70 protein-coding genes (2 of these 70 only partly in view) are annotated in these 57,002 nt (G+C 38.2%); 12 read left to right on the forward strand and 58 right to left on the reverse strand.

The features are described from left to right. The 4 genes from ACFYKX_RS09305 to ACFYKX_RS09320 all read right to left on the reverse strand — a co-directional run. On the reverse strand, positions 1–112 hold the beginning of the coding sequence (locus tag ACFYKX_RS09305; protein ID WP_389360350.1) for an NUDIX hydrolase. The gene continues 347 nt to the left of window position 1, outside the view; the window shows 112 of its 459 coding nt (coding positions 1–112); it begins with the start codon at positions 110–112; the stop codon falls past the left edge of the window. A gap of 91 nt (positions 113–203) precedes the next feature. After that, positions 204–542: an ASCH domain-containing protein gene (locus ACFYKX_RS09310; RefSeq protein ID WP_389360352.1), complete on the reverse strand. Its 339-nt coding sequence runs from the start codon at positions 540–542 to the stop codon at positions 204–206. A 114-nt stretch (positions 543–656) separates the two neighbouring features. Continuing rightward, on the reverse strand, positions 657–800 hold the full coding sequence (locus ACFYKX_RS09315; RefSeq protein WP_389360354.1) for a hypothetical protein: 144 nt from the start codon (positions 798–800) through the stop codon (positions 657–659). Positions 801–1,976: 1,176 nt separating this feature from the next. Beyond that, a complete protein-coding gene (locus tag ACFYKX_RS09320) occupies positions 1,977–2,678 on the reverse strand; it encodes a YczE/YyaS/YitT family protein (protein ID WP_389360356.1) in 702 nt (233 codons plus the stop codon). Positions 2,679–2,952: 274 nt separating this feature from the next. Between ACFYKX_RS09320 and ACFYKX_RS09325 the strand changes: the two genes are divergently transcribed. Next, positions 2,953–3,849, forward strand: a complete 897-nt coding sequence (locus ACFYKX_RS09325; RefSeq protein ID WP_389360358.1) for a LysR family transcriptional regulator — start codon at positions 2,953–2,955, stop codon at positions 3,847–3,849. 191 nt (positions 3,850–4,040) lie between these two features. Here ACFYKX_RS09325 and ACFYKX_RS09330 read toward each other — a convergent pair whose 3' ends face one another. The 3 genes from ACFYKX_RS09330 to ACFYKX_RS09340 all read right to left on the reverse strand — a co-directional run bounded on the left by ACFYKX_RS09330 (position 4,041) and on the right by ACFYKX_RS09340 (position 6,077). Then, positions 4,041–4,505 carry a spore coat protein gene (locus ACFYKX_RS09330; protein ID WP_389360360.1) on the reverse strand — a complete coding sequence of 155 codons (465 nt, stop codon included), beginning with the start codon at positions 4,503–4,505 and terminating at the stop codon, positions 4,041–4,043. A gap of 36 nt (positions 4,506–4,541) precedes the next feature. Then, positions 4,542–4,745: a hypothetical protein gene (locus tag ACFYKX_RS09335; protein WP_389360362.1), complete on the reverse strand. Its 204-nt coding sequence runs from the start codon at positions 4,743–4,745 to the stop codon at positions 4,542–4,544. Positions 4,746–5,285: 540 nt separating this feature from the next. Then, positions 5,286–6,077, reverse strand: a complete 792-nt coding sequence (locus ACFYKX_RS09340) for a CPBP family intramembrane glutamic endopeptidase (protein ID WP_389360364.1) — start codon at positions 6,075–6,077, stop codon at positions 5,286–5,288. 227 nt (positions 6,078–6,304) lie between these two features. On the opposite strand from ACFYKX_RS09340, the gene ACFYKX_RS09345 reads away from it, so the two are divergent. Beyond that, positions 6,305–7,486 carry a sensor histidine kinase gene (locus tag ACFYKX_RS09345; protein WP_389360366.1) on the forward strand — a complete coding sequence of 394 codons (1,182 nt, stop codon included), beginning with the start codon at positions 6,305–6,307 and terminating at the stop codon, positions 7,484–7,486. Between the two features lie 2 nt (positions 7,487–7,488). After that, a complete protein-coding gene (locus tag ACFYKX_RS09350; protein ID WP_389360368.1) occupies positions 7,489–8,142 on the forward strand; it encodes a response regulator in 654 nt (217 codons plus the stop codon). 102 nt (positions 8,143–8,244) lie between these two features. Here ACFYKX_RS09350 and ACFYKX_RS09355 read toward each other — a convergent pair whose 3' ends face one another. The 27 genes from ACFYKX_RS09355 to ACFYKX_RS09485 form a co-directional block, all read right to left on the reverse strand. After that, a complete protein-coding gene (locus tag ACFYKX_RS09355) occupies positions 8,245–8,649 on the reverse strand; it encodes a VOC family protein (RefSeq protein WP_389360370.1) in 405 nt (134 codons plus the stop codon). Between the two features lie 197 nt (positions 8,650–8,846). After that, a complete protein-coding gene (locus ACFYKX_RS09360; RefSeq protein ID WP_389360544.1) occupies positions 8,847–9,008 on the reverse strand; it encodes a DUF1328 domain-containing protein in 162 nt (53 codons plus the stop codon). Between the two features lie 99 nt (positions 9,009–9,107). Then, the gene (locus ACFYKX_RS09365) at positions 9,108–9,623 is read right to left on the reverse strand and encodes a GNAT family N-acetyltransferase (RefSeq protein ID WP_389360372.1); all 516 of its coding nucleotides are present in this window, start codon (positions 9,621–9,623) and stop codon (positions 9,108–9,110) included. 35 nt (positions 9,624–9,658) lie between these two features. Continuing rightward, entirely contained in the window at positions 9,659–10,231 is a 573-nt protein-coding gene (locus ACFYKX_RS09370; RefSeq protein WP_389360374.1) for a hypothetical protein, read from the reverse strand. Between the two features lie 20 nt (positions 10,232–10,251). After that, positions 10,252–10,698: a PH domain-containing protein gene (locus ACFYKX_RS09375; RefSeq protein WP_389360376.1), complete on the reverse strand. Its 447-nt coding sequence runs from the start codon at positions 10,696–10,698 to the stop codon at positions 10,252–10,254. Between the two features lie 112 nt (positions 10,699–10,810). Then, positions 10,811–11,398 carry a class I SAM-dependent methyltransferase gene (locus ACFYKX_RS09380; RefSeq protein ID WP_389360378.1) on the reverse strand — a complete coding sequence of 196 codons (588 nt, stop codon included), beginning with the start codon at positions 11,396–11,398 and terminating at the stop codon, positions 10,811–10,813. A gap of 337 nt (positions 11,399–11,735) precedes the next feature. Beyond that, the gene (locus ACFYKX_RS09385; protein WP_389360380.1) at positions 11,736–12,809 is read right to left on the reverse strand and encodes a LysM peptidoglycan-binding domain-containing protein; all 1,074 of its coding nucleotides are present in this window, start codon (positions 12,807–12,809) and stop codon (positions 11,736–11,738) included. 277 nt (positions 12,810–13,086) lie between these two features. Then, positions 13,087–13,731 (reverse strand): response regulator, encoded by a 645-nt coding sequence (locus ACFYKX_RS09390; protein ID WP_389360382.1) that lies wholly within the window; start codon positions 13,729–13,731, stop codon positions 13,087–13,089. Between the two features lie 4 nt (positions 13,732–13,735). Beyond that, complete coding sequence (locus ACFYKX_RS09395) at positions 13,736–15,805, reverse strand: GAF domain-containing sensor histidine kinase (protein ID WP_389360384.1); 2,070 nt, start codon at positions 15,803–15,805, stop codon at positions 13,736–13,738. Positions 15,806–15,826: 21 nt separating this feature from the next. Further along, positions 15,827–16,426: a hypothetical protein gene (locus ACFYKX_RS09400; RefSeq protein WP_389360386.1), complete on the reverse strand. Its 600-nt coding sequence runs from the start codon at positions 16,424–16,426 to the stop codon at positions 15,827–15,829. Positions 16,427–16,731: 305 nt separating this feature from the next. Beyond that, complete coding sequence (locus ACFYKX_RS09405; RefSeq protein WP_389360387.1) at positions 16,732–16,950, reverse strand: hypothetical protein; 219 nt, start codon at positions 16,948–16,950, stop codon at positions 16,732–16,734. Positions 16,951–17,108: 158 nt separating this feature from the next. Beyond that, positions 17,109–17,609 (reverse strand): small multi-drug export protein, encoded by a 501-nt coding sequence (locus ACFYKX_RS09410; protein ID WP_389360388.1) that lies wholly within the window; start codon positions 17,607–17,609, stop codon positions 17,109–17,111. 127 nt (positions 17,610–17,736) lie between these two features. After that, positions 17,737–17,892, reverse strand: a complete 156-nt coding sequence (locus tag ACFYKX_RS09415; protein ID WP_389360390.1) for a hypothetical protein — start codon at positions 17,890–17,892, stop codon at positions 17,737–17,739. Between the two features lie 282 nt (positions 17,893–18,174). Beyond that, positions 18,175–18,471, reverse strand: coding sequence for a hypothetical protein (locus tag ACFYKX_RS09420; RefSeq protein WP_389360392.1), 297 nt, complete (start codon positions 18,469–18,471; stop codon positions 18,175–18,177). A 129-nt stretch (positions 18,472–18,600) separates the two neighbouring features. Further along, on the reverse strand, positions 18,601–18,999 hold the full coding sequence (locus ACFYKX_RS09425; RefSeq protein WP_389360393.1) for a hypothetical protein: 399 nt from the start codon (positions 18,997–18,999) through the stop codon (positions 18,601–18,603). Between the two features lie 258 nt (positions 19,000–19,257). Beyond that, a complete protein-coding gene (locus ACFYKX_RS09430; protein WP_389360394.1) occupies positions 19,258–20,214 on the reverse strand; it encodes an ABC transporter permease in 957 nt (318 codons plus the stop codon). 4 nt (positions 20,215–20,218) lie between these two features. Continuing rightward, positions 20,219–21,124, reverse strand: a complete 906-nt coding sequence (locus tag ACFYKX_RS09435) for an ABC transporter ATP-binding protein (protein WP_389360396.1) — start codon at positions 21,122–21,124, stop codon at positions 20,219–20,221. Positions 21,125–21,438: 314 nt separating this feature from the next. Then, entirely contained in the window at positions 21,439–21,657 is a 219-nt protein-coding gene (locus tag ACFYKX_RS09440) for a hypothetical protein (RefSeq protein ID WP_389360398.1), read from the reverse strand. A 55-nt stretch (positions 21,658–21,712) separates the two neighbouring features. Then, a complete protein-coding gene (locus ACFYKX_RS09445) occupies positions 21,713–22,699 on the reverse strand; it encodes a zinc-dependent alcohol dehydrogenase family protein (protein WP_389360400.1) in 987 nt (328 codons plus the stop codon). A gap of 157 nt (positions 22,700–22,856) precedes the next feature. Next, the gene (locus ACFYKX_RS09450) at positions 22,857–23,597 is read right to left on the reverse strand and encodes a DeoR/GlpR family DNA-binding transcription regulator (protein WP_389360402.1); all 741 of its coding nucleotides are present in this window, start codon (positions 23,595–23,597) and stop codon (positions 22,857–22,859) included. Between the two features lie 30 nt (positions 23,598–23,627). Beyond that, positions 23,628–24,533, reverse strand: coding sequence for a ribokinase (locus tag ACFYKX_RS09455; RefSeq protein ID WP_389360404.1), 906 nt, complete (start codon positions 24,531–24,533; stop codon positions 23,628–23,630). 1 nt (position 24,534) lies between these two features. Then, a complete protein-coding gene (locus ACFYKX_RS09460) occupies positions 24,535–25,518 on the reverse strand; it encodes an ABC transporter permease (RefSeq protein WP_389360406.1) in 984 nt (327 codons plus the stop codon). After that, positions 25,496–27,022 (reverse strand): sugar ABC transporter ATP-binding protein, encoded by a 1,527-nt coding sequence (locus ACFYKX_RS09465; RefSeq protein ID WP_389360408.1) that lies wholly within the window; start codon positions 27,020–27,022, stop codon positions 25,496–25,498. Before ACFYKX_RS09465 ends, ACFYKX_RS09460 begins: the two co-directional genes overlap by 23 nt. A 74-nt stretch (positions 27,023–27,096) precedes the next feature. Further along, positions 27,097–28,182, reverse strand: a complete 1,086-nt coding sequence (locus ACFYKX_RS09470; protein ID WP_389360409.1) for a sugar ABC transporter substrate-binding protein — start codon at positions 28,180–28,182, stop codon at positions 27,097–27,099. Positions 28,183–28,270: 88 nt separating this feature from the next. Then, a complete protein-coding gene (locus ACFYKX_RS09475) occupies positions 28,271–29,200 on the reverse strand; it encodes a sugar phosphate isomerase/epimerase family protein (RefSeq protein WP_389360411.1) in 930 nt (309 codons plus the stop codon). 542 nt (positions 29,201–29,742) lie between these two features. After that, a complete protein-coding gene (locus ACFYKX_RS09480) occupies positions 29,743–30,771 on the reverse strand; it encodes a threonine aldolase family protein (RefSeq protein WP_389360413.1) in 1,029 nt (342 codons plus the stop codon). Between the two features lie 141 nt (positions 30,772–30,912). After that, positions 30,913–31,155 (reverse strand): hypothetical protein, encoded by a 243-nt coding sequence (locus ACFYKX_RS09485; protein WP_389360414.1) that lies wholly within the window; start codon positions 31,153–31,155, stop codon positions 30,913–30,915. 304 nt (positions 31,156–31,459) lie between these two features. Between ACFYKX_RS09485 and ACFYKX_RS09490 the strand changes: the two genes are divergently transcribed. Continuing rightward, on the forward strand, positions 31,460–31,990 hold the full coding sequence (locus tag ACFYKX_RS09490; RefSeq protein WP_389360416.1) for a methyltransferase: 531 nt from the start codon (positions 31,460–31,462) through the stop codon (positions 31,988–31,990). Between the two features lie 127 nt (positions 31,991–32,117). Here the strand turns inward: ACFYKX_RS09490 and ACFYKX_RS09495 are convergent, their stop codons facing one another. Next, positions 32,118–33,098 (reverse strand): tRNA dihydrouridine synthase, encoded by a 981-nt coding sequence (locus tag ACFYKX_RS09495; protein ID WP_389360546.1) that lies wholly within the window; start codon positions 33,096–33,098, stop codon positions 32,118–32,120. A 361-nt stretch (positions 33,099–33,459) separates the two neighbouring features. On the opposite strand from ACFYKX_RS09495, the gene ACFYKX_RS09500 reads away from it, so the two are divergent. From ACFYKX_RS09500 to ACFYKX_RS09535, 8 genes are read left to right on the forward strand one after another with little or no spacing between them, the layout of a single operon-like run. Then, positions 33,460–33,963, forward strand: a complete 504-nt coding sequence (locus ACFYKX_RS09500) for a Na+/H+ antiporter subunit E (RefSeq protein ID WP_389360418.1) — start codon at positions 33,460–33,462, stop codon at positions 33,961–33,963. Positions 33,964–33,975: 12 nt separating this feature from the next. Next, the gene (locus tag ACFYKX_RS09505; RefSeq protein WP_389360420.1) at positions 33,976–34,248 is read left to right on the forward strand and encodes a monovalent cation/H+ antiporter complex subunit F; all 273 of its coding nucleotides are present in this window, start codon (positions 33,976–33,978) and stop codon (positions 34,246–34,248) included. Continuing rightward, the gene (gene mnhG, locus ACFYKX_RS09510) at positions 34,241–34,549 is read left to right on the forward strand and encodes a monovalent cation/H(+) antiporter subunit G (protein WP_389360421.1); all 309 of its coding nucleotides are present in this window, start codon (positions 34,241–34,243) and stop codon (positions 34,547–34,549) included. Before ACFYKX_RS09505 ends, mnhG begins: the two co-directional genes overlap by 8 nt. A gap of 17 nt (positions 34,550–34,566) precedes the next feature. Then, positions 34,567–34,809, forward strand: a complete 243-nt coding sequence (locus ACFYKX_RS09515; protein WP_389360423.1) for a Na(+)/H(+) antiporter subunit B — start codon at positions 34,567–34,569, stop codon at positions 34,807–34,809. Next, the gene (mbhE, locus tag ACFYKX_RS09520; RefSeq protein WP_389360425.1) at positions 34,802–35,524 is read left to right on the forward strand and encodes a hydrogen gas-evolving membrane-bound hydrogenase subunit E; all 723 of its coding nucleotides are present in this window, start codon (positions 34,802–34,804) and stop codon (positions 35,522–35,524) included. The genes ACFYKX_RS09515 and mbhE overlap by 8 nt, the downstream gene beginning before the upstream one ends. Positions 35,525–35,526: 2 nt before the next feature. Then, on the forward strand, positions 35,527–35,862 hold the full coding sequence (locus ACFYKX_RS09525; protein WP_389360427.1) for a sodium:proton antiporter: 336 nt from the start codon (positions 35,527–35,529) through the stop codon (positions 35,860–35,862). A 24-nt stretch (positions 35,863–35,886) separates the two neighbouring features. Beyond that, positions 35,887–37,356, forward strand: a complete 1,470-nt coding sequence (locus ACFYKX_RS09530; protein ID WP_389360429.1) for a complex I subunit 5 family protein — start codon at positions 35,887–35,889, stop codon at positions 37,354–37,356. A 2-nt stretch (positions 37,357–37,358) separates the two neighbouring features. Beyond that, a complete protein-coding gene (locus tag ACFYKX_RS09535) occupies positions 37,359–38,918 on the forward strand; it encodes a proton-conducting transporter transmembrane domain-containing protein (RefSeq protein ID WP_389360431.1) in 1,560 nt (519 codons plus the stop codon). Positions 38,919–38,985: 67 nt separating this feature from the next. Here the strand turns inward: ACFYKX_RS09535 and ACFYKX_RS09540 are convergent, their stop codons facing one another. The 23 genes from ACFYKX_RS09540 to ACFYKX_RS09650 all read right to left on the reverse strand — a co-directional run. Beyond that, complete coding sequence (locus tag ACFYKX_RS09540) at positions 38,986–39,750, reverse strand: transposase (protein ID WP_389360433.1); 765 nt, start codon at positions 39,748–39,750, stop codon at positions 38,986–38,988. A 330-nt stretch (positions 39,751–40,080) separates the two neighbouring features. Beyond that, complete coding sequence (locus ACFYKX_RS09545) at positions 40,081–41,097, reverse strand: phosphotransferase enzyme family protein (RefSeq protein WP_389360435.1); 1,017 nt, start codon at positions 41,095–41,097, stop codon at positions 40,081–40,083. Between the two features lie 52 nt (positions 41,098–41,149). After that, complete coding sequence (locus tag ACFYKX_RS09550; protein ID WP_389360437.1) at positions 41,150–41,926, reverse strand: DeoR/GlpR family DNA-binding transcription regulator; 777 nt, start codon at positions 41,924–41,926, stop codon at positions 41,150–41,152. Between the two features lie 37 nt (positions 41,927–41,963). After that, positions 41,964–42,722 (reverse strand): 3-oxoacyl-ACP reductase FabG, encoded by a 759-nt coding sequence (fabG, locus tag ACFYKX_RS09555; protein WP_389360439.1) that lies wholly within the window; start codon positions 42,720–42,722, stop codon positions 41,964–41,966. A gap of 230 nt (positions 42,723–42,952) precedes the next feature. Beyond that, positions 42,953–43,894, reverse strand: coding sequence for a malate dehydrogenase (gene mdh, locus ACFYKX_RS09560; RefSeq protein WP_389360441.1), 942 nt, complete (start codon positions 43,892–43,894; stop codon positions 42,953–42,955). A 27-nt stretch (positions 43,895–43,921) separates the two neighbouring features. Next, complete coding sequence (locus tag ACFYKX_RS09565; protein ID WP_389360443.1) at positions 43,922–44,290, reverse strand: BMC domain-containing protein; 369 nt, start codon at positions 44,288–44,290, stop codon at positions 43,922–43,924. 33 nt (positions 44,291–44,323) lie between these two features. Continuing rightward, positions 44,324–44,605: a BMC domain-containing protein gene (locus ACFYKX_RS09570; RefSeq protein ID WP_389360445.1), complete on the reverse strand. Its 282-nt coding sequence runs from the start codon at positions 44,603–44,605 to the stop codon at positions 44,324–44,326. Between the two features lie 20 nt (positions 44,606–44,625). Further along, a complete protein-coding gene (locus tag ACFYKX_RS09575) occupies positions 44,626–46,149 on the reverse strand; it encodes an aldehyde dehydrogenase family protein (RefSeq protein ID WP_389360447.1) in 1,524 nt (507 codons plus the stop codon). A 14-nt stretch (positions 46,150–46,163) separates the two neighbouring features. Next, entirely contained in the window at positions 46,164–46,817 is a 654-nt protein-coding gene (gene eutL, locus ACFYKX_RS09580) for an ethanolamine utilization microcompartment protein EutL (protein ID WP_389360449.1), read from the reverse strand. 14 nt (positions 46,818–46,831) lie between these two features. After that, the gene (gene eutC, locus ACFYKX_RS09585; RefSeq protein ID WP_389360451.1) at positions 46,832–47,737 is read right to left on the reverse strand and encodes an ethanolamine ammonia-lyase subunit EutC; all 906 of its coding nucleotides are present in this window, start codon (positions 47,735–47,737) and stop codon (positions 46,832–46,834) included. A gap of 58 nt (positions 47,738–47,795) precedes the next feature. Next, a complete protein-coding gene (locus ACFYKX_RS09590; protein ID WP_389360453.1) occupies positions 47,796–49,163 on the reverse strand; it encodes an ethanolamine ammonia-lyase subunit EutB in 1,368 nt (455 codons plus the stop codon). 21 nt (positions 49,164–49,184) lie between these two features. Continuing rightward, positions 49,185–50,618, reverse strand: a complete 1,434-nt coding sequence (locus tag ACFYKX_RS09595; protein WP_389360455.1) for an ethanolamine ammonia-lyase reactivating factor EutA — start codon at positions 50,616–50,618, stop codon at positions 49,185–49,187. A gap of 80 nt (positions 50,619–50,698) precedes the next feature. Further along, positions 50,699–51,187, reverse strand: a complete 489-nt coding sequence (locus ACFYKX_RS09600) for a EutP/PduV family microcompartment system protein (protein WP_389360457.1) — start codon at positions 51,185–51,187, stop codon at positions 50,699–50,701. 19 nt (positions 51,188–51,206) lie between these two features. Continuing rightward, positions 51,207–51,548: an ethanolamine utilization microcompartment protein EutS gene (eutS, locus tag ACFYKX_RS09605; protein WP_389360458.1), complete on the reverse strand. Its 342-nt coding sequence runs from the start codon at positions 51,546–51,548 to the stop codon at positions 51,207–51,209. Between the two features lie 27 nt (positions 51,549–51,575). Continuing rightward, positions 51,576–51,845: a BMC domain-containing protein gene (locus tag ACFYKX_RS09610; protein ID WP_389360460.1), complete on the reverse strand. Its 270-nt coding sequence runs from the start codon at positions 51,843–51,845 to the stop codon at positions 51,576–51,578. 5 nt (positions 51,846–51,850) lie between these two features. Then, positions 51,851–52,108: a EutN/CcmL family microcompartment protein gene (locus tag ACFYKX_RS09615; RefSeq protein WP_389360462.1), complete on the reverse strand. Its 258-nt coding sequence runs from the start codon at positions 52,106–52,108 to the stop codon at positions 51,851–51,853. 29 nt (positions 52,109–52,137) lie between these two features. Then, positions 52,138–52,758: a hypothetical protein gene (locus ACFYKX_RS09620; RefSeq protein WP_389360464.1), complete on the reverse strand. Its 621-nt coding sequence runs from the start codon at positions 52,756–52,758 to the stop codon at positions 52,138–52,140. Further along, positions 52,755–53,438 (reverse strand): phosphate propanoyltransferase, encoded by a 684-nt coding sequence (gene pduL / locus ACFYKX_RS09625; RefSeq protein ID WP_389360466.1) that lies wholly within the window; start codon positions 53,436–53,438, stop codon positions 52,755–52,757. The genes ACFYKX_RS09620 and pduL overlap by 4 nt, the downstream gene beginning before the upstream one ends. A gap of 26 nt (positions 53,439–53,464) precedes the next feature. Then, a complete protein-coding gene (locus ACFYKX_RS09630; RefSeq protein WP_389360468.1) occupies positions 53,465–53,752 on the reverse strand; it encodes a BMC domain-containing protein in 288 nt (95 codons plus the stop codon). A 38-nt stretch (positions 53,753–53,790) separates the two neighbouring features. Then, positions 53,791–54,081, reverse strand: a complete 291-nt coding sequence (locus ACFYKX_RS09635) for a hypothetical protein (protein WP_389360470.1) — start codon at positions 54,079–54,081, stop codon at positions 53,791–53,793. 72 nt (positions 54,082–54,153) lie between these two features. Beyond that, positions 54,154–55,506 (reverse strand): ethanolamine permease, encoded by a 1,353-nt coding sequence (gene eat / locus ACFYKX_RS09640; RefSeq protein WP_389360472.1) that lies wholly within the window; start codon positions 55,504–55,506, stop codon positions 54,154–54,156. A 177-nt stretch (positions 55,507–55,683) separates the two neighbouring features. After that, the gene (locus tag ACFYKX_RS09645; RefSeq protein ID WP_389360474.1) at positions 55,684–56,949 is read right to left on the reverse strand and encodes a class-III pyridoxal-phosphate-dependent aminotransferase; all 1,266 of its coding nucleotides are present in this window, start codon (positions 56,947–56,949) and stop codon (positions 55,684–55,686) included. A 41-nt stretch (positions 56,950–56,990) separates the two neighbouring features. Then, positions 56,991–57,002, reverse strand: partial view of a DeoR/GlpR family DNA-binding transcription regulator gene (locus ACFYKX_RS09650; RefSeq protein WP_389360475.1) — the final stretch only. The gene runs 756 nt beyond the window's last position; only the last 12 of its 768 coding nucleotides appear in the window; the start codon falls outside the window, past its right edge; the stop codon is at positions 56,991–56,993.

Genomic DNA, 57,002 nt, shown 5'->3' on the forward strand with positions numbered 1-57,002 from the left:
TGCGAAGTTGTAATAATAACTCATTATTATGATTTACAAGAATAACACATGCACCAGCCATAATGAGTGGGCGACTACCCACTATTTTTCTTAAATCCATAATGTATCCCATCGTATCCTCCAACATGTCTTAGTTCACAACGCTCTTTATTCAATAAGAAAAATCCCTTCTCCTTCTTGAAAAATCGTCCCCGTTCTCATACTCAATATTTTATTGTGATTGCTAATGTTCCCCATTCACTTTCTTGTTCTGGTGAATATATTTCATATGTTCCATCCACCATTTCTTTCATTGTCCAACCTTCACAATCAAAATCTTGAAAAGGAATCTCCTCATACATTGCTTGAAACGTATCGTATATTTTTAAATCAGTCACTTGAACTCGCATCGTTTCATCTTTTTCAGGGACTTTAATAAATTCGATCGTATCGCCAACTTTTATCATTCTTCTTTTTTGATCATTTAAGCGGACTTCAACCTTTTTCTTCCCCTCTTTTATTGAATCGAAGTACTCACCATATAAACCCATTTGATGGATCACGTTTGATTCACCCCTCTTTATTTTCAATCAATCATATCTTGTAGGATTCCTTTTTCAACTAGAAAAAGCGAATACCCTTGTTCAGTACTCGCACCCGAATTGTATTACTAAATGCTATTTCTTGCTAAGCTTAATTGCTATGTATAATAGTAAGCCAAATGCGCCTCCACCAAGTATAACTAATCCGTACTCAGCTAGTCCCATAACCAATCCAACAGCAATGATCATCCCGAGTAAAATAAACCAAAATATTTGCATGAACGAATCCCCTTACCCTTTTCTAATAATAATAACATTGCTTGTTCTACTAAACTGCACCATTAGCACAAAGAAGCGACTGTTCTTATTGAACAGCCGCTCCCATTTCTTTATCTATGATTGAATGAATGCCTTTTCACTAAGAAATTGACTATAAATGTAAGTATATGAGCCGTGAGTCGAATCGGAAAAAGAATAGACCAGTATGATCCTTTTACTCTCATGATTTTATACTTAGTAAAAATAATATCTGATATCAATGTAATTCCAATTGGTAAAATTTTGAACCATCTATTTCTTTGGGTTATACAGAGTGTAGTTAGAACTGTTTCAAAAACCAAGTATATCTTTATAAAGGAATAGTGGTGATACCATGGATTGACCGTAAATAACTTGGATTTATACCTGAACTTTTTGCTCAGTGAAAGTAAGAATAACAAACACATATAAATCACATGACTTGAATTGTAAACCGTCATATTCAATAAGTATTTGTTATTTTTTTTCAAACCCTTATACCAAGCATCACTAATAAAAAAGTAAAGAAATATAAATATGCCAGTATATGTTGTTTTCCACCACTTATTTCTGTAGACCTCTACCTTTATAAAAAACCTTTCAACAATCATAAAGTAAAGAGTGAATATTAATTTTATTTTCCATCCCAACTGGAAGACTGAAATGAAAATAGCAGCAGAGGGGACAAATATGCCTTGGGAGAATATTGATCCTAATGAATTATCTTGTTCTTTTACTCTCAATAACCTCGTTCTATATTTATATGCCTTAGAAATATAGAGTGGGTATTCAAAATGAAAAGCTAAACCTACAATTGACATAAACGTAAAGAAAACCGTTTTTTTATTTGTTTTTTTATAAAAAGACAAAAATAAAAGAATGCTATGGATAAAAACAAGACCTATATAATAATATCTGTTATGATTCTTCTTCAACATCAATTTCTCCTTAATAAAACCACAGATAATATAATATCCTTCTCTTAAAAAGGAAAAAAATGTGCTTAATTGAAGTTAATAATTTCTTATTAAATCTTTATCTTTCCTAGCTTTAATTTAGTGCATTCTACAGAGAGTCCTATAAAACTGAAACTTTTTCCTAAAACGAAAAGCATGGAATTAAATCCATGCTTTTTCATTTCGACCCAATATTCAAATCTTAAATCGTTTCCGGCTTTACCACTTTTATCGGATTTTCTACTTCTATAGTCTCTGGTTCTACATCGATAAGCCCTAATTTACTAAAAAGGGGTTGAATCTTTTTCATAAAGAATCCTAAAAGTGGAGCAAAAATGAGCATTCCAATAATGGTACCCTCCCTTAATGTGGACGGTAATGAGAATCCAAATGTAAAAATGACAGCGAGCAGAATGCTTATAATGTCTACTGATTGTCTGATGACAGCAAATTTCCACTTTGTCTTTTTCGCTAATGCCATACAAAATGCTTCTAGAGGAAACGTTACCACATCTAAAATCAGTACGCTTGCTACCGCAAAAGCTAATACAATTAAGGCAATAACAAACAACACAAGTTTCATCAAATAACTATCAATCGTGATAGCCCCTAAAACATCATAGAAGATGAAATTAATGACCATACCAAGGAAAATCACCATGGGTACTTGTAACAAGTGTTTGAAATGAAAATTCTTTCTCAGAATCAACCATTGGCCTAACACACAAGAAATATTTAAAATCATTCCAATGGTTCCTACTTTAATTCCAAATAAATATGAAAAAGATTGTGCTAATGCATCCCATGCCCCTACACCAATTGCCACTTTCAAGGTTAAGGACGCCCCTATTCCTACAATTACAATGAATATGGATAACAGTAGGACCCTTTTTAGTTGTTTCATTCTTGTTGTCTCCTTTAGTGAACATCCATTTTAATGGTTAATTTAAAAACCCGCTTCGCATTTGCGGCCCATCATTCATTAGAACCCTTTTTTCGTTGGAAGAATGTTGAGTAGACATAGTCGAAAACATCTTTCTTCGAAGTGCTAATGACCTGTTATTTTTATTCTAACCGCTTCAACCGTCTATAACAAATACCTATATCTTATATGATGATATGCTTGATGAGCATTTCTAAATTGGATATACTAAAACATTACTGAGGAGGCGTAATAGATGGAGCTTCGAGTTTTACGATATTTTTTAACGGTTGCTAGAGAAGGCAGTATTACAGGTGCTGCTGAATACTTGCATGTGACACAGCCAACCTTATCAAGACAGTTAAAAGACCTAGAGCAAGAGTTAGGAAAAAAACTATTTATTCGTAGCAGTCATAGCATGATTCTTACAGATGAAGGAATGCTTTTGAGAAAACGAGCGGAAGAAATACTTGCGATGGTTGATAAACTTGAAACCGAATTTAGCTCGATGGAAGAAACAATCGGTGGAGATGTTTATATAGGTGGGGGGGAAACAGAAGCGATGCGAAAGATTGCACGTGTTGCAGGGGAATTGCAAGCTCGTTACCCAAATATTCGATATCATCTCTACAGCGGCAACGAAGATGATGTAACGGAACGGCTCGATAGAGGATTGCTCGACTTTGGGATCCTCATTCAACCAGCAGATATATCAAAGTACAATTATATTAATATCCCAGGAAGAGACGTCTGGGGCGTTGTGATGAGGAAAGACAGTCCACTTGCTTTAAAAGAAACCATTCAAGCAGCAGATTTATTACATGTTCCACTAATCTGCTCACGCCAGGTTATGAAACAAACTTATTCGAAAAACGAGTTTGCCGATTGGTTTGGTGAAAATTTTGATAATCTAAATATCGTGACTACATACAATCTTGCTTATAATGCTTCCCTTATGGTAGAAGAAGGCATTGGTTATGCGGTAGCGCTTGATAAAATCGTAAATACATCTAGTGAGAGCAACCTTTGCTTTAGACCACTTGAACCAAGACTTGAATCAGGATTAGATATTGTTTGGAAGAAGCATCAAGTTTTTTCAGCTGCTGCTAATATGTTTTTGAAAGGAATTCGGGAGAAATTTTCAAATGAATAGATTGAAAACGCTGCAGGTTATACCAAATTTAAAAATAGCCTGCCACTTATATTCACTTTTTATGATTGGCAGGTTACTTTTTATTAAGGAATCTCTATTCAATATCGTGTGAAAAACAGTAGTTACTTCTATACTTACTCAAAAAAAGTAGATATTAAGGCTTTCTACCTTAATATCTACTTTTCTTCTATCTATAATATATCTATTTCAACTAATAGAGCCAGCAATACTTGAAGCATTAGTTGAAGAGAAACTGCTACATCAGTATCTGTAATGTCTACGTTAACGTTTCGAGAGTTCTCGATATAAACACTTTGCTTATTCACTTGTTCCAACTTAGAAGATTGCATCAACTCTTGAGTTAATTTTTCAGCCTGATCACTGTCTGCTACAGTTAAATTCACCACTAGTGCAATGGCCACTTGGAGAGCAGCTTGTAGGGATGCCCCTACTTGTGTTTCTGTCGAAGTAACTGTTACATCTAAACTATCTTTAATGACAATCATTTCTCTAGAAAATTGACCAACTTCTGAAACGTTGTCGGCTTCTTCCAACACATTTTCATCTTCATCCGTGTAAGGGAATGCGTGATTAGGATCTAACGCATTCCATTTTTTTGTACTTTCCTCATTAGGAGTAGAATGTCCGTGTAACATAGTTATTTTTCCCCTTTCCTATTAATTTTATCGTTATTACTCTTCCTTCTCTTTCTTCTCAGAAGCCTGTTTGACAAATTCATCGACTCTTTCTTGTAAATCCTCAATGACTTTTTTAATTTCTTTTTTCTCGGTTTCAGAGAGAGTTCTAAGATTCAAGCCTTTGTTTTTCTTTAATATGTCTTTTACATGCAGGCTAATAAGGCTTTTTGATATTTCTGGAAGCTTTTTTTCGTTCACCGGCTTCACCTCCTTCACGGGCTTTAAAAAAATTCGTTGCTAGTTAAATGGCTAGCAAGTCATTCAATTCAGTCTATAATTCTACTGGTACATTCCCTACGGCGAATGATGTTAGAACAATATAAAGTCTAAAGTCGTTTCTCCTAACATTTTTCTTAGAGAGGGCGCTTGTCCCAGTTCTTAGCCTATCAGCGATTTGACTGGTGCCTTTGCCCTTACTATAGGTATATGGAATTTACCTATACTTGTTTAGGCATTTAGACAAAATGTGCTCTTGTCCATAAAAACGACCAAGTGGATTGATTGAGGAAATTTGAACCAATGCGATGGCAATAAGGCGTCACTGTAACCAAAAATAGCCACCTGCCTACAAGGCTCTGGTGACTATTTCTGTAAGGCACAAACCGCAACCCACCCTAACAATAACTTTATGTGAATGGAATATTCGTTAGTTCTTGTCTTCTGTTGGTTGGGACCTAAGATAACATAGGACGGTCCCTGCGCTTTATACAAACGCTTGAACCGTCCTCGTGTAGAATTTTATAAGGAATAGTTACTATCTTTTTGTTTAAGGTCATTACTTTTAAACAACAGAATAATCGTGTAAACCATTAACACAATGCTCATGATAACGATCGGTATAAGCAGAGTAGTAGCATAGGGTTCAGAGTGTACGCCATAATTTCCTGTCGCGAAATATTCAACAAAGTCCAATACAAAGTGGAAGAGAATAACTGGGTATAAGCTTCCAGTACGAATTCGAATTCCCGCTAAAATGACCCCACCAGCAAATGTCCATAAAGTTTGATAAATGGCATACATTGTATCTCCACCAGCAATCACGTTTGTTGTATGAGTAAAAGCAAAGAGTATGCTAGGCACAAAAACGGCAACCCATTTCCCCCATCTCTTTAGAAAGGCATTTAATAAAATTCCTCTAAAAATTACTTCTTCATTTACTGAAACACCAATAGCTGCAATTAATAGAACAAGGTTTTGAGATAACCCCCACGATGAAATCCCTTTTTCACTCAAAATGTAAAGTGGAAGAATAAGAAGTGGAAGGGCAAAAAGCCACTCTTTATAGGAATGAGGCTTTTTCAGCCCTATTTCTTTCGCGATATCTGTCCAATAAACCAAACTTACCGCTACTGAAGCATAAACAGTCATTAATAGCCAACCTAGATCATTTTCAACAGTTAAACCTGGTCTAACCATTTGAACAGCCTGAATGGTAATCCCACCTGCAATACGACTTGCCACTAGGACAAAAAAAGCAAACACAAAAGGATGATTTCTAAAAAAAGATTGAAGTTTATTAAGCCGATTCATAATTTATCATTCTCCTAAATTGAGATTATTTTTCTTACCCCAATTATGCAAAAGAAATGGTAATCCCTTATAGTGCTTGCAGTAACGTTTTGTATTCATATGTTGATCCATGACTAGACCATGACCACCCATGACTACACCATGACTCTAGCATGAACACCATGACAATTAGTCTTTCCGTAGCTATATGAATCTAGTATGATAAAACTATATCAGGTGGAAAAAAGGTGAAAAGAGTGAAATCTTTTACAAACGAGCATTGGGCATATATTACGCTGTTTTATGTACGAATCATTTGGGTTGTTCTTCACTTAATTTTAATTCCTTATGAATATAAGGGGAGTAATGAGAGCCTTTATATAATTCTTTTGGCATGCCTTATTGCAGGTGTCATCCCTCAATTCGTTTGGTTTTATACCGGACACAAGAAAAAGTGGCTTTACCCTGTGGTTGAGTTAGTGGTTACCGGGATGTTTTTTATCTATAGCTCTTATTTTATCGGTGAATACTTTTCATATATTGCGATTCCAACTATGTGTGCTGCTGCCACTATACATACAGTAAGACTTAGAGTCCCACTCTGGATTTGGTTTTCATTAATACCACCCGTTGCGATGGCCATTGTTTTACCTGTACCTACCTATAGCATCTCTGTTATAGAGGGCTTTTTCTTCTTTGGTTTGGGCTGTATTATTTGGAAAGTTATCGATACGCAGCGAAAGATGCACCAACTTTTAGAAGAGAATGAGAGGCAACGACAAGTGCTGGAGCAATATGCTCAACAAATAGAAAAAATCACACTACTAGAGGAACGAAATAGGCTATCCCGTGAACTACATGATACGGTCGGACATACGTTAACATCCGTCATTATGGGACTAGATGCAACACGATACCTCATTAATGACTCACCGGAAGAGGCCATACAAAATATCAAACAGTTAGGCAAAATAAGTAGAGACGGCCTAGAAGATGTAAGAAGGCAAATCCATCATATTTCACCATTAAAAGAGGGTGAATCTCTTACCAATGAACTTAAAGGAATTGCAACTGAGTTTTCACTATCTACCGGAACTACCGTTACATTTGAGGCAGTTGGGAATGACATAACCGTCCATCCACAAATTTCATTAACCTTTGTGCGTTGCTTACAGGAATCTTTAACAAATGCAAAACGTCACGGAAGCGCGGACAATATTCATATATTACTTTCTGTACAACCTGAGCTGGTCACATTAACGGTTCAGGACAATGGAATCGGAATGGATCAAATACAGTATGGCTTCGGACTCTCTGTCATGAAAGAAAGAATTGAAGCATACCAAGGCAAATTGGATATTCAATCCCATAAAGACAAAGGCACAAAGATTATTTGTCAGTTACCTTTTAAAACAGGAAAGGCTGGATAACCATGATAAAAATAATAATCGCTGACGATCAGGATTTAATTAGAGGAAGCTTACGAATTGTACTTCGTCAAGAGGAGGATATTGAGGTCGTTGGTGTTGCCGGGAATGGTAAAGAAGTAATTGATATGTGCAAGGACCTTCAACCAAATGTGATCCTTATGGACATCAATATGCCTGTGATGAACGGGATAGAGGCAACAGGGTACATAAAAGAACATTTTCCCGACATTCAAATCATTATCCTTACCACCTTTCATGATATGGATTATGTGAAAGACGCTTTGAAAGCCGGAGCTTCTGGTTATCTGCTAAAAGCAATGGAACCGGAAGACCTTGCTTCAAACATTCGATTAGTTCATAAAGGCGAAACGTTACTTCCACAGGAGATTGCAAAAATTATGGTAGCCGAATGGGCTGGTGGTGCACCTTCCCCAAAAAATGATACCGGGAAAAACGCCAATTATGGTCTAACAGACCGAGAACTCGACGTATTACGCCTCATCGTTAAAGGAAAAAACAATCGCGAAATCGCGCAAAGTCTTTATCTAGCAGAAGGAACCGTTAAAAATCATATTTCTAGAATCTATTCAAAGTTAGAAGTAACAGATCGCGTGGATGTAATTTTGAGGGTGCAGGAAGAAAATTTATTAGATTGATAGAAAATGAAAGACCACATTGTGTGGTCTTTTACATATGTCTGTTGTACGAATGGTTCTAAAAAAGGATTACCTCTTTTGAAGTAACCCCCTCCCCTCACCCTAAACTTCAAAAGGAAGATTTAGTTGCCACGAAACTCCAAAACGATCATTTATCCACCCAAACTTTTTGCTGAAACCATAATCGCCTAGAGGCATAAGCTCTTGACCGCCTTCACCTAGTTTCTCATAAAGATTAGCAAGTTCTTCTTCCGTATCACAGGTAATAAAAATCGAGAAAGAAGGCGTAAACGTGAATTGATGCTTGATGTAGCTGTCAATACACATAAATTCTTGCCCCTTCAAGGTAAAAGTAGCCTGCATCACGGTGCCTTCAGGTCCAGCTTCATTCGCCCCATATCGAACAATGTTTGTTATTTGAGAATCTTCCATGATCGATGTGTAAAAATTCATCGCTTCTTCTGCGTTGCCTTCTTGAAACATTAAAAACGGGGTTACCTTCTCCATTTTATCTACCTCCTAAAGCTATGTATTCTTGTGAACTAAACTAATCGTCCTGTAGACCAATCCCTTAACATATTAAGGGTATAGCAACACATTGCTTGTCCAAGAAATAAGGATTGGTCCCAAGGCATTCATTGCTCATTGAAAGCTATCATATCAATGCTATGCTTCTATAAAGGTCACTCTAGTATACTTCATCATTATCGCCTAATAACGCTACTAATAAGCGAGACAATAAATAATATGAGAAAAATATAGAAGATAAATTTAGCAATTTCAATTGCTGCTCCAGCTATTCCAATAAAGCCGAAAAACGCTGCTATAAGTGCGATAAGTAAAAATAATATTGACCATCTTAACATCATATTCACGCCTTTCTATGTGTGTATACATAGAAATACCCGTCTAATTGTTAGGTAAACATGCAGTATATTTTTTTGACGGTCAATAAGGTTAATTCATTATTTAATTAGCGGTTTGGTCATAATATAGTCAGTTTGTTCTTCATCTCCCATATAAAAAGAATGGGCTCCCGTTTGAACAAACCCCATTTTCTTATAAAAAGCAATCGCATTTTCATTCCTTTCCCATACACCCAACCAAATCTTCTGTTTATTACGTTCCAATGCCATTTCTATCGCTTTATCGAGAAGATATTTACCCAGCCCGTGTTTTTGGAATTTGCTCTTTATATAGATCCTCTCAATTTCAAGGGATTCGTCACCCATTTCTTCAGACTGAGCATCATTGGTATTTACCTTCAAGTAACCAGCCACCTCATCATTAACATAAACAAAAAAGAATTCCGACGAAACATTGGATAATTCTTTTTCTAGTTGTTTCATGTTAAATGCCTTATCCATATAGGCTTTCATATTTTCAGGTGAGTTTTGATCCTTGAATGTTTCATCGAATGTTTCATAACTAATGTTTTGAAGAACGGATAAGTCTTCTAGCGTACACTTCTTTATGTTCATTTTGTTAGGTCGCTCCTTTAATCATTAATACAATATCAATTCTTAGTATATTCATACAAATAAAACCCCGAATATCGAACATAGAACCCATCTTTTATTAAATCATAATTCTCTGGATTAATAGCAAACCCAAACGCTGAGTTGGGTCCTTGACCATATTGACCTACATCTATGATTTCTTTGTTATGATTATACAAAAAGTACTCTTGATGAGAGCTATTAGTGGTATATGTTCCGTCCTCATTAAAGATCCCATTGTACATAAAGCGTCCTTTGTTATAATCCAGGTTGTACGTAGTATCAAAAGTAAAATAGATATCATTTTCTCTATTCCATACACTATCCAGTATAATATTTGTATTTTCCTTCGTTGTAATTTCGATATCAAACTCTTTTTCTTTCTTACTATTAAAAGGAATCCATTCAGGTTTTACATAGAACTCAACCGTCTCATTATTTTTAATAAGATGAAGTGTATACCCTTCTCGATCTGTAACTTTTTCTAATATCCCCTTGTTTGAATATGCTCCATTATAAGATAAATACGCAAATAAAGCACAGAACACAGTAAAAATAATCAAGAAATAAAGTTTTTTCCTCTTTGGCATCTTGCACCCCCCTTGGGCATTTAATTAATAGATAGTTTTTTATCTAGTTGAATATTAGGGTTTTCTGTTATTAACAATTGAATAAACGCTTTTTCATCTCTAGGAGATATATTCAAAACGTTATATTGTCCATAAAGTATTTCTACCCTGTCTACGGATAGCGCAGGTGCTGTAAATGGACTCTTTATTTTACTCAGTTTTCGTATTTCTTCAATCTTTACTGAACTTCTAAATGGACCGTATCTAACCTTTATAAGTCCATCTTCAACCTTATATCCCGTACCAAACCAAAGCCATAATAATAAACCTATAATCAAAACATTTATGATGATTCCTGCTACACTATTATAAGTAATCAGTTGAAACCCAACAGGATCTGACCCAACAAAATAAATAAAAACGAGAAATAGTATCATCCCCCAAAACATGAAGAAGAACCAAATATCCTTCTTAGATGGAAAATACAATTAGTTCACCTCACCTTTATTAACCATACGTGCTTAATCCTATAAGGTTTCGTTCTTTAGCTAACTTTAAAAAGAAAAGGTAATTCATCCTAAGTGATAAATTACCTTATTTTTATTGTGGTTTCTGACATTTTACCATTATAAATTTAAATGGAGGTTTGTCTTCATTATCTTTATGTGGCTCTACGATTTCTGATGTTTCTAAAAGACCATATTGGCCAAATTCCTGTTTAATGGTTTCAGAATTATAAAAGAACATTTTCACGCCTTCCATGATCTCAAAGTAATCTTCACTTAGTTGTTTGCCTTTTCCATACATAGGGGTTTCTTTTGAGATTGTCGTAAAAATCATATATCCGTTTGGTTTTAACTGATTATAGCAATCTTGAATAAACTTAGCTCTTTCATCTTTATTTAATAAATGAATCAGTGCGTAACAAAAGATGCCGTCATAAAGTTTATTTTCAAAAGGCATATCATTGACTGGACCATGAAAAATAGGAATATGAAGCCCATTTTCCCGCGCCAAATCAATCGCTGTTTTTGAGATCTCAATCCCTGTTACGTTGATTTCATTGTCTATAAAAACCTTCGCGTTTCTACCATATCCAATCCCAGGTATCAATATATCCTTAACCTTCTTTTCAAGGAAAAAGTCCTTTGTCAGGATGGCTGAGTCTGAAGGTTCAAACCCCCACATCGTTTGTTACTCTATAAAACTTGATTCCCAAAATTCCGTCATGCCTTTAGCTCCTTTAAATTTTGGTTTAAGTATACTTGGTTTCTTGTATCTATTTCAAAAGTGCGGATTGTACTTCGGTTTGTTTATTGCACGATTTTGTTATTAAAGCCAAATTCATGCACTAACATTCAACATTAGTGCCTGTTTTTATGAATTATAGCTCAATTTGGGTATTATAGCAGGCGCTAGTTTACTTTCATATGCTAAGACTCAGTGAAAAAAGCGTAACTGTCAGTAGTTACAACATCAACACAAAAAACCCCTTACTCAAAACAATGAGCAAGGGGCATATATATTAGTTCTTACTTTCCCAGTATTTTAAATGGTTGTATGGATTAAATGCTGTAAATCCATTTGCAATATCATACATTCCTATATGTAAATGGGGAACGAATTGACCGCTTGTACCTTCAGGACCGTACCCTGTGCTACCTACATAACCAATAAGTTGGCCTTTTGTTATTTTAGTGCCAATATCCGTATTCGAAGCATATTTAGACATATGTGCATAATAGAATGCCGTTTTTCCATCTGGAGTCTTTACGGTTAAACGCCAGCCTCCATACGTATTCCAGCCTTTATTAATAACAACTCCGTCATAAATACTGTAAATAGGTGTACCAGTTGGAGCAATAAGATCGATTCCTTCATGCTTTCTGGTTTGTGTTCCATCAGTGTTGAATGTTCTTCCATCCCCATACGTATCCGTAAATGGCTGATAGGTTCCTTTCGCTAAAGGAAACTTTCCATCTGCATATGTAGCTGGTGCTTCAATAGATGTGCTTTTCACTGGTATTTGAATAACCAAACCTGGATATAAGTTGGTCGGATTGGCAGTTGGATTTGCTGCAAGTATTTCTGTATATGGAACACCTAACTTTTGGCTAATGCTCCAAAATGTATCCCCTGACTGGATAACATAAGAGTTGGTTGACGGTTTTGGAGACACAGGAATTTCAATCTCTTGTTCTAGTTCTGGAGAAACAGGAATATGAATCTCTTGTCCTATAATCAAATTATTCGGATTAGCATTTGGGTTTGCAGCTAATAAATCTGCATAGGATATGCCAAACTTTTGAGATATTTTCCAAAAGGTATCCCCGCTCTGTATCTTATAAGGTGTGTAATCGGTGGTTGTATGCTTAACAGGAATTTGCACCTCTTGCCCTACATACAAATTATTTGGATCCCTATTAGGGTTTGCAGCTAATAGATCAGCAAAAGGAACATTAAACTTTTGGGATATTTTCCAAAAAGTATCCCCGCTTTGAATGGTATAACTACTAGTTGTGTGATCCGCGGAAGCCAAACTACCTCCCATTAGAGATAATGCTAGAATACTAGAAACCAAAACTCTACGTTTCATCATGTTAATCCTCTCCAGTTGTTTTATTCTAGGCGGCCTATAAGTCTATTATAAATAGTTTTTCAAATTAACAATACGGGAAAATAATGGGTAATTCTTGTAATTACTAGGAGATGATAGAATATTTACCATACTGGTAGAATAGTAGAAAAAAACATGAGGAAAAAACTTAGGGAGGGTTTCAGATGTTTTTAATTTAAACACCAGAACCCTCCCCAGGTTTTTCTTCATTTCTTGTAGGTAGCAAAAATTCATGTTAATGTTTGATTTTCTTTGGCTCTTAGCCAAGCCCAACATCCCTAGCCAAAAGGATTGCCTGAACCCGATCCGCAACCTGTAACTTAGCAAAGATGTTGGACGAGTAGTTTGCGACCGTCTTCAAAGTCAAGTTTAGCTCCTTCGCGATTTCTGGATTGCTCTTTCCCTGCGCCATCAGATGGAGAATAGTCCGCTCTCGGTCGGTCAAATTAGGTAGAACATCCTTAGGTACATAGGCAGCAGTGGTCTCAAAAAATTTGATCACCCGAGATGCAACAGCTGGGCTAAAGATGGCCTGGCCCGCAGCAACAGCAAGAAGTGCTCGTTTAATATCCACCTCATGAGTATCCTTCAACACATAACCGCTGGCCCCTGCACGGAGAGCTGCAAAGACAGAATCGTCGTCCTCGTGGAGTGTAATCACCAGGAACCGGATGTTGGGGCTAGCATGGCGGATTGCTCTAATCGCCTCAATTCCACCACCATCAGGCATCTGTAAATCCATCAACACAAGGTCTGGCTGGAGGTCTGCTGCACTAGCGATCACCTCTTTTCCAGTTGCCGCCTCACCGACTACTTTAAACTCCGGCAATGACTCCAACATCGTCCTAAGTCCCTTGCGAAACAACGGGTGGTCATCCGCAATTAGTACATTCAATATATTCACTCTCTTACTCCCCCCTTATTGGAAACTTAACTACCAGGCGAGTGCCTCCAACTTTAGGCAATTCCACCAAGAAAGTTCCGCCCAGTTCCTCAGCACGCTCTCGAATCGACTTAAGACCCACCCCCTCTTTGTAGTCAGCTTGAAAACCAATCCCATCGTCCGTAATTTCAATGTGCAGGAGTTCCTCCTCCAGGAAAATTCGGAGCCTACAGACACTTGCCTGACTATGCCTCACCACGTTATTCAAGCCCTCTTGTACAATACGATAGACCGCTACTTCTACCGCAGCAGGTAAGGTCGGCAGATACTCGGGTGCCTCTATCAAGATCTTAAGAGTCGCTTGACTCCCCTCCGAAAGTTGGGCAGCCCTTGCACGGAGCGAAGCAATTAGACCCAGTTCATCCAGGCTAGGCGGACGTAGATCATAGACCACTCGTCGAACCTCCCCCATCGTATTACGAAGTTCTGCATGTACCTCTTCAAGAAGTATTTCTGCAGTGTCGGGGTCGCTTTTTATTCTTTCTAGTGCCTGGCCAGCCTGTAGGTGAAGCGCGGCAAGGGTAGAACCCATACCATCGTGCAAATCCCGTCGCAGGCGGCGGCGTTCTTCCTCTCGGGCTGATACAATCTCCTTTCTTGATCGCCGAAGTTGCTGAGTAAGTTGTACGGTTTGCGCTACTACACCGACTTGACGTGAGATATCTTCCAAAAGGCGCAGGTCCCGAGTGGTGAAACTATCTTCACCTGATCGCTGACCTAGTAACAGCTGGCCTACCAATTCTTGTTGAAACACCAGCGTGAACGAGTGTAAATCTGGAACTGCCTCACCGTCAGATGCAACGATGGTTTGAGTATCGCCATCCTTTAGAGCAATGGCAGCATACGGGAGCCCCATGGCCTCTCGCACAGTAGTAGCAACTGTTTGTAATAGAGTCTGAGGAGGAGCAGCAGCGGAAAGTTTTTCGCCAAGCCGAGAAATGATACCGTAAGGGTCGCTACGGTCACCGTATACTAAGCGATCAGCCGCCTTTTGCAACTTTTCTCTTAAGGGTTGGAACAAGACCGCAACAACTCCTGTACCAATCAAGGAAATCAGTAGATTCCCCCTTGTCTGTAAAATCGCGGAAAGATATCCGATTATCAAAATATAGAGACCGGCAACACATACGGTTAATGAACCGAAGACGAGTGTCCGGTTAATTAGCAGATTGATTTGCCATAGTCGATGTCGCATTATGGCTATTCCCACGGCCAGTGGTAACATGGCAAAACCCAGTTCCTCCAACAGTTGACGAAATAATAATATGAACGCACTATGTTGACCGGTTGCAGCCTCCCAATCGAACATTTCCCACACTAGAAAAATACTCATAAAGAGGAGGTTTAATCCAACAGCGTACAGCAACCACTTAATCTGACTTCGTTCAACTGTTCCAGATGCGTGTCGGTACCTAAAAATCTGAGCACCCAACACCGCTAAGTGGAGTCCTAACCAGAACAGCATATTTAGCCACACGGGCCATTTTTCTGGATTTATCAGCGTTCCTTCCAGAAGCAGACTGCCAGTGTAAGGAAAGATTGATAATAAGACCACCGGAATGGTCCACCGTGGGACAAACCGGCCGTCAGGGAAAAGACAAAGAAATGGGGTTAGGAAGATGGCTCCAATCCAACGGAGCACTGTCACAGGCAGTTCCCAAGTGGGATTAGCAGCCACCAAGGCCTCACCCCCGGTGAGAACTGTCACTAGGAATGTTGATACGAAGAGTGGAAACCATCTATCTGAACGCCATGCAATCAACCAAGCAACACCGTGGAAGATGGTGAAGGTGACGACGGAAAGACTGATCATAAATGCGGCATAGAAGGCTACGGAAAATCCAGCCTTATTTAATGCATTGGCCGCAGTAGGGGTGATTTGGGAATAAGAGAGACAGTTCCCTTGCTCCGGGCAAGTGGTGCTAAGTATGCCGTATTGACCTGGTAATTCTGACAACCAGACGATAGCCGACAACAGTGCTATTGCAACAAACAAGAATCTAGCTGCCAAGAGGCTGTAACCGGTAAGGCGCATACTCTCCCCTCCCAAATAGTTCTAGCTGTTTACTTTTGTCTGCAAAGGTTCGTCTCCAATTGGTTTGTGGTACCAAAGAGCGACGCCCATACCTATTAACCCAGCCCCAAAAATGACTGCTCCTAACAGATAACCAGGGCTCGGCAACAGAGTCATGGCAGGACCGACCATGTAGGCTACCGCTGTCCATCTAGGCAAAGTACGGGCAAGCAATTTTGAAAGACCGAATAGCACGGAGGACAAAATCCACCCGAAGAGCGCAATCATGAAAATGATCATCATCTCAGATGGTGGATTAAAGCGTTCCCCTAGAATCATATCTTCATAGAGGAAAGCAAACGAATTAACACCTATCATCATTGACGTGAAAATAAAGTTGAGTACGAAACTGAAGAAACCAAATCGTCCAGCCCGAAAAGCCTGAAAAGTATACACTGCAACCAATACGAGCAAGGTCATGATCTGTGCAAAAATTTCCGACGGCAAAGTAAGTTTGCAGACCCCTCCATGAGAATGATTGACTCCTACTTGGCAGATAACACCCCACATAGGCTTCATTAAATAAGGTATACTGGCTAGGATCGCAAAGGGAGCCATCCAGCGTAACCAATTGATTGACATACAAATCGACCTCCTTGAGAGTTGAGCGACAGAATTGCCGCTGTGCCCTCATTTTATCGGAGGCTGATTCCCACAAATAGAGGGAAAAATCACATTAAATTGGGAAGTTGAGCTGGGATTATTTTTTGATCAAAGGCAACGTTTCACAAAAATTAGGGATCCAATGGATGATGGGAGACGGAGAACTTTATAGATTAGAACGATAGTACGACGGGAAAAATCGGATAACTAATTTCAGTTGGTCAAGAATATCTCTCTTTCATTACTTTTCAACGATTGCATGGGACTTATTTGCTTTGAGATACTTAATCATAAACCCTAAGCGGTTCAACGCTTACTTTTAATAGTATATTTGAAGGGTCATGTACCATATTAACTTTATTCACCACATATTCTTTTTTGTATATGGTTACAGTATTACTGGCCCTCAAAGCTGCTATATAATTTTCCCAATGCTTAACATTGGCACTTAAAATACAATTGTCTTTTAAATAGTAATCCACTCTGTTCGTACCGTAAGTCAAAAAAATACCCCCTTTTATCACAATTATCTGATAACTATCATTCTTGAACAAGCCTCTTTTTCTCGTCAATTCATGACAAGTTCAATTCTCCTTCTAAAAATACAAAGGGACAGTTCAAGTGTTTCTTTAAAACACCTGAACTGCCCATTTTTTTACTATCAATCATTTTGAATAATATCTCTAAGAATCCCTCTGTCTTCATAGCCTAAGAAATCGACACCAAAGTGACTTAACAAGGCAAAGACGACGCCCCATACAGTAATGCTTATAATCATCCAAATAGAGGTACTTTTCTTTTGTCCACCAAGAGTAACACTCATGAAAGCTGTTAAGTGACTACCAACAAATAAAGGACCGATTAATGCTAAACCAGGCAAACCGTATTTCTTCCATAAGTTTTGAGCACGTAATGCCCTTTTGCTTGGCTGTTTTTCTACTTTCTCGCCTTTTCGTTTCCTTCTCCACTCTTTTATTCTATCGATAAAAAGAATGAGCAATAAAACCGTTAGGATATTACCGAATAGACTTATTAATATCACTGGTATTTCAGGTAAACCAGCGAAAATGGACAAAGCAATGACTCCATAAGCTTCAAAAAATGGAAGGGCAGCCAAAACGAACACGACTATATATGCCCACAACAACTCTAAAACTCCCACGTAATTCTCCCCTTTATGTATTTTGGTGTGGATCTGCATCATCTATCTATTTTTCTAGACATAGAATCCCAATCGGTGAATGTAGTCTGGAGAGGCAAAAATTTTTGCAGAATATTGAACCGAAATGTTATTTTGCTTCTTTATAAATAACCATTGCACTATAAAAGAATATTGGGTTCGTAAATTTTATGTCTACTATTTCAATTGTAGTGTCATTTAGAAACTCATTGACTTTTTTATCAAAATCTTTTTCTGACCATCCAGTAATTGTTTTTATTCTCATCTTTTCCTCCGAAATGTAAGTTTTTTCACCTTGAATAGTATTACGTTTTACAACATGGAAATGTTTCAAATTTATGTAATAATTGTGGTGTTTAAATAAATGGTTCTGAACCTATGAACGAACTCAGAACAGTTGCGTTCATTCATAGGTTCGAATACCATTAATTTGTTTGATAAACTTTTTCAAAACGCACCAAAACTAAATTTTATCGTTTAATTTTAATACCATTCTCCCCACGTTGCTTTAACAAAACAAGAGCTGTCATTCCGACAACTCCACCTGTTAGCTATATTTCACCGTACTTTTATAGTAAAAAATAAAACTGATGATGATTGTAAACAGAGTAGCACCGCCTATAATGTACACTCCATCCCAATAATGAGAACTTCCAGTTAATATCCAAACTTGATAAGGGATAAAGATAATTGCCGCAATTACTAATACTCCCCATAGCATCGATATTACATTTTGTTTAGCTTCTTTTAATACAGAAAGCCTTTTAGAATATTTAATCATAGAGATTTTTCTCAAGGCGAATAACAAAACAAAAATAGCAATAATAATTACTAGATAGTTCATATAATACCAGCCCCTATACAAGTTAGACCTAATTCATAAGTAAATAGTCAATCTGTTTCTAAAGCTTGGAACCATTTTTCGACTCCCCTTAAGCTTGAAACTACCAAACTACCAACTTCACAAAACCACTTATCTTTGAATAGAACTCTTTCTATTCATAACCTCCATGACTTTTGCAACCCCTATAAATAATCCTGCTATTACAAACAAGTAACATAACACTAAACCCCAAATCGGAACTCTTATTATCCCATTCACGAGGTGTTCCCAAACGACACTTGTCATTAACACATATCCACTATAGGTAAATGAATTTTTAAAGATTTTTTCTGTACTTTTCCATTTATCTTTAATAAAGGTGGCTATTACTTGAATTGCCCCACAAATAGAAAGGATCATAAAAGCAAGCTTATAAATAAAACTTGTCTCCCCTTCAAATGCTACAAGAGTACCAATAGCTGACAATAATAGCCCAACTATGAAGAATCCATATTTTCTAATGCTTTCATTTTGTAATAACTTATCCATAAATTCTCCTAACCTTATCATTTAATACTATCAAGCAATTATTAAGGCTGTTTTTGCATAGATTGTTGCTATTTGTAAACTTCTTCCGTTTTATATTCGATTATATTGGCTTAATATTCTCTTTCATTTTTTACCGTCGTTTTCCCTTCACAAGAAGCGACTGCTCTTCTTGAGCACTCGCCTCTGTGATTTTAATACGCCCCTATCTGCGTGAAGTTTATTCGGATACTTGGCAGTTCAATCTGCCCGGCGACTGACCTACGCCGCCACATCCCTCTTGCTAAATACGCTAAAAGCAAGGAGGTGAAATACAACGAAGTAAACGATTAGGATAATGATAGAGAAAGAAAGTGTCATCCCTTCTATCGGTGGCACACCGTCAAAGTATACGGACAGGTTGGTGTTGGCAAATAAGATATATTTGGTCCACTCAAATCTTCCGGCAAGAAGCATGGTGGCTGTTCCACCCATGAAAAAGAGAAACAGTGAGATCCCGATTGCAAGAGAGCTGTTACGGAATACGGCGGAAATCATGAACGCCATGGTCGCGATCATTAAAATGTCGATCGATCCTAAGAGATATTGCCCGATTAGGTGGAAAGCAATATTCCGCTCAACGACCTCTCCATTGATATAGGCTAGATGAGGGACTTCACTTGTTGGCAGACCGAACAACAAAAGTCCAACTAGGGTGGACATGAAGTATATTAACGCTAGTAAAAGTAACCCGAATAAACCAACAGTTAGATACTTTGATAATAATATTTTTGATCGACTTATTGGTCGAATTAAAAGTAATTTAACCGTACCCCAGGAGAACTCTGAAGCAACGATACCAGCCGCAATAATAATTGTAAATAATCCTGCAAAGCTAATGACTGCCTGTGCATCATTAACAAATGTCCACACATGACTTTCCGTTTGCGGAGCCAAGTCGTTCTCAAGTTGGTATTCCTTAATGGCAATTTCACGCTCATAAAACATTCTTAGATTTGAGTTAACTCCACCCATCTCACTCAAATATTGTTTGTCATTTTTAATCTGTGTTTCTAGTTCCTGCTTCCAGTTGGAGTTGTTCATTGGTTCACTAGTAATCTCTTCATATTTATTTAATCCAGCAAAAGCTAGAATGAAAAGGAGCACCAACCCAATCATGACATAGGTTCCAGGTCTTCTAAAAATTTTTATCCATTCATTGATGATTAGTTTTCCCAACTTTTTACGCCTCCTTTTCCGCGGTTATTTCTAAAAAGCGATCCTCTAATGATTTCGAAACAGATTTAGCACCATAGACATCAATACCCTCAAGGACCAGTTTTTTAAAGATAGCCGGAATTTCAGCTTTCCCAGCCTCAATGGTAAATCCATTTTCTACTATCGTTGCGTTATACTCCTCTTTTAACCAGACTACTGCATCTCCAAGATTTCCGGTTTCAAAGTTATACACTAGTTGGTCATGTTGCACAAAATCACGTACCTGCTGAACATCGACTAAACTACCATTTTGGATAATAGCAATTCGATCACACATCATTTCCATTTCAGATAGTAAATGACTAGATACGATTACACTTAAACCCTTTTCTCTTGTTAACATGCGTAAATGATCTCGAATTTCTCTTATTCCTGCGGGATCCAATCCATTCGTTGGTTCGTCTAAGATTAAGAGTTTAGGACTGTGTAACAAACATTGCGCTAAACCAAGCCGCTGTCTCATCCCTAGTGAATACGTTTTAACTTTGTCATGTATTCTAGCGGTTAACCCGACAAGTTCAACCACTTCATCAATCTTTTCTTTCGTGATTCCCTTATGCATCCGAGCATATTGGTGGAGATTTTGGTAGCCAGTTAAAAACTTATACATTTCTGGATTTTCAACAATCGCACCAATGTTGGCGACCGCTCCTTCGAAATCCTTTTTTACACTTTTTCCACAGACGACGATATCTCCCTCTGTAATCCCCATTAAACCTACAATCATCCGAATGGTCGTTGTTTTCCCAGCTCCGTTAGGCCCCAAGAAACCAAAAACCTCTCCTTCCACAACAGTAAAACTAAGTCCGTTAATAATGCTCTTCCCTTTAATCGACTTCTTGACGTTATCTAATGTGAGAACCGGTTTCATCGCTTCCTCCTAGTTTTTACTTTTATTGTCGTTGGTGAGTTCATTCCTTTCTTGTGCATTTCTGCATATGTATTTTTACGAGTAACCCTTCATTTGGTTTCATTAAGTTCTAATAATTTCCATTCTAAACACAATCTTATAGAAAAATAGCATTATAAAAAGGATTAGATCTTGATCTAATCCCTGTGTTGTTTTCAACTGAAAATATAGAATTCCTGTCACTCTTCGAATACTTGAGAATACTATTCTGCTTAATATTACGGGGAGAGACAGCGGAGATGAATCCAATAAACATCCTTTAAGTAATCACACCGTTACTTTGACAAGTTAGTTTCTCTTTTCCCTTTCCTTCTGTACAAAATCCCCACAATAAAAGAAGTTACCATCAATATAATGGGTGATATGGCACTTTTGTCAAAACCTTCAACGAAACCTGCAATCATAATCCCCAATAGCATAAACCCCGAGATGATAAAGAAAACGATTGATGTATTCTTATATTCTGTGGATGTATATTCTTTTCTTTTAAACATTAAATCCCCCTAAACACTTGCTCGCTTTAACACGTTTTTCCGAAATCTGCTCTCACTAACTTGTTAAAAAAACTTTCCCCTTTGTCGTTCTAGCAGCTTCCACCTCAACCGCTTTTTTTACATCTATTAAGTTGTACTGGGAGTCTACTTTCATCAAATGTAATTTCTTCTCTTTAATTTGGGTGATTAGTTGGTTAAATGTTTCTTGCCATTTAAGAGCAGAGACATTAGCATTCCAATTCCGTAGATGAAATATAGTAGCATTTACTTTTGCTTTTCCTACAATCTCTTTCCAGTTCACCTGCACCCCGGAAAGAAGCCCAATGGTTAAAAAATGACCATTAGGATGTACACAGAAAGCCAAATCGTTTCCATCCGAACCGCCAATGGAGTCAATCGCAGCATATGCACCTATTCCATTCGTTAACTCCATAACTGTTTCATAGAGTGAAACTGCAGAGGTATCTATCACATAAGATGCGCCAAGTTGAAGTAACTCTTCTGAATGTTTATCACTTCTAGTGACAGCGATTAACCGAAAACCTATGATTTTCGATAATTGAGCAAATATATGTCCAATTGATGAGCCACACGCATTCACCAATAAAACATCTCCCACTTTTAATCTCAAAACTTCTGTACAAACCACCCAGGCGGTAAGGGGATTAATATACATCTGTGCTGCCGTAAAATTATCAATACAATCAGGTAACGGAACAGCAAACTCTGCTGATGTCTTAACGTATTCTTGCCAAGTACCTTCACCACGCAACGGTAGAACCCGTTTTCCAATAAAGCTTTTAGACACTAAAGGACCTACATCCTCTACAACTCCAACTCCTTCATAACCAGGTATATTAGGCAAAGAAATCCGATGTGAATAGGACCCTCTTATCGGGATTAAGTCAGAAGGATTTATAGGACGTGCAAGCATGCGGACTAAGACCTCATTATCCTCTGGTGGATTAATTATTTTGTTTTCAACGGTTAACACATCTTTAGGGCTACCAAACTCGTAGAATCTAATACATTTTGCATTCAAACTACAATACTCCTTAAAAGAAAAAATTATCCTAACCTCCACCTTTATTTCAATAAGAAAAAGCTATTCTCCTTTTTGGAGAATAGCTTTTTATCAGGTATAAATTGTAGAAAAGACTAACTCTCTCCTACAAACTTAAGTTCACGTTTGTCCCAGTTTATTCCGCAACAATATATTCAGAAATACCCTTTAGCCCAGGAATCTCCTTGTTTGTCACCAGTATACACTCCTGAATTTCAAAAGCTTTACATAAAGTACTTTTATTAAACTTTGAGCTATCAGCCAACACATAGCACTTTTTTGAATTTGTTTTAGCAATGCTTTTTTTGCTAGCTTCACGGAAGTCTGGAGTGTTAATTCCTACTACCGTCCCAAATCCACTAGCCCCGAGGAACGATTTATCAAAGTTCATATTTTTAAGGGTATCATCTGTCAAGGGACCAGAGATAGAGTCAATTTTCTTATTCACTTCTCCCCCTACCACAATACAGCTTTCAATAACATGGTTAACTTCGTTCAGAATCTGTGTATTGGACGTGACGACTCTTACACCTCTTGCCTTAATATACTTGAACATCGCTGTACAGGAAGTACCTGAATCGATGTATATGCAATCATCATCCTCAACAAGAGACGCAGCGAATTTCCCTATCTTTTCTTTGTCTTCTTTATAAAGTAACTTTTTCGTTCCAACAGGAATTTCATGAGAATCTAGCTTTAGCTTTACTGCTCCTCCTCTCAAAAGAACAATAAAATTTTCATCCTCAAGCATTTTTAAATCTCTTCTTATCGTGGATTCCGAAACCCCATCAAAGATTTTAAGAAAATCCTCAATATACATGATTTGCTTATTCTCAAGCTCATCCATAATTTTTTCTCTTCTAACATAAGGGATCATACTAAAACCTCAATCTAATAATTATTCCTCTTACTCCTTAACCTCTGCTAGAGTTGGCATTGCCTCTTGCGCACCCACCTTAGTCACCGTTCTTGAGCTCACTAAAGAAGCAAATTCTCCCATTTCATCATAGGACATCTTATTGATCAACGCATAAGCAAGAGCGCCAATATAGGAATCTCCTGCACCTGTTGTCTCAATAACATCCACTTTTTTGGGAAGGAAACGAACCTTTCGCTCGCCATCATATAAAAGACTACCCTTTTCCCCAAGCGTAATAATCAAGAGATCATCAGGATATTGGAAAAGCTTCTCACACACTTTTTCAGCCTCTTCAACGGTGGATACTGTTTCGCCTGCATAGAAGCTAGCTTCTGTTTCATTCACCACTAAACAATCGACCATTCTCAAGAATTCTTCATCTATTTCACTCGCAGGAGCTGCATTTAAAATCACATAGCAACTATGCTCTTTTGCTTTCTGAATACTATACTCAACCACTTCTTTGGGAATTTCTAACTGAAGGATAACCATTCTACTTTTTTCAAATAATCCTTCAGCCTTTTCAATATCCTCACAAGTTAGACTATAGTTCGCACCTTTAGAAATCGTCGCTACTAATCGTCCATCTTCAATAGCATTCACAACTCCGATACCCGTGTTTGTATGCGCTGTTTCTACATAATCAACATTTAAGCCATAATTCTCCATTTTACTAAGCAGCTCCGGTCCAAAGTTATCATTACCTACTTTGCCGACCATATAGGTTTCTAGACCAAGCTTTGCACATTGGACAGCTTGATTGGCGCCTTTTCCACCACCAGTAAAAGCTACACTATCTGCCGTAAACGTTTCTCCAATTACAGGTAATCGTTTTTGTTTGAAAATAATATCGTAATTTATGCTACCTACAATTGTAACCGCATTCTTTTCCATGTTAGCTACCAGCTCCTTCAGCAACTTTTTTCTTGCTGAACTTAATATTTTTCAATTTATCTTGTATCACTTCAAAATAAGCTGCTATGACTATTATAGCTCCTGTTGCAATATATTGCCAAAAACTATCTACGCCTACAACGACTAATCCTACTTTCAGCGTTGACAGTAAAATGGCACCTAGAAGAGTTCCAATCATATTCCCTCTACCACCTGCAAGACTCGCCCCACCAATGGCAGCTGCAGCGATAGCATTAAGCTCATAAGTTTGCCCAGCCGCTGGTTCTCCCGATCCTAGTCGAGCCAACAAAACCATACCAGCTAAGGCAGCTCCAGCTCCTGAAATTGCATAAGCTAACATTTTACTTCTGTTCACATTTACTCCTGATAAAAGGGTAGCTTCTTCATTTCCACCAATCGCATAAATATAAGTACCAAGCTTCGTGTACTTCAAAATAATATGACCGAAGATAGCAAAACCAAACAGGACAAAGATGGATACAGGAATCGTTCCAAATACATCAGAGTTAAAGATCCCTCTAAAGTTATCTGGAATATCGAGGACTGGCCATCCACCTGTAATAACATAGGCAATCCCTCTATATGCACTCATCGTACCCAAAGTGGCAATAAACGGTTGTAGATTAAGCTTTGTAATTAATAGACCATTGAAAATTCCTAATACAAAACCTATACCCACACCACATACAATGGCAACAACAGGGTTCATTCCACTAACTAGCAAGTCCCCTACCACAACAATGACAATTGCAAAAATGGAACCAACACTTAAGTCAATACCACCTGTAATAATTGCATACGTAATCCCGAGAGCTAACAGCCCATTAATTACACTTTGATCCATAATATCTAGCAAGTTAGCACCACTTAAAAAAACGGGTTCAATAATTGAAAATACGATGACCATTAGGACTATTGCTGCTACCAAGCTTAGTTCTCTACTAAATCCCTTCGTTTTTAACATCACTGTTTACCCCCATAGCATATTGAAGGATATCTTCTTCTGTCAGATTGTGATTCTCAAATTCTTTTACTTTTCTTCCTTCTCTCATCACAATAATCCGATCACTCAATCCAAGAACCTCAGGCAATTCAGAGGAAACGACAATAATGGATTTCCCCTTCTCAAGTAATTCCTCTAACACACGATAAATTTCTGCCTTCGCTCCAACATCGACCCCTTTAGTAGGTTCATCTAATATGAGAATTTCTGCATCAGAGGATAGCCACTTTGCTATGACCACTTTTTGCTGATTTCCTCCACTTAAATGACTTGTCATATAGTGCGGATCGCTAGGCTTAAGATTAATTTCATCAATATAGTAGTTACAGTTTTCCATTTTCTTTGTATGATTTAAAAGGCCAAACTTCGTGAACTTCTCCATTTTTGTAAGGCCGACATTATTGGCATTATCAAAATACTTTATAAATCCTTGTGTTTTACGATTCTCTGGAATTAACCCTATTCCTAACTGAACACCTTGCTTCGGTGATTTAATATTTACAGTAACTCCATTAATTTTGACCGTTCCACCCGACTTTTGTTCAGCACCAAATATGGCTCTTACCACATCGGTTCTCTTCGACCCTACTAAACCAGCAAAACCTAGTATTTCACCTTTATGAAGGTGAAAGCTAACATCCTCAAATACACCTTTAACAGATAAATCTTCAACCTCTAATACCTTTTGATTAGTTTTCGGGGATGGTTTTGTTCTAACTGCATATGCAGATACATCACGACCTACCATCTTTTTAATCAACTGTTCTCTATTTACATCCTTTATATTGAAAGTTTCAATATGCTTTCCGTCCCTTAAAACCGTAGCACGATCACATATATCAAACACTTCATCTAATCTATGACTGACATAAAGAATCGTAATTCCATTTTCCTTTAAATCATTAATAATTGAAAAAAGAGTTCTTACTTCCTGGTTAGAAAGGGACGCTGTAGGTTCATCAAATGAGATCAATTGCGCGTTATGATAGAGTCCTTTCGCAATTGCAATCATTTGCATTTCCCCAGTGCTTAAGGTCCCAGCTATATCTTCACTTTTAAAGCTACATTTCATTTTTGAAAGTATAGCATTTGCCTCTTGATGAAGCTTCTTATAATCTATGAACATTCCTTTTCTAGGCTCATGACCTAGAGCAATATTCTGTCCAACTGTTAATTCAGGTATTAAGCTTACCTCTTGGTGGATCTTTACAATCCCATCTTGAATGGCCTCATTTGCATTCTTGTAAGAAACCTTTCTTCCCTTAATTTCAACAGTGCCTTCATACACATTGTTGACACCATGTAATGTATTCAGTAAGGTTGACTTCCCTGCACCATTTTCTCCTAGTAAAGCATGGATTTCTCCTTTTTTAATATCAAAACTAACTCCATCTAAGGCCTTGACACCAGGAAAAACTTTTGAAATATTCTGGAATTTTACGATGCTTTCCGTGTGCTTTTCCATTATCGATTCCCCTTTAAAAACTATAGTCGAATCAATCGATCCGACTATAGACATGGACTAATATCATTACCCTCTTACTTTGCTACAACTGGATCTTCCCATTTAATAATTTCTTCTGCTGGAGTATCAACATTCGTTGAATCAATTAAAGCTTGTGGAGTCCAGATAACACGTGGTAGCTCCTGTCCACCTAATTGTCGTAAAATCATTTCTACAGCAATTTGCCCTTTATACAGCGGGAATGAATCAATTGTTGCATCTAGCTCACCTTTACGAATAGATTCGTAAGCTTCACCAATTCCGTCTACACCAACTACAAGAATATCCTTCCCAGATTCATTAACAGCTTCTTGTGCACCTAATGCCATTGTGTCATTGTTAGCGAAGATCGCTTTTAAGTCATCATGCTTTTTAATCCAAGTTGCCGCAATATCTTTTGCTTTTGCACGATCCCAGTCCGCATTTTGCTTTTCAGCAATTTCAATGTCTGGTGCATTTTCCTTCATCCAGTTTTCAAACCCTAGAGTTCTTTGTCTAGCAGCGAACGCTTTTGGCATCCCAACGATAATCGCTACTTTCCCTTCACCATTGATCTTCTCAGAAATCCATTCAGCCGCTGATTCCCCATTTTGGTCAGCTTTTGGACCTACAAAGTTTGGTGCTTCCTTGATAATTCCGTCGTTAACGTTAATAACAGGAATATCTGCCTTTATTGCATCTTCAACCCCCGGTACTAGATTGCTATCAGAGATTGGTGATAGCAATAATGCTGTATACTTTTTATTAATCATATCTTTAACAATGGATAACTGACCTTCCTCATCGGCTTCCCCTTGAGGAGATTTTACATCAACTGTAAGATTAAAGCCTTTATCACTGAATTCCTTAGCACCTGTTTCCATACCTTCCTTTAACGTTCTCCAGTACTCGTTTTCAAATGCCTTCGCTACTGCACCTAACTTAATTTCGTCAGCTACACTTGGTACATCGCCTAAGCTAGCTCTTACTTCCTCATACGTTTGACCATCAGCATTATCTGGATTAAATGCACCTTTATCTGCACCGTCTGATGTTTCTCCACCGCTACTGCTACTACAAGCTGATAATGCTAAAGAAAATGCTAAAGCTCCTGTCATTAAAACACGGTTTTTAATTTTCATCTTTTTTCCCCCTAGTTTAATTGAGTAATCGCTTTCATTTAAGGTAACAATATCTTTCCTTTACTAAGGAAGATATTGAGTCTTCAACTTATTTTAAGCACTGAAAAAATAACTCGTTTGCGGCGATAGCATCGTTTTTACTAATAATTTCTTGTATATTCTCTAAACCAAGCTCATCTACTAAACTATTAATCTTGTTAATTGCTTTTACATTCTGTCTAATCTCTGCTAACGGTTCTTCCCGAATTGGAAATGTATCAAAGTAGATAGCACCGTTGTAATCATATTTCTTTAGGTAATACATGAACTCTAATGTTTGCATAAGTGATACTGTTCCAACCATAAGACCATCATCGTGAGTTCCGTATCCATCATTTAAATGAACACCGTAAAGCTTCCCTTTATCAGCTGCTAGGCTTAAACCATATGCAGGATTTTCCCGTTTCATCAACATATGGCAATAATCAACCGTTACTCCAACATTCTCACGATTGACTTCACTTACCATCAGAAGTGTGAGACCAATGCTATCTATTAATGCATAAGATCTTTCTTGGTAAGGCTTGTATTCAATACTAATTTGTAAATCGGGTGCATAATCAGCAAGAGCTGTTACATATTCTTTCACTTGATTCCATGCCTTTTGGTAATCCACTTGAAATGGATAATCAAACCCATCAAACCCTAACCAAAGGGTAATGACTTTACCACCTAGATCTCTACAAGCATCTGCTGCTTCCTTACATAGTGCAAAAGCATCCTCTGCAATTCCTTTGTCGTTGTTTCCTAACTCCCCATTAATAAAATGGCTTCTAAATCTTAATGCAAGACCATTAACTTCAAGGTTTGCTTCTTTTAGTGTTTCTTTTACTTCACTTATTGAATAAGTCGAAAAATGTTCTGGATAATTTAAATCAACACATGTAATGCCTTCAATCTCTGAAACTTTTCTTAGGGCGCTTGTAATATCTCCATTAACTGTTGGCAGGATTGAATTTATCCTTGTTGCAAGTTTCATCTTGATCCTCCAATTTCGTATTTGACTTTCTGTAATATTAATTTACCATCAACCGAAAACGGTTTCAATCATTATTTTTCATTTTTTTCAAACTTTTTTTATTTATTTTCATGTTTTTTCATTTAAACAACTGAAGGAGATAGTTAGTCTAAAGGGTGACACGATCTTTTCCATATAAAAAGAGAAGTGTTGATTTAACACTTCTCTTTCAATTAATAATTGATTTAACTAAGTATTTACTCTCAATCAATTATCATTTCAAAGACAGAACTACTGAAAAAATTTTAATATATCATTTTGAGTTTTTTCATATTTTTTCATTTTTTTTACTGATCCTTTAGATCTTTTTCAAAAAGTTTGAAATAGTTACACCAACTTCACTTTTACCTTGAAGTAGAACTCTTCTACTGTTTCCCTATACTATTAACTACTATGTTCTCTCGGCTCTCTTTTAAAGGTAAATGGATTATGGAAAATATCATTAAAGAAACCACTCGGAATTACGAACTCTCTTCTATTGGTATGAAAAAAGAATCCCAAGATCAATCCAACTCCCTTTTCATATCCTCAATAAATGCAAGCACAGCTTCTTCTTTCGTTGCCCAAGACGTTACCAGCCGAATTGCAGAGTGTTCTGAATTGATCTTCTCCCAAACATAAAACCCGTATTTACCTTCTAACTTTGCAATTAATGAATTTGGTAAGATAGGAAAGATTTGATTTGAAGGTGAATGTGTCAAAAATTTAAAACCAACTGAGCTTATCTCGTCTCTGATGAGTCCTGCCATCTTATTGGCATGGAGGGCTAACTCAAAAAATAAGTCATCTCTAAAAAGCTCTCGAAACTGAATTCCCAAAAGCCTCCCCTTTGCAAGCAGTGCCCCTTTTTGCTTCATATGGAATCGAAAATCCTCTTGAAGAGCTTCACGGCAAATCACTAGCGCCTCCCCAATAAGCGCGCCATTCTTTGTTCCACCAATATAGAAGGCATCCACTAGTTTCGGAAGATCGCTTAATGAAAGGTCACTTTCTTCAGAACAAAGCGCAGACCCCAGTCTCGCACCGTCCATAAATAGAAGGAGATTGTTTTCCCGGCAACATGCACTTAACTCTTCCAACTCGTTCTTATAATAGATCGAGCCAATCTCAGTCGAATTAGATATGTACACTAGTCTTGGCTTAACCATATGCTCATCCGTATGAGCTTCAAGCACCCCTTCAATGTGAGCAGTGGTTAACTTCCCATCGCTCGTTTCCACTGATAGAATTTTGTGTCCCGTAGCCTCAATCGCACCTGTCTCATGGGTAAAAATATGGCCAGTACTCGCAGAAATCGCTGCTTCATACGGTCTAAGAAAAGCGGAAATAGCAATCAAATTTGTCTGTGTTCCACCTGATAACAGATGAACATCCACATCAGCTTGTCCCATCTTACCCTTTAAAAATTCAACCGCTTCACGAGTGAAACGATCAGCTCCATATCCCGCTTCCTGCTCAAGATTGGTTTCCATTAATGCATTCAAGATCCGAGGATGTGCACCTTCACTGTAATCATTCCTAAAGCTGTACATATTAAAGCCTCCATATAATTTTTTCTAATTGTACCAGATTTCTCATTATAAGCAGTGCCTGCAACTCTTTGTTATGCCGAATACTTATCGACTTCTTGAGTAATGAGAGTGCACTTTTTTGAGCCTTATAATATTCTGAGGTTATTTTTTCACCTTAATCTCAACTGTCATAATAAACGGCTCTCCAAAACTTTCTCCTTCTTCCAATTCATCATAGGGTAGGTATTTAGTTAACTCTCCATCTAACACGATGTCAGTAGGTATCTCCATTTTATTACGCTGCAAGTAATCTATTTCCTGTTCTACAAGGTCAAGTACTTCTAGCTTATCTAAATCATATGAATATGTTCTTGCATACTCAAAGCCATTATAGAATGCTGGCACTAATGCTATGTATTCTCCCCTACTGTGTTTAGACACTATGCTGTGTATTTCATTATGACACTTCCCCTTTTTGTATGTGATTATAAGATTATATCTCCTTACATCAAATCGATGCCAATGGGCTATGAATACGAAGAGTACGATTAATACGAAGAATACGTTGTAAAAGAAAGATGGAGGGGATATTTAGTCCGGTCCACCTCCGCTAATATATTTCTTATTCATTTTAAATTTGCAAAATCTTTTGATGTGTTATTACTTTCCCAAACCATTTGGTACAATAGGATAAAAACTAGGGGCCATCATGTTTATACTAAATAGCATTGTTTTTTCAATAGTGTTCTTTTCATTTCTTTCCATTGTGTATGCAACCATAAAAAATGGAATCTCACCTATGCCGACATTACCAAAAGTTAAGAGGATTTTGGTTGAAAATCTTCCTTCTGAACCCGTAACTCAAATTGCGGAACTTGGTGCTGGCTGGGGAACATTAGCTTTTCAACTTGCCAAAAAGTTTCCCTCTGCTACGATTACAGCCTTTGAAAACTCCCTCATACCATACACGTTTATAGTCATTAGAAAATGGTTATTCTCTCAAACCAATCTAATTGTTTTACGGAAAAATTTTTATAAATCCGATTTGTCAAAGTACAATTTAATCGTTTGTTATTTGTATCCTGGTGCCATGACTCGACTAGAAAAGCAATTTCATGAGCAGTTAACCAAAGAAACAATGGTCGTTTCACATACTTTTGCCGTTCCAAACCGTAAGCCTAGCAAAACAATTATAGCTAGTGATTTTTATCAGACGAGGATCTACTTTTATGAGTATTAATAGAACAGAATGGTACTGAGAAAGTTCCACTTTTTTGGAAATCACTTGTCGTTGCTGTGAAAAAAAAATAGCCACCCTGCTCGACCAAGCTAAGGTGACTATTTCTTTTCATCTATTGAAACTTTCACTATTCCACCATGCCATCAACATTCTTCACCGCAAAATTATCAAGCAATGCCCGCACTTCATCAGTTGTCTTTGTGTTCATCAATTGATTTCTTAATGTACTCGCCCCTGGAAATCCTTTAACATAGATTTTGAAGAAACGATGAAGAGCTGTGAACCGTCGTAGTTCTAAATGCGAATATTTATCATGGAGATCCATATGCAACCTTAAGAGATTAAGTAATTCCTCACTACTATGTTCTCTCGGGTCTTTTTCAAAAGCAAATGGATTATGGAAAATACCACGTCCAATCATAACCCCATCAATATCATATTGCTGAGCAAGCTTTAAGCCCGTTTGGTAATCAGGAATATCCCCATTGATCGTTAAGAGTGTGTCTGGTGCCACCTCATCACGTAGTATCTTAATTTCAGGGATCAGTTCCCAATGAGCAGGGACTTTGCTCATTTCCTCTCTTGTCCGCAGATGAATGGAAAGATTCGCAATGTCTTGTTTCAATATGTGTGTCAGCCAGTCACGCCATTCGTCCACTTCAGAGAATCCAAGCCTTGTTTTTACACTTACAGGCAGTCCTCCCACTTTTGCTGCCTGAATTAATTCGGCAGCAACGTCCGGACGACGGATCAGGCCACAACCCTTTCCGTGTTGCGTCACATTAGGAACAGGACAGCCCATATTAATATCGACTCCCTTAAACCCAAGCTCCGCCATCCCAATACTCATTTCCCGGAAGAATTCTGGCTTGTCCCCCCAAATATGGGCTACCATCGGTTGTTCATCCTCTGTAAAAGTCAACCGACCACGTACACTTTTCTTCCCCTCAGGGTGACAATAACTCTCCGAATTTGTAAACTCTGTAAAAAAAACATCAGGCCTTGCAGCTTCACTCACTACATGCCTAAAAACAACATCCGTCACTTCTTCCATTGGTGCTAATATAAAAAAAGGTCGTGGTAAATCACGCCAAAAATTATTATTCATCTTAAAGTTCAAATCCTCTCATTATATGGCAGGGACAGAGGGACAGGTTCACTGTCCCACCATTCCTCTGGGACGCAGTACCTGTCCCCTTGTCCCTGCCCTTACCTCTGTTACACTTATACCATGATTAAGTACTTTTTTTCAAATTCATTGGAGTTTGCGTCAAAAATGCTTATTTTATTTCCCAATCATCCCCACTAACTACAAGGGTTTCAATCAATTTCTTATTCTTCTGTCCTATACACGAACTTAACACATTGTACTACACCATATCCTTAGAATTTATCTCTTCATAACATTTCATTAATTGGTAATAATAAGAATTCCAAGTGATAGCTAATTGTAAAGCGAGGTACATCATTTGAAGAAAAATTTATTAACTTTTTTTCTAACTCTGGCATTATGGTTTATTTTTGCAGGTCGCGTTAATATCGAGGTATTTTCGCTTGGTATTATGATTTGTTCGATTATTTCGTTTATGTACGCAGATCAGTTTATATTCGCACAAACAAAATATGGAACGAAAGAATTTCTCAAAAAAATATATATCATCATTTGGGTGATCTTGGCTTTTATATATGATGTATATTTATCTGCGTTCAAAATATCCAGACATGCATTTGAAATGAAACCGTCATTTTCTTCTCGAAAAATTAGAATAAAAACGTCTCTTAAAAGTTCAAACAGCAGTGCTATTCTAGCCCACTTTATTACCTTGACTCAGGGCACCTTGGCATTGGATTTTGACCATTTAAATAAGAGCTATTTTATTCACTGGATAGATGTTCAAAGTGACGATGAAGCTGAAGTAAAGAAAGCACTTATGAGAAAACATGAGAATTTAATCGCTAAAATATTTGATTAATCAATTTGGAGTGTGATCGAAGTGCTCTATTTAATACTAGTGATTGTCTTATCTGCTATTTTAACTTTTTATAGAGTAATAAAAGGTCCTAGTTTACCGGATAAGATCGTTGCTATGAATTCCATAGGTGTCATGTTTTTATTGGTTTTAGTTTTATTAAGTTATTTTTTTGATAGAAAAATGATTATGGATGTGGCTTTAGTTTATGGGGTTTTACTATTCATCGTTGTTTTAATCATGACAAAATACTTTAGACAACCAGAAAAAGGTGGTGCTGGTGATTGAATTAACGCAAATAATTGCTTACGTATTTTTTATAGTTGGTATTTATTTTGTGGTAAGTACTGCTGTGGGAATGATTCGTTTTCCTGATTTGTACACGCGGTTACATGCCGGATCGAAATGCTTGATGGCTGGAGGTATTTCAGTACTAGTGGGTTGTATATTTCTAGAAAGCAGTATTTATGTATCTTTAAAGCTTATCGTAATCATTATTTTGTTAGTAATCACGAATCCAATAGTCATTCATGTCATTGCCAGTTTTGCAAATACTGAGAATGGAATCCCTAAAACCATGGATGAGTGATGGGAGGTAGAATCCTGATGCATATCATATTGAATCTTTTAATGGTCTTTTTACTATTTACTGCATTTTTCATGGTTTTTGCTAAAGATCTATCAACCTCCGTTATTGCTCTCCCTATATTCGGTGCCATTCTAGTCATTATTTTTGTCATTCTCCAGGCCCCGAGTGCGGCTCTGGCTGAGGCCGTCATTACCGCAGGCTTAACGACTGGCTTTTTTGTCATTGCAATCAATAAAACGGAGTATCGACGAAATGAATAAGATTCAAGCATTGGTTAAAAAATCTTATAAATTTGGCCTTGTTGGTTTACTGGCTCTCTTCTTATTAAACGTATTCTATGAAATACAGAACCTTGATAGTAATCGTGAAAGACATTTATCTGAACACTATATTTCTCAAGGGGTACAGGAAACCGGTGCGATCAATCTAGTTACTTCAGTCCTATATGATTACCGGGCTTTTGATACTTTGGGTGAAACAACGGTGCTTTTAACAGCTGGCACTATTTTAGCTTTTATGGTTCCCGTAAGAAAAGCAAGAATGTTGGGTACTAGATTTACCACGCTGGTTAGTCAAACGGTGAAATGGATCACCCTATATGTAGCTGTTTTAGGAGCCTATTTAATAAGTTTCGGTCATCTAAGTCCTGGCGGAGGGTTTGTTGGAGGAGTTGTTTTAGCTATGATTCCTATTTCTTTGACCATAACTTATGGGGTTGATTTCTCCGAGTATAAATTCAAACCTGCCCAAAAAAAGTTAGCAGAAGATATTGGTGTGATCGGTTTTATTTTACTGGGATTACTAGGAGTATGGACTGGAGCCAATTTCCTCGCCAACGGACAAGCCCATTTTGGTCCTGGAGAGACCGGTGAATTAATCAGTGCCGGGTTAATCCCTTTCTTAAATGTCATGATTGGCATGAAAGTAGGAGCTGGGATGGCCATCATTTTTAGTAGCTTAGTAAAGGAGAAATAATTGTGGAAATCCCATATATAGTCGTCATCATGTTGTTTTCTCTTGGTATCTATACAATCATTACCCAGAAAAATTTAATAAAAATGGTGATAGGATTTTCAATTGCAGAGTCTTCGTTGATTTTATTATTAATGCTAGTAAGTTATAAACCAGGTGGAACGGCTCCTATCTTAGACAAACCATATGAAATCGTAGTGGATCCTATCCCTCAGGCACTCGCCTTGACGTCCATTGTGATTGGGGGAAGTGTAACAGCGGTCATGCTAGCGTTGGTGATTAAAATCTATAAAAGATATGGAACTTTAAACGTGGATCAGGTTCGAAAACTGAGAGGATAATTTTTAATTTTCGGGAGGTTAATAATGGAATCAGCTGTCTGGGTGATCATACTACCTTTATTAACCGCATTTTTTCTTGGAATATCAAAAGTGTTCTATTCTAAAAAACTTCTTACTCCTTTGGTAATCGGTAGTGCAATCCTTTATCTTTATATATTAATTTCAGCTATTCAAAATAGTGATCCCCCAAACGTTTACAGTGTTGGTAGCTGGGGGCTCTTGGGAATAAATTTAATGGTGGATCCTCTTTCTGCCATGTTTTTGTTAATCATAGCCTTGTTATTTTTACCTGTTATTATTTTTTCCCTGAAGTATCTCAAAACTCATAAACATATCTATTTTACTTTTACCTATTTGATGATCGGCGGCATTGCAGGAATGGTGCTGACTACGGATTTATTCAATCTTTATGTGTTTTTGGAAGTGAGTTCTCTGAGTTCAGTTGCTTTGACGGTGCTGAAAAATACGGATAAAGGAATAGAAGGTACATTCAAGTATTTGACCATGTCTACATTAGGGACCTTCTTTATTTTACTCGCTACCGTCTTAACTTACTATTTAACTGGAACGCTAAATATGGCAGAAATTTCTCTCGTATTTAAAGACATCCCTTTTAAGATAAAGAGTATCCTTATGGCCTTTTTTGTGTTTGGGTATGCCATAAAAATAGGGTTAATTCCTCTCTATGCCTGGCTACCAGATGCATATGAAGACTCCCCTATCCCTTACAATGTTTTGTCATCGGGATTGGTGATGAAGTCTGCTGTATATGCATTAATCAGAGTACTTTATATTGTGTTTGGACTTGATTTCCTAGATAAAAGTGGAATGCTTCAGATTGGTGTTTTCTGGGGGGTAATCACTTTTTTGATGGCTCATTTTTTAGCCTTTCAGCAATCAAATTTAATTCGGCTTCTTGCATATTCTAGCATTGCCCAGATCGCATATATCACGGTTGGATTATTTGTAGGCAGTGAAAAAGGATTAATTGGGGGAAGCTTTCATATTCTAAATCACGCCATCATGAAAGGGACTTTATTTTTTGTTGCAGCCATTTTTAACTATAGTTTAACCGCTGTTAAAATAAAAGATCTAAAAGGTTTGGGTTATAAATTCCCTCTACTTTCTTTTACATTTGTGGTTGCTTCCCTTGCCATCGTTGGCCTCCCTCCCTTTAACGGGTTTCTCAGTAAATGGCTGATTGTTGAAGCAGCTCTAGAATCTGGTTTTGTGTATGCTGGCTTTTTTATTCTGGTCGGAACGTTCTTATCTCTAACGTACTATTTAAAAGTAATTGTTACCTTATATACAAAAACTGAAAAAGAAATCGTAATAGAAGAACCGCACTTTTCATTAAAATTACCAACTCTATTTCTGGGCAGTTTATGTATTTTGTTTGGGATAGTACCTTCTTTGCCTTTAAGTCTAATCAATAAAATTCCGGACTTTTTGCTAGATAATGGGGAATACATAAGAATTTTACTAGGAGGTTGAAGATGCTTACTCCAGGTCTCTTATATTTTACAGGTGCTATTCTTTTACTTTTGCCCGTTCATGATCGATTAAAATATATCCTATCTTTCGTTGTAACCGCAGGAGCTCTTATCCTTACTTACTTTTTACTACCTGGTTCTAGTTTTCAACTGGATTTTCTAACACTTACCCTAGTTCCTTTTAAAGTAGATCCTATCAGTAAATTAACAGGATTGATTTTTGCTTTTGCTGGTTTGGCTGCTGTTATTTATTCAATAAGTGTATGTTCTCGAATTCATTTAAGTTTGATATTTGTATTTATTGGTAGTGCCCTAAGCGTGGTTTTTTCCGGAGATTTGTTTACTCTTTATGTTTTCTGGGATTTAATGACCATCAGTTCAGCTTTTCTTATTCTATTGGCAAGCGATGTGACGATGAAAACAGGATATTATTATTTCCTCATTCATGTGGCAGGAAGTTTAAGTCTATTATGGGGGTTATTTTTACAGTATTCGGCTACAGGTAGTTTATCATTGAATGCTATAGAAGAAGCATCAATCCCTTTTTTTATGATTGCCATAGCCATTAAGCTTGCTTTTATCGGTTTCCATACTTGGATGCCACTAGCATACAGCAAAGCTCCTTTTTATGTAGCAGTCGTTTTGTCCATCTATACGACAAAAGTGGGCGTATATGTCATGTCCCGTCTGCTGTCTGAGATGCATATTTTGGCATATGCCGGTCTTATTTCCGCCTTGTTTGGAATTGTTATGGCCTTACGTGAAAGTCAAGTTCGTAAATTCTTGAGTTATTCAATCATCATCCAGGTTGGGTATATGATTATGGGGATTAGTGTGGGTACTGCAGAGGGAATAGCGGGAGCCATCTTTCACCTTGTTAATCACATCTTATATAAAACAGTACTATTTATGGCAGTGGGGGTGGTCATTTATACGACAGGAAAAGATCACTTTGAGAGTTTAGGAATCATGCGTAAGAAACTTCCCGTGACTTCAATTGCAACATGGGTAGCTTTTTTGGGGATAGCAGGAGTTCCTTTTTTTAATGGTTATATGAGCAAAACCATTATTAAAGACGCTTTACACGACCCAGTATTAACATGGGGTTTGAACCTGATGAGTTTCGGGACTTCTCTCATGTTCTTAAAATTTATCTATTATGCCTTTTTTAAAAATAGTAATGTGAGCTTAGAAAAAAAACCAGCAATCGGCATGCAGTTAGGATTGGGAATCTTAACAGTTATGATGCTATTGGTTGGGGTTCATCCTTCTTTATTAGAAAGTTTAACGAACATGCATGTAGATATTCATTATTTCGAAACAAAACATCTGTTAAGTGGAATGAAACCCTTTCTTTTGTCCATCCTTACATTTATTTTATTAAAGAAATATTTAGTGAAGAATGATGAGAGACATCCATATGAAGATGTATATCGTAAAATAGCTAAACGATTTGTAGCTACAGGACATAAGTTAAGTACCTATCATGACGGAAGATTAACTAGATACTTGTTATGGGCAATGACCACATTGATCATTCTGTTGTCGTTGTTGGTGTTTTAGGGACACGGGGACAGGTCCCTTGTCCCTAAATATTGCTGGGACAAGGGACCTGTCCCTGCGTCCCACCTTATTGAAGTGCCCTATGAATAACACTTTTTGATATTCCTGTTATTCTTGATAATTGTCTCAAGCTTACGCCCTCTAGCTCTTTCAACCTAGCCAGTGCTACATCTCTTTTATCCTTGTCAAGTTGTTGTAATACACTAATATTTGATATTCCTATCTTATGCATGTGTTCTCTTACTTCACTATCAGACATTCTCTCTTTTAACTTATCATCCAAACATTGATCATTATTCGATTTAACCATATACTCCTTAAACAATTGAATAGCTGTGTTTTGATATTGAGAAAATAAAGAGAGTCCAAGATCTATATCGACAAAAGTGTCTTTTTCAAAATACTCATTAATACTCGTCCATTTACTTTCTAATACACTATTTGCCAAGCCTGCCTTTATAGGATTTTGGTGGATATATCGAAGCACTTTTAAAAAGTATGATATGTCTTCAACACTTTCACTCCTATATCGTTCTTGAAACAAATGTCCGCAACGTTCATATTTCATGTTATACCAGTATACGTAGCTTGAACTTATCCTCTTAATAGTAATAGAAATACTTTCTTCCGACTCTTTCATTAATAAATGAACATGATTATCCATTAGACAGTAACAGTAAAGCTCAAACCTACTTATGTCTTTAAACTTTTTTAAGATGCTCAGGAACTTATGCTTGTCCTCATCATCCTCAAAAATACTCTGCTTATTGATTCCTCTCAACATAATGTGGTACATGCCATTACTACTCTTTTTCCTCGCTCTCCTTGGCAAAATTATTCACCTCGAAACTATTTAATTTGTACAGAAAGGGGTTTTTGGATTCTCTTTTGGAGTAATGAAAGTTAATAGGAAATGTATTTTGGGAGATTTCTATGAAATTAGATAGAGGGTTTTTAGAAGCTACTTTAGATTGGGGTTTCAGATAAGTTATTCTACACAAAGATATACACTCCTGCAGGAAAGTAAAAATTATAAGCGTTGAAAGGCCACTGCGCTACTATTTTTTGATGGGACAAGGAACCTGTCCCCCTGTCCCTTTTAAAAATGGAGATAAGCCCCTCATACTTATCACAAGCAAAATGAAAGGGCTTACATTTATAATTATATGGTAGTATGTTCTAAATACTTCTTGGCTAAAGCATCAGTTTCATCTGTAAATCCACTTCCGAGCTCTCTTGTAGTTTCGTTGTCACGACTGCCAATCCACGCTATTAATTGTAGTCTTCTCATCATAATAAATGTTGGTATTTCTTGTTCTTCCTCTACCGATAACGCGCGGATTTTTCTATATCCCTTTAACCATGAAGAAATTAAGGAAGGTACATACGCTTTATGTTCGATAAAGCTAAGGGAGGTAGCAAAGTCATATAAAAACCAACCAAATCCACAATCATCAAAATCAATGACCTTAATTTCGTCACCTTCTACCAGTAGATTAGCTAGGCGCATATCTGAATGGATTAGTCCGTATCGATTATGATCCTTTCCAAAGTAATCTAACCTCTGTTTAATCTTTTCCGCTACTTTTTCATATAACTCTAGACGCTCTGGTGTAATGGCTAAACCATCCTGCCATCTTCCCCATTTTGGCTCAGGTCCTAAAATCGTCTCATAATCCCAGGTTAATCTAGTCATATCCTGAAGACTTTCGCGGTTATTTACAACATGTTCATGTAATTGGGCCGTGATTTCACCAAGAACCTCGAATTGTTTGACAAGCTCAAGCTCGTTATTCTCCTCCGGCGCACTCCCCTTTAGAAAAGTAAATAAAGTGCAATAAAAGTTCTCATTTCCATATTTAACAACCTGAACATACTCTTGATTATTCCCTAAAATAGGGAGCGAAACTTTAATTTTAGAGTGTTGATCAATGGATTTTAGCCATTTTAATTCACATTCCACCTCTTGTTTTGTGTGGTATCCTGGTCTTCCTACTCGTAAAATGTATTTTTGACTAGTCTCTGTTAGATTCTGCACTAAATAGGTTGCATTTTCAGAGTAATTTAATAGTTCTATGTTACTTTTAGTAAGAAATGAGAAACACTTAACGGCCTCACTAGCAATTTGATAATACTTTTTTAAGGAATCTTTTAAGGGATCAACTGATGAATTACTCATGAGTTCAACTACTCCTTTCTCATATATTTTTCTATTAAACTTGTTTAAGTACTTAAACTTCCTCTGCGATGATCAATTCAATTCCCTTTTGGACCAAAATGTGATTCCATTCTTCTGGACAGCTCTTATCTGATATAATTTTTGACACCTCAGATAAAGAACACATATGTGCGAATGTAGTTTGACCAAATTTAGAATGATCACCTAGGACAATGACCTCGTCAGCACGTTCCATTAACTTCCGAGAAATACTAGCGCCACTAATATCGTAATCAGTGATCCCGTTGTCCTCTGATATGCCACCAGCAGCAATAAATGCTTTATTCGCTTTTAACATATCAAGCATTCTTTCTGAAAGTGGACCGCTCGTGTATTTTTGACTCCGTTCAAATACCCCACCTATGAAAATCAACTGACCTTTAAAAACTTCTATGGCACTCAACATTAAGGGAACAGAATGAGTAATTAAAGTCACATTAATTTTATCTGCTAAAAAAGGAACAATATCTAACGGAGTTGTTCCATTGCCAATCATAATGATGTCCCCATCTTGCACCAGATTGGCAGCTTCTTTACAGATGGCCCTTTTCTCTTGTTTATGGATAGTCGTTTTTTTATCGAAAGGCAATTCCCACTCTTGTTGGTTCGTTCTCACTGCTCCACCATAAACTTTCTTGAGAAATCCCCCCTTTTCTAACCGTTCCAAATCACGACGAATCGTTTCACCAGAAACTTGAAGCTGTTTGGCAAGCTCTTGAACGTTCACCTTCTCGTCTTTATTCAGTCCTTCTAGTATTCTTGATTTTCGTTCTTCAAAGGATAGTGACATAATTAAGACCACCTACTATGAAACTCAAAATTCAATTCTAGTTTTCTGGTAAAATTTGTCCCCCGTCGACTATAACGGTTTGACCAGTAATAAACCCTGCTTCCTTCGTTGCTAAAAACAGTGCTGCATAGCCAATATCCTCAACTCTACCTAGTTTTTTCATCGGAATTGATTCTGCCATTTCTTGTAAATACTCTTCACCTAACTCTTCCAAGCCTTCTGTTAAAATATTGCCCGGCAAGACTGCATTTACTGTGATGTTCTCACTTGCTAATTCTAGAGCTGCAGTTCTCATAAAACCTAATTGAGCTGCTTTGCTTGCTGCATAATGAGACCAACCTGGATACCCTGTAACAGGACCAGTTATAGAAGAAGTAATAATAATTCTTCCATATTCAGCCTTCTTTAAGTAAGGAATACATGCTTGGACAGCGTGAAATGTTCCTTTTGCATTCGTATTCATAACAAGGTCCCAATCTTCATTTGTCATTTCTTCTAGATTTGCTGAAGGGAAAATTCCTGCATTAGAACATAAAACATCAATGCTACCAAACTTCCCAAATACCTCTTTCGCAACTTCTACCATCGATTCTCGGTCTGTGACATCCCCACTAACGGCATACACATTTCCATTGTCAGCAGCTAATTCAGATACACAAGCTTTAGACGTATCTAAATTTCGGGCAACCACCACAACGTTTGCACCATTCTTGGCAAAAGTAGACGCAATCCCCTTACCAATCCCTTTACTACCACCTGTGACAATGACCGTTTTCCCCTTTACAGATTGATACATGCTAGACCACCCTTTCGTCATTTTGATAAAACCACACCGATTATCTTCAACCTAGCTTGTGTTCTCTTGGATTGTTGTGTAATGTTGTGGATTCCTAATATACTTATGTTTATGTTTGTAAAAATCCAAATATTCTAATAATTAATAGTAGTGACCATATTCCAGATTTCAAAATAGTATTCTTTTAATAGTTAAAAACACTCCCAATACTTTAGGAGTGTTCTACCATGCTATGATATTAACTTGATTGTCTTCCTAACATCATTTGCAGAAACGTCCAACTGTTCCTTTTCTTCAAGTGTTAAAGGAAGCTCAATAATGCTTTCAATTCCACTCCCCCCCAATACAGTTGGAACACCTAAGTAGATATCACGGTATCCATATTCACCTTCTAAATACGCAATGGCTGGAAGTACACGCTTTTTGTCATGGACAATCGCTTCCGCCATTTCAACAAGAGAAGCTGCAGGTGCGTAGTAAGCACTACCGTTTCCTAGTAAACTTACAATCTCTCCCCCACCTTTTCTCGTACTCTCAACAATTGCATCAATTTGCTCTTTGGGTAAAATTTGATCCAGCGGAATCCCGCTTACATTCGAATAACGAATGAGTGGTACCATACTATCACCATGTCCCCCAAGGACAAAACCAGTTACGTCTTCAACAGCAATATTTAAAGCTTCTGCCACGAATGTGTTGAAGCGAGCGGTATCAAGAACACCAGATTGACCGATTACTCGATTCTTCGGAAAACCTGTTGTTTTATAACAAGTATAGGTCATGGCATCTACTGGATTACTTAGCACAAGAACATAACTATCTGGTGCATATTCCTTTATCTTTTTAGAAACATTTATCATAATTTCTTTATTTGTTAAAACGAGGTCATCTCTACTCATTCCTGGCTTTCTAGCGATCCCAGCTGTCACAATAACCATATCTGCACCCTTAATATGTGCGTAATCGGACGTGCCCTTAATAGAGACATTGAATTTCCAAACGGGTCCCGATTCAAGCATATCCAATGCTTTCCCTTGTGTCGGTTTCTCCATCTCCGGAATATCGACTAATACAACGTCTCCTAGCTCTTTTTGAGCTAACATCATCGCGCACGTTGCACCGGTGAAACCAGCTCCAATCACCGCAAATTTTCTTCGATTAAATGTCTTCAACTGTTTCACCTCATTTCTGTAAAACTCCTAATTATCGTCCGTATCCTCATGGTCATCTTCAACCTCAGGTACTTCACTTTCATTTACTACTTCTATATTCTCAGACGCTACTTCATCCTTCTTCTCCTTTTTACTGATAAGCTTTCTTGTTTCTTCATCTGGATGAGGAAGAACGAGGGAGGAAACAATCGTACCAAATCGGCTTGCCGCTTCTTTTCCAGCCTCTAGTGCGGCTTGGACAGCACTAACGTCCCCTTCAATCACGATTGTCACTAAAGCTGCATCAACTTTTTCCTGTCTAACAAGTGTTACATCTGCAGACTTCACCATCGCATCCGCTGCTTCAATAGAAGCAATGAGTCCCTTCGTTTCGATCATCCCAAGAGCTTTATTCACACTTTCCACCACCTCAGCTTTTCTAACTGGCACTTAATTACCTGGTAGAACACCCATTAACTCACCATGTGGACGTGGAATGACATGTACTGAGCGGAGTTCTCCAACGCGTTTGACTGCCTCAGAACCCGCTTCCGTTGCCGCCTTAACAGCCCCGACATCTCCACTAACGAAGACTGTTACAAGCCCTCCTCCAACGTGCACTTTCCCGTTCAATTTCACGTTCGCCGCCTTGACCATCGCATCGGCAGCCTCTATTGCACCAACTAGCCCTCTAGTTTCGATCATTCCTAATGCACCATTAAAATCAGCCATTCTTTTTGCCCCCTTCTTGTTTAGCTATGAATCTCTGAAGCTATTTTCTGAACAAGAAACATTAACTCTTTCTTATTCATGTTTTTTTGATCAAATGGAACCTTCTCTAGCACTCTAGACACGACCTCATGAATCTTTTCATCATCTATATGGACGGAATTTAGTGATTTTAACTCCTCTTGTGGGATTGGAACTTCTTTTGTCACAAATGCCAATCGTTTTACATTAATGAGATGGCGTGCTGATATATTGTCACCTGTTATATTTCCTCCATAAGATCCACATCCGAGTGTAAAGGAGGGAATTAATCCAGTAGTAGCTCCAACTGCCCCAATTGAAGATAGAGTATTAACTAAGATTCGGGAAACCGGCATTAAAGAGGCAAACTCCTCAGCAATTTGCTGGTCATTTGTATGGATAGACATGGTATGGCCTCGCCCACCAAGATTTAATAACTCAATGCAGATCTCCTTTGCCTTTTCTTTATTCCATGCCGTATATAGTGCAAGAATGGGTGAAAGCTTTTCAATTGAAAACGGTGCTGACTTTTCCAAACGGTCTTCTTCAGCAATAATCACACGAGTATCAGCTGGGACATGTATCCCTGCCATCCGTGCAATATCTACCGCAGACCTTCCTACAATATCGGGATTGAGCTGACCGATTGTTGGAGAGATGAGTTGCTCCATCTTTTTCTTCTCTTCGCCCTCCACAAAATAAACCTTATTCTTTTTCAGCTCTCTAATCGTGATGTCCTTAATCTGTTCGTCGACCACAATGGCTTGCTCCGTTGCACAGATGGTTCCATTGTCGAAGGTTTTACTATCCACAATATTTTTTACCGCCTTCGCTACATTTGCCGTTTGTTCGAGATAGACAGGAACATTTCCTGGCCCAACCCCATAGGCAGGCTTTCCTGAGCTATAGGCCGCCCGAACAAGTCCTACTCCACCTGTTGCTAAAATAACATTCGTGAGCTTATGTTTCATCAGCTGCGTCGTTGCTTCTAGCGTTGGGTTTGATATCCAGCCAATCAACCCTTCAGGTGCCCCCGCTTCCATGGCTGCTTGATTACACACTTTTAATGCTTCAATCGTACAGTTGGTCGCACGTGGATGTGGGCTTACGACAATTCCGTTTCCACTTTTTAACGCAATCAATGTTTTATAAATCGCTGTAGATGTAGGATTAGTGGTGGGAATAATTGCTGCTACCACTCCAAATGGGTAAGCAATATCTGTTACTTTCGAGACATGGTTACGATGAACCACACCAATCGTTTTTTCATCCTTAATAGACTGATAGACGTCACGGGAGCTAACTTCATTTTTAATTTTCTTATGCAGTGCAACACCCATTCTCGTTTCTTCTACAGCCATCTTAGCGAGCCTTTCGGATGCTTGAAAAGCAGCATCCGCTACATGTTTTACAATCCGATCTACTTCCTTTTGCGAGAAGGTCTCATATATTTTTTGGGCATCATGTGCTCTTTTTAGTGCACTTCTCATTTCCTGTATGGATAGAAGGTCCTGATCCAAGCTCATTCTACATCCCCCCATTAATAATGCGTTGGCTTTTCGGAGACAGTGATGACTGCATCCCGGAAAGCACTTGCTGCCGCTTCACATGCCGATTGTGAACCAGTTAAAAGTCCCCCTCCAAAGTTCGTTTCCGAAGGTGGTTTAAACAAATTCCTCAATTCAACATCCGCTGCCTTTAAAGCAGCATCGATACCAAACATTGCTTCAAGTGGAGGCGCAATCAAATAGGCAATCGCCTCACCTTCCTGAATACTAGCCTCTTTTGATAAAAGCTTTCCTGAACGTGGCACCACATGGGCAAATAGAGCATGTGTCTCCTCCTCATTTAACGCCTCAAAATGGGCCTGTGACTTCACCGTTTGAACGATAGCATCTATGCCACTTCTCACCTCTTCATTATTGGTACTAGATAAGATCCCTATGAATTCACCTGATAACGGACCTGAGGCATTCCCTGAACCTGCATAAAAGGAGTGGTTGTAAGCCACTTCAACATCCGCCTGCTTCGTTGCCTCGTCAAGCGCAACCATTCCGACGTCATCCATCGTGATGGTAAACATACCCATGCTTCGATGGTTAGGGGGTAATCCAAATTTTTTAATCATATCAGGGTGAACATTTGAGATAATTCGAATGGCTAATATATCTGCGTAAATGGGTTTTAGCTTCATAGCAGGAGTCTCCTTTACTCTTCCTTTTGAACAAGAGAAATTCCACTAGCTTTATATCTTAGTACTTTTTCCACAACGGTTCCTAAATAAGCACCTGCTTCAACAGGTGGAATTCCCCCTTTGTGGATGTTAGATACAACCATTCGATCTGCTTCAATTGTTCCGACCCTTGGCTGATAACATAAGTAAGCACTTAAGGATTCAGCACTAACTAATCCTGGACGCTCCCCTATCAGCAGTACAATGACATCTGGTTTCAGTATTTCTCCAATTTCGTCCATAATGGCCACTCGACCACGTTCAATGTAAAATGGAGTCCCTAGTTGATAGCCCATATTTGAGAGTGATTGTTCAAGAGATAGATAGACATCTTCCACATTTTCCTCAATGGCTTTTGAACTTAAGCCATCTGAAATAAGGATTTGAACTTTAGGGTTCTGAACACACTTTTCTTTTATTAAACGTTTCCCTTCATCAGATAATCTTCTTCCGTAGTCAGGACGTCTAATATACACCTCATGCTCAGTAGCTTTTGTTGTCACTGAAAATAATTTAAGTCTCTCCAAAACAGATTTTGAAACCTCACCAGAAACCGTATCTACTGCTGCGGCATGGTCATACCGAAACTTAAGCCACGTATTCGTAAGTGGACGTGGTCCTGATCGACCTACGCCAATTCGCGCTGGTGTTTTTGATCTCATCTCCCGAAGTTCTTCGGATATCTCCTTGTGTTCGTTCAGGTTATCTGATGGTTCTTCTTTCTCCTCTACTACTTCTCTTGAAATGGGAGAGAATTTAACCATATCGAGGTGACTATCAGATTTCGAATCAACTACCTCTACTTGTTTGCTGGCCAATTCGTTTTCGGACAGTTTAGATATTATAGCTCTAGTAATCTTTTCTACTAACTGGGCATCCATTGTGTCACTCCTTTACTAATTACTTCTATCCAAACTAGAGTATCTTTCATAAGATTGCTTATCTATTAAAAATCGTTGGATTACCAGCCATTTCCGTTAACCATCCATTATTTGAGAGAATTCCCATATCAACAAGCCAACGATGAAATTCTGGAGCAACTCGTTTATTCATCGTTTGCCTCAATGTAGCAATATCATGGTAGCTAAGCGACTGGTAATTAAGCATGCAGTCATCACCCATCGGTGCCGATATGAGAAAATTCACTCCAGCAGCTGTTAACAAAACGCCTAAATCCTCCATGTCATTTTGATCTGCCTTCGCATGATTCGTATAACAGACATCTACACCCATAGGAAGCAAATGCATTTTCCCCATAAAATGGTCCTCTAGTCCCGCACGGATAATTTGTTTATTGTTGTATAAATACTCTGGACCAATAAACCCAACAACCGTGTTCACGATAAACGGGTTATAGCATCTTGCAAACCCGTAATTTCTAGCTTCTAGTGTCATTTGGTCTATTCCGTGATGTGCTTCTGCCGATAACTCTGAACCCTGGCCCGTCTCAAAATAGAGTAGTTGAGGCCCTGTTCCTGTTCCTTCTCTGCGGGCAAGTTCATTGGCTTCATGTAAAAGCTCAGCCGTAATACCAAAAGAGTGATTGGCTTTTTCTGTCCCTGCAATACTCTGGAATATCATGTCTGCAGGTGCTCCTTGGCGAATGGCTTTCATTTGGGTGGTCACGTGAGCCAATACACAGTTTTGCGTAGGAATTTTCCAATCACGAATAAAATCATGAGTAGCATGAAGCAATCTTTTTACACTCTCGACGGAATCATCAACTGGATTGATCCCAATTACCGCATCGCCGATTCCGTAAGATAGACCATCTTTAATAGAGGCGATAATTCCCTCCACATCATCAGTTGGATGATTTGGTTGTAACCTGGAAGATAGTGTTCCTTTATGTCCAATGGTGATATTGGATTTTGTAAGGACTTCAATTTTATTAGCTGCATACACTAAGTCCATATTGGACATTAACTTTGCCACAGCTGCAATCATTTCACTAGTTAACCCGTTGCTTATTCTTTTCAAATCACGATCAGTCGTCTGATTAGAAAGAATATATTCCCTTAACTCTGCGACCGACCAATTTTTAATAGATGAATAGGTTCGTTCATTGACCGATCCATCAATCATTCTAGAGACTTCATCCTCTTCAGGTGGGAGTAGTGGATGATTTCGAATATCAGCCAGTGTTAGACCACTTAATACCTCTTTTGCAGCAATTCTTTCCTGAACTGTTTCAGCCGCTATTCCCGCTAATCGATCACCAGACTTTTCTTCATTCGCTTTTGCAAAAAGATCTTTTAGATCTGAAAATGAATGGACTTCACCTAGATAGGTTGTTTTTAATTTCATGGTCCGCACCCCCTTAATTTCCTAGAATGCTAAAGTTTTAATCACCACTGGTACAACACCAGATTGTAATTGTTTTCCGATATCCAAATAATCTCCATGCTCTACTCTGATTTGATCAACAAAGATACATGGTTGATTAGGATATTTCACCTGTAAAGATTGTCCTAAAGCTCTGGCTAAGTCTCTTTCTAGAACTACAATCAATGGGTCAGAAGGATTCTTCTTGAACCGATTCCCCTCCACAAGAGCATCTACGAGTTGGTGAATTTCACGAAAACGAAGAATAGGGATATCAGCCAAATAGATGGAAAAATTTTGCCCTTCATAAAGTGGGTCATATAAACGGACCCCTTCTTTAAAGGCATCCTTAATCCTAGGTAATATATTGAAATTTCCATTACACTCTATTCGATGGACGGGTATATTTTTAATAGGAAGTAATGCTGATTCTACTTGTATCGTTGCCCCACTAATATCAGTCGTTTGAGTCCCAGCACCAATAACCGTTGCTCTTACAGTTACATCTGGTTTTCTCCACTCATATAGAGCTAACTCATGGCTCTCCAAAATAGATTCAGCTAGAATCACACCAATATCATCATAAAAGGCAGTAGCTTCCGTATGTTTCTCATAGCGATACATACATTCACTTACACCTCCCGAAAATGAAATGACGTCTATCTTTTTATTCCAGTTCGGAAGATGACCAAGTAAAAAAGGTTGATCACTGTCTTCTAGTTGATTGGCTAACGCACGAGCTAGAACCGAAGCCAAGTAATCTGTAAATCTTTTTACTGAATCACGGGACACTTCCTGTCCTTCATATATGTGAACACCAATCAAATCAAAGGAAGGTTTAATTTGATTGGAAACATAGTTTGCTTTTTTCATGTCAAATTCAATTAGCTTTCCACCAATATGTAGTGTGCATGTTCCAAGTAGTTTGCCATATTGATAGACCGCAATGTTGGCAGTACCTCCACCAATATCAATATTCGCAAAAACTTTATCTGACTTTCTTGAGGCGTCATAAAGGCCAGATCCTTTTGCCGCGATAATTCCCTCTAGATCTGGACCGGCTGTTGCTACTAAGAAATCACCACCACGGATGGAAAGATGATTAATGACTTCCTGTGCATTTGCTTTTGTAGCAGCCTCACCTGTAATAATGGTTGCACCTGTTTGAACATCATCAGGGGAAATGCCAGCTGCTTGATACTGCGCGAGTATCCATTTTTCAATAGCATTCATATTAATTTCGGTTCTAGATACTAGCGGAGTTCTAACAATATGACTTTGATAAACTATTTCTTTATTTACAATTTGAATCGTTGGAACTCGTGATAAACTTGCCGTATTCTTTAACAAAAAACGACTAATCACCATTTTGGTTGTACTCGTTCCGATATCAATTCCTACACTTATGATGTGTTCATCTTTAGAGAGTAAGCTCATTTTGATATCCTCCCAACTTCGGGATACATGTATGTGAACGACAAATAGTCGGGTTTAATAATGGTTTTAAAGCCTCTGCTTTATACAATTAAGGCATTTTCAAGTGTACTTGCGAGGTCTCGTATTTCTTTCATACTAGAGCATGTTATTAGCTTTTGTAGATCCTGAATACCCTGGTTTTCCACAGCCGAAGTGAGAACAATGGGCCCCTTATTTATGACCTTTTTTAAATAGCCAACAGCTCGGTCTACATCAGCATTTTCATGGTCACATTTCGTTACAACACCAATGATGTGTTTGTTTATTCCCGTGCTAAATCCGGGTGGGAAAATAGAGTTTCTTTTTGTTGCATCTTGAATGAATAGCACATGCGTCACTTCAAGTGCTGTTGTCATTATACTTTTGTAATACAAAGGGTTTTCTGTATATTCACCAGGGGTGTCAACAATCCAGTCATAATAGATAAGGCTCTGGGTCTTGTACGGCTTAACGTTTTTTCCTAACAAAGCCAACGTTAACGTTGTTTTCCCAGTCCCTATTGCCCCTATTAGCATGGCCCTGTTTTTCATTATATGGACACCACCCGACCTAAGATTTTGTAATAAAAGATGGCGTATAGCTTAATGTATGCTCAAGAAAACTATTCACTGCTATAAGCGCTGTCTCCACTTCTGACACACTCCCTACTAAGACAAGACTTCCTGTAAACCGATCGAGGAAGCCAATCTTAACGTTGGCTGCTTTTGTAGCGTAATCACCAGCAATGATTACGGTTTCGCTCGGAGTAAGTGTTAAGATACCTAATGCACCTGCTTGCTCTAAACCAAGCTTGTCATAGAGATCAGGATCAGGATTAGCAATTAAGTGACTGAGTGTAACTTGCTTGCCAGGAACAAATTCCTGTATAAATCGTTTCTTTTCTTCTGCCAATATTCGTCACCTGCCTTCTGAAAAAGCTTACTTTATTAAGCATTCATCTGTTTTAATATCTACTGCTGGAATGACAGAATACGCAACAAGGGCACCAGTTCGTTCAGCCACCTGTTTTCCCGCCTCAATAGCTATCTTGACCGCACTGACATCACCCACAATATAAGTTGTGACTAAGGCTGGATCTGTTTTGTTTTGCCGATATACAACAACATCAGCTGTTTTTAGCATGAGATCGGTTGCTTCGATGTTTGTGGCAATTCCTATCGTTTCAATCATTCCAACAGCTCTTCCCACGAATCTCATCCTTTCTGATCTTCTGGGTCAATGATTCCAATAATAAGTGCATCAATTGGAACAGGTGTATCCAAAAATGATGATGCTGGAGTTCCCCTAGTCACAATCACCTTATCACCCACTCCAGCACCAATTCGGTCTACTGCTACTAGGATTGAAGGTTCCTCTGGAACGTCTATCTGTACCTTTAATAGTTTCAACCCTGTTAACCCTTCTTCTTTTCTAGTGGCCCAAATACTTCCTATAACAGAACCAATAACCATTCTCCAGGCCTCCCTGACATTAAAGGCTGTTAAGTAAAATAAATTTCAATTCCAAGTTCCCTAGCTTTATCCTTTGCAAGTGGCGTGATAATTGTTCTAGGTTTAACGGTTAACCGCTTTCCTACAAGGTTTTCTATATCCTCTTGAGTGATAAGTTTTTTAAGTATCTGTGAATCCTGCATTTTAAATGCTTTCAATGTATTAACACTTTGGAAATTAACCCCAAATCCCTCGACTGTTTCCTTAAAAGTAACTATCTTTTTAATATAGTTAGGGTACCGATGTGTCTTTCCGTTAACATCTAAAAGTTTCTGTAAGGAAGCCTCAAGTGTCATTGTGATCGGCATTTCGTGATAGATTAAGTCTGCAAATAGCTTACTTTCATGCGTATCCGTAAAACCAGCTGCCATCCGCGCAAGAGCATCTTGATGAACATTAAGGAATAAAGCTTGTTGTATATCATTGAAGGATATTTTTGATTGATTATGAACTCTAACAATCTCCCAATCTTTTAAGAGTACGTTAATCTCTCCCTCCATACCCTCCTCTTTTGAAACAACAAGAAGCTTTGGCTTGACAGAATGACCAATTCCTTCAAGCTGACTGATGACTTCTTTTACAATGGTTTCAATCATTTTAGAATCCATCATCTCTTTTCACCTAAAATGATCTCCCCGAAATCACCAGATTGAATATGGGCGGCATTCGCTTCATCCGTATCAATATGCATCTCGAGGACATAGTTAGGAGATACGCGTATCTTGACCTTTTCAAATGAAATTGGTCTTTGTTCATTTAACGTTTTCACGCGAACAAAATCGCCGTCTTGTACATGAAGCCTTTTAGCATCATTCACAGACATATGAACATGTGCTTGTGCAATGATTAGACCCTTCTCTTTATAGATGCTCCCTTTAGGACCTATGATAGTGACAGGTGATGAGAATTCGATGTTCCCTGACTCTCTAATGGGAGGTTTTAAACCTAACTTAATAGAATCTGTCATGCTAACTTCAACCTGTGTATGTTTCCTGAATGGCCCGAGCACCCTTACTCTTTCAATTGACCCTTTTGGTCCAGCGATGGTCACAGCTTCATTCGCTGCAAACTGACCTGGTTGCAAGAGGTCCCCTTTTTTTGTAAGGGAACCTGTATCGCCAAAAAGCTTAATAAAATCGCATTTAGTTAAGTGACAGTGCCGAGCTGATACACCGATTGGAACTCTATTGTCAGTAAGCGTGGTTGTGGTCGTAGCTGCGTATGTGTTTCTCGAATTCGTGATTTCTTTTACAATTTCATCAACTAAATGATTCATATCAAATTCTTTCATTTAGTATCACCTCGAAGCCTATTTATTTACTCGCCTACCTTTGGCAAAATCCCAATCAGCTCATTATGTGGCCGAGGGATTACGTGTACAGATAATAGCTCCCCTACTCGTTGAGCAGCAGCGCTTCCAGCTTCTGTTGCAGCCTTTACCGCTCCTACATCTCCCGTAACAAGGACTGTAACAATTCCTCCCCCTACATGCACCTTACCGACAATATTTACATTCGCTGCTTTTACCATCGCGTCCGCAGCTTCAATAGAACCTACAAGTCCTTTTGTTTCAATCATTCCAAGCGCACCGTTTAAACCTGACATTATAATCTTCCTCCTACTAATTTCATTAATTTATATGGTTAGCCGACAACCTTTGAAAATCTTACCTTATTTGTTTGTCCACTAGTTTCCCTCTTATCCACTAACTCCTTGCTAAAACTACTAATGCGGCCCCAATCCTTTAATTCCTCTTCTGAAAGAGGGGTTGAATATTGACTAGATGTACTTCCTTCACGTTTATGACTATGAAGATGATTCCAATCACTTAATTCACTCTCGTTCAGAGGTAGGGTGTATTGGGGTTGCTTCTCGTAATCATTAATTCTTTCAAGGACAAGCCTTGTAATCTCTTCAACTAACTTTTTATCCATTTCCCTACTCCTTATTTCAAAAAGATTAGGAAAGCCAAGTTAACGTGAACTGGCTCTCCTTTCTTATCATGTTTAATGTTCGAAAGCGTCCATTCGTTCTTCCGGTGCATCTTTGTTAATTCGGTGACGTGCCCAAGCGTAATAATAGATAATCGCAACGACAAACACGCCAATACTAACAAAGAAGAATGTAAGATTTGCAAATACACTCGCAAAGATCGAGATGACTGCTAGAACTAATGAAACAATTGGTGTAAACGGATATAAAGGTGTTTTATAAGCACGAGGCAGATTTGGTTCTTTCTTTCTAAGAATCAATACTGAAAGATTCATAGAAATATAGGAGACAAGAGCACCAAAGGTTGAAATTAAAATAAGGTCATTTGGATTAAATAACACTACTAAAATTAACCCTAAGATCCCTGGTAAAATAATGGCTAGGTAAGGAGTTCTTCTTGTTTCATGTAGCTTTGATAGGACCCCAGGTAAATAACCTGCTCTTGATAACGCAAAGATTTGACGTGAGTAAGCTAGAATAACCCCTGAAAAACTTGCGATTAATCCTACTAGCCCGATTGAAGCAAGAACTTGAGCCAGCCAATACGTATTACCGAACGCAGCCCCAATCGCTGCCGGTAGTGGGTCATCGGCAGTGCTCATCAGTTCAATTCCACCTAAACCAATGGCGACTGTCGTCGTTAAAACGGAAAGAATCATTAACGTCACAATCCCAGAAATGATTCCTTTTGGCATATCCTTCTTTGGATCTCGCGTTTCTTCAGAAAGCATTGGAAGCATTTCAATGGCCAAGAAGAGCCACATAGCATATGGAAGAGCTGCCCAGACACCTTTAAAGCCACTTGGAATTAACGCTTCATCACCTGAACCAAATAAATTTTCAACTCGAATCTGCGGTAACCCCACAAAATACATAAGAACGAGTAATCCTAATGCAATGAATACTAAAATAGCCTCTAGCCTTGCGTATTCCTTAATTCCGATAATGTGAACAACCATGAAGAAAATATACATGAATGCCGCTGCAGCAATCGTGCTAACCGTTGGAAATAAAAAACTAATATAAGCCCCTATACCAATTGCAATAACGGGAGCAGCAATAAAATACTCAAGAATAACCCCTATTCCCGTTAAATAACCCGCTAATGGTCCCATCGCTCTCCTCGCGAAGGAATATGGACCACCGGCATGTGGTAAAGCTGTTGATAGTTCAGAGATTCCTAGACACATGAACCAGTACATAATCCCCATAATCGCTGTTGCTATTAACATTCCAACATAACCAGACTCAGCTAATCCAAAGTTCCAGCCAAAGAAGTTACCAGAGATAACGATCCCTACACCTATTACCCACAGATGAAAGGGTGTTAATGTCTTCTTTAGTTCTAAGTTCTTCGAGTCCCCCATTTCTGTTCCCCCTTATCCAAAATATAAAGTTTCAAACAAACAAACACGGCAAAGAATGGTTGGAAAAAGTACTGGTATGAATGTTATTCTTAAACATTTTTTTAGAATAACTGAGTTGGAACTCTAGTAAATTCATCACCATAGGTTTATTATTTATCTCCCCCTTTCCAAAACGTATTAATTGATAAACGCTGGTTGCTGTGAAGCTTCCTTAATGCTTTTCTCACAGCGTTCTAACAATTCATCACAATATGCCTTATCTAACAATAGACCTGGCTTGAATTGCAGCACCTTCGTGTCGAGCATGGAATAAATCGCCCAAACACCATTATTGTATAGATGACGCATGACATCTTTTGCTGCATCCTTTTCTCTAAATTCCAGCCCCATAATGACCCCTAACTGACGAATGCCTACAAAATAATCAGGATATCGCTGTTTTATTTGCTCTAAACCTGTTCTCAAATAACGGGATACATATTCAACATTTTTGACTACCTCTGGACGTTGAGAGATTTCTAACACTTTAGTTGCGACTATACAACCGAGTTCTGCTCCACCAAATGTAGAGATATGCGCAAGGCCATCCTCATTCATCCAGCCTCCTGCTTTTTCACTCACTACGGTTGCAGCAATTGGATAGATACCACCACTAAGTCCTTTAGCTGTAACGAGAATATCTGGCTCCACGTCATAATGCTCAATACCCCATAGCTTTCCACTTCTCATCAAACCCGTCTGAACCTCGTCTGCTACATAAAGAGAGCCATATTTTTCACATAATTGCTTCACACCCATTAAATAGCCCTCTTCTGGCATTGGAAAGCCATATGTAGCCGGAACTGTTTCAATTACAACACAAGCAACATCTTCATAAGAAAGTGCTTTTTCCATAGAATCTAAATCGTTGAAGGGAACTTGTATAAATAAACCGGGCTCTCCTTGACTTAAAAATGGTCCAGAATATCTTACATGTCCTAACGAAACCGCCAATCCACTATGACCGTGATAGCCGTTTTGTATAGACACAACTTTTTTCCGTTTTGTAGCATAACGAGCACATTTTATCGCTGCATCAATCGCTTCACTACCTCCAGCCGCAAAGATCGAATAGCGAACACTTTTGGGAGTAGACCGGTCAAGCGATTCTGCTAGCATCGCACGTCCGATTGAAGGGAAATGGTGGTTACCAATATCAAATTCATCCATTGCATCTTTAAGGGTCTCAATAATCTCCGGATTTCGGTGCCCCAAATTAAACGTTCCCCCGTTTAGATGAAGGTTCATGAGCTCCTTGCCATGCATATCGAACACATAATAGCCTCGACGCTCTCCCATAACAAAATCAATTCCATCCTCTTGCCATTGACGAGTCTTACCAGGATTCCATGACTTAATCGAATTTTCTAACACTTCTGATTTGGACATCTTCACTTTCAGCATTTTCCTAACTCCTTTTTACTTCATTGGATTTTACTAATTACTCAACCAACGAC

The sequence above is a fragment of the Cytobacillus spartinae genome (assembly GCF_042865285.1).
Taxonomy (GTDB): domain Bacteria; phylum Bacillota; class Bacilli; order Bacillales; family Cytobacillaceae; genus Robertmurraya_A; species Robertmurraya_A spartinae.

What these genes read in the sequence shown, in the direction of transcription:
- eat (WP_389360472.1), bottom strand. Translation starts at nt 55,506, where the DNA reads ATGGGGGACTCGAAGAACTTAGAACTAAAGAAGACATTAACACCCTTT.
- ACFYKX_RS09415 (WP_389360390.1), bottom strand. Translation starts at nt 17,892, where the DNA reads ATGAGAATAAAAACAATTACTGGATGGTCAGAAAAAGATTTTGATAAA.
- ACFYKX_RS09425 (WP_389360393.1), bottom strand. Translation starts at nt 18,999, where the DNA reads ATGGATAAGTTATTACAAAATGAAAGCATTAGAAAATATGGATTCTTC.
- ACFYKX_RS09325 (WP_389360358.1), top strand. Translation starts at nt 2,953, where the DNA reads ATGGAGCTTCGAGTTTTACGATATTTTTTAACGGTTGCTAGAGAAGGC.
- ACFYKX_RS09420 (WP_389360392.1), bottom strand. Translation starts at nt 18,471, where the DNA reads ATGAACTATCTAGTAATTATTATTGCTATTTTTGTTTTGTTATTCGCC.
- ACFYKX_RS09455 (WP_389360404.1), bottom strand. Translation starts at nt 24,533, where the DNA reads ATGGAAAAGAATGCGGTTACAATTGTAGGTAGCATAAATTACGATATT.
- ACFYKX_RS09515 (WP_389360423.1), top strand. Translation starts at nt 34,567, where the DNA reads ATGCATATCATATTGAATCTTTTAATGGTCTTTTTACTATTTACTGCA.
- mbhE (WP_389360425.1), top strand. Translation starts at nt 34,802, where the DNA reads ATGAATAAGATTCAAGCATTGGTTAAAAAATCTTATAAATTTGGCCTT.
- ACFYKX_RS09460 (WP_389360406.1), bottom strand. Translation starts at nt 25,518, where the DNA reads ATGTTAAAAACGAAGGGATTTAGTAGAGAACTAAGCTTGGTAGCAGCA.
- ACFYKX_RS09450 (WP_389360402.1), bottom strand. Translation starts at nt 23,597, where the DNA reads ATGATCCCTTATGTTAGAAGAGAAAAAATTATGGATGAGCTTGAGAAT.
- ACFYKX_RS09340 (WP_389360364.1), bottom strand. Translation starts at nt 6,077, where the DNA reads ATGAATCGGCTTAATAAACTTCAATCTTTTTTTAGAAATCATCCTTTT.
- ACFYKX_RS09480 (WP_389360413.1), bottom strand. Translation starts at nt 30,771, where the DNA reads ATGTACAGCTTTAGGAATGATTACAGTGAAGGTGCACATCCTCGGATC.
- ACFYKX_RS09635 (WP_389360470.1), bottom strand. Translation starts at nt 54,081, where the DNA reads ATGGATAAAAAGTTAGTTGAAGAGATTACAAGGCTTGTCCTTGAAAGA.
- ACFYKX_RS09570 (WP_389360445.1), bottom strand. Translation starts at nt 44,605, where the DNA reads ATGGCTGATTTTAATGGTGCATTAGGAATGATCGAAACTAGAGGGCTA.
- ACFYKX_RS09350 (WP_389360368.1), top strand. Translation starts at nt 7,489, where the DNA reads ATGATAAAAATAATAATCGCTGACGATCAGGATTTAATTAGAGGAAGC.
- eutC (WP_389360451.1), bottom strand. Translation starts at nt 47,737, where the DNA reads ATGGATGCCCAGTTAGTAGAAAAGATTACTAGAGCTATAATATCTAAA.
- ACFYKX_RS09600 (WP_389360457.1), bottom strand. Translation starts at nt 51,187, where the DNA reads ATGAAAAACAGGGCCATGCTAATAGGGGCAATAGGGACTGGGAAAACA.
- ACFYKX_RS09475 (WP_389360411.1), bottom strand. Translation starts at nt 29,200, where the DNA reads ATGAAACTTGCAACAAGGATAAATTCAATCCTGCCAACAGTTAATGGA.
- ACFYKX_RS09470 (WP_389360409.1), bottom strand. Translation starts at nt 28,182, where the DNA reads ATGAAAATTAAAAACCGTGTTTTAATGACAGGAGCTTTAGCATTTTCT.
- ACFYKX_RS09360 (WP_389360544.1), bottom strand. Translation starts at nt 9,008, where the DNA reads ATGTTAAGATGGTCAATATTATTTTTACTTATCGCACTTATAGCAGCG.
- ACFYKX_RS09440 (WP_389360398.1), bottom strand. Translation starts at nt 21,657, where the DNA reads ATGTTTAAAAGAAAAGAATATACATCCACAGAATATAAGAATACATCA.
- ACFYKX_RS09615 (WP_389360462.1), bottom strand. Translation starts at nt 52,108, where the DNA reads ATGGTTATTGGTTCTGTTATAGGAAGTATTTGGGCCACTAGAAAAGAA.
- ACFYKX_RS09330 (WP_389360360.1), bottom strand. Translation starts at nt 4,505, where the DNA reads ATGTTACACGGACATTCTACTCCTAATGAGGAAAGTACAAAAAAATGG.
- eutL (WP_389360449.1), bottom strand. Translation starts at nt 46,817, where the DNA reads ATGAAGCTAAAACCCATTTACGCAGATATATTAGCCATTCGAATTATC.
- ACFYKX_RS09355 (WP_389360370.1), bottom strand. Translation starts at nt 8,649, where the DNA reads ATGGAGAAGGTAACCCCGTTTTTAATGTTTCAAGAAGGCAACGCAGAA.
- ACFYKX_RS09385 (WP_389360380.1), bottom strand. Translation starts at nt 12,809, where the DNA reads ATGATGAAACGTAGAGTTTTGGTTTCTAGTATTCTAGCATTATCTCTA.
- ACFYKX_RS09490 (WP_389360416.1), top strand. Translation starts at nt 31,460, where the DNA reads ATGTTTATACTAAATAGCATTGTTTTTTCAATAGTGTTCTTTTCATTT.
- ACFYKX_RS09630 (WP_389360468.1), bottom strand. Translation starts at nt 53,752, where the DNA reads ATGTCAGGTTTAAACGGTGCGCTTGGAATGATTGAAACAAAAGGACTT.
- ACFYKX_RS09495 (WP_389360546.1), bottom strand. Translation starts at nt 33,098, where the DNA reads ATGAATAATAATTTTTGGCGTGATTTACCACGACCTTTTTTTATATTA.
- fabG (WP_389360439.1), bottom strand. Translation starts at nt 42,722, where the DNA reads ATGTATCAATCTGTAAAGGGGAAAACGGTCATTGTCACAGGTGGTAGT.
- ACFYKX_RS09435 (WP_389360396.1), bottom strand. Translation starts at nt 21,124, where the DNA reads ATGAAACCGGTTCTCACATTAGATAACGTCAAGAAGTCGATTAAAGGG.
- ACFYKX_RS09595 (WP_389360455.1), bottom strand. Translation starts at nt 50,618, where the DNA reads ATGAGCTTACTCTCTAAAGATGAACACATCATAAGTGTAGGAATTGAT.
- ACFYKX_RS09395 (WP_389360384.1), bottom strand. Translation starts at nt 15,805, where the DNA reads ATGCGCCTTACCGGTTACAGCCTCTTGGCAGCTAGATTCTTGTTTGTT.
- ACFYKX_RS09370 (WP_389360374.1), bottom strand. Translation starts at nt 10,231, where the DNA reads ATGCCAAAGAGGAAAAAACTTTATTTCTTGATTATTTTTACTGTGTTC.
- ACFYKX_RS09320 (WP_389360356.1), bottom strand. Translation starts at nt 2,678, where the DNA reads ATGAAACAACTAAAAAGGGTCCTACTGTTATCCATATTCATTGTAATT.
- ACFYKX_RS09645 (WP_389360474.1), bottom strand. Translation starts at nt 56,949, where the DNA reads ATGCTGAAAGTGAAGATGTCCAAATCAGAAGTGTTAGAAAATTCGATT.
- ACFYKX_RS09575 (WP_389360447.1), bottom strand. Translation starts at nt 46,149, where the DNA reads ATGAGCTTGGATCAGGACCTTCTATCCATACAGGAAATGAGAAGTGCA.
- ACFYKX_RS09380 (WP_389360378.1), bottom strand. Translation starts at nt 11,398, where the DNA reads ATGTGGGGGTTTGAACCTTCAGACTCAGCCATCCTGACAAAGGACTTT.
- ACFYKX_RS09530 (WP_389360429.1), top strand. Translation starts at nt 35,887, where the DNA reads ATGGAATCAGCTGTCTGGGTGATCATACTACCTTTATTAACCGCATTT.
- ACFYKX_RS09590 (WP_389360453.1), bottom strand. Translation starts at nt 49,163, where the DNA reads ATGAAATTAAAAACAACCTATCTAGGTGAAGTCCATTCATTTTCAGAT.
- ACFYKX_RS09365 (WP_389360372.1), bottom strand. Translation starts at nt 9,623, where the DNA reads ATGAACATAAAGAAGTGTACGCTAGAAGACTTATCCGTTCTTCAAAAC.
- ACFYKX_RS09550 (WP_389360437.1), bottom strand. Translation starts at nt 41,926, where the DNA reads ATGTCACTATCCTTTGAAGAACGAAAATCAAGAATACTAGAAGGACTG.
- ACFYKX_RS09400 (WP_389360386.1), bottom strand. Translation starts at nt 16,426, where the DNA reads ATGTCAATCAATTGGTTACGCTGGATGGCTCCCTTTGCGATCCTAGCC.
- ACFYKX_RS09545 (WP_389360435.1), bottom strand. Translation starts at nt 41,097, where the DNA reads ATGAGTAATTCATCAGTTGATCCCTTAAAAGATTCCTTAAAAAAGTAT.
- ACFYKX_RS09465 (WP_389360408.1), bottom strand. Translation starts at nt 27,022, where the DNA reads ATGGAAAAGCACACGGAAAGCATCGTAAAATTCCAGAATATTTCAAAA.
- ACFYKX_RS09315 (WP_389360354.1), bottom strand. Translation starts at nt 800, where the DNA reads ATGCAAATATTTTGGTTTATTTTACTCGGGATGATCATTGCTGTTGGA.
- ACFYKX_RS09535 (WP_389360431.1), top strand. Translation starts at nt 37,359, where the DNA reads ATGCTTACTCCAGGTCTCTTATATTTTACAGGTGCTATTCTTTTACTT.
- ACFYKX_RS09620 (WP_389360464.1), bottom strand. Translation starts at nt 52,758, where the DNA reads ATGATGGATTCTAAAATGATTGAAACCATTGTAAAAGAAGTCATCAGT.
- pduL (WP_389360466.1), bottom strand. Translation starts at nt 53,438, where the DNA reads ATGAAAGAATTTGATATGAATCATTTAGTTGATGAAATTGTAAAAGAA.